57 protein-coding genes and 3 pseudogenes (2 of these 60 cut by a window edge) are annotated in these 53,461 nt (G+C 71.9%); 32 read left to right on the top strand and 28 right to left on the bottom strand.

Features of this window, described 5'->3' with window-relative positions; all coding sequences use genetic code 11:
- From thrC to groL, 4 genes are all read left to right on the top strand, one after another.
- A protein-coding gene (gene thrC / locus ACGFQ9_RS12170; RefSeq protein WP_393573637.1) for a threonine synthase crosses the window boundary here: on the top strand, positions 1-724 show its 3' portion. Its footprint begins 551 nt before the window's first position; the window shows 724 of its 1,275 coding nt (coding positions 552-1,275); its start codon lies beyond the left edge, outside the window; it ends in the stop codon at positions 722-724.
- A 36-nt stretch (positions 725-760) separates the two neighbouring features.
- Entirely contained in the window at positions 761-1,039 is a 279-nt protein-coding gene (locus ACGFQ9_RS12165) for a MoaD/ThiS family protein (RefSeq protein ID WP_393573636.1), read from the top strand.
- 430 nt (positions 1,040-1,469) lie between these two features.
- Positions 1,470-1,676 (top strand): cold-shock protein, encoded by a 207-nt coding sequence (locus tag ACGFQ9_RS12160; RefSeq protein ID WP_365113484.1) that lies wholly within the window; start codon positions 1,470-1,472, stop codon positions 1,674-1,676.
- A 375-nt stretch (positions 1,677-2,051) separates the two neighbouring features.
- On the top strand, positions 2,052-3,671 hold the full coding sequence (gene groL, locus ACGFQ9_RS12155) for a chaperonin GroEL (protein ID WP_365113486.1): 1,620 nt from the start codon (positions 2,052-2,054) through the stop codon (positions 3,669-3,671).
- Between the two features lie 97 nt (positions 3,672-3,768).
- Here groL and ACGFQ9_RS12150 read toward each other — a convergent pair whose 3' ends face one another.
- Both ACGFQ9_RS12150 and ACGFQ9_RS12145 read right to left on the bottom strand, forming a co-directional pair.
- Complete coding sequence (locus ACGFQ9_RS12150) at positions 3,769-4,107, bottom strand: helix-turn-helix domain-containing protein (RefSeq protein WP_393573635.1); 339 nt, start codon at positions 4,105-4,107, stop codon at positions 3,769-3,771.
- 163 nt (positions 4,108-4,270) lie between these two features.
- Positions 4,271-4,483 (bottom strand): annotated as a pseudogene (locus ACGFQ9_RS12145) (type II toxin-antitoxin system RelE/ParE family toxin); the annotation flags it as partial.
- A 142-nt stretch (positions 4,484-4,625) separates the two neighbouring features.
- Between ACGFQ9_RS12145 and ACGFQ9_RS12140 the strand changes: the two are divergent.
- Both ACGFQ9_RS12140 and ACGFQ9_RS12135 read left to right on the top strand, forming a co-directional pair.
- A complete protein-coding gene (locus ACGFQ9_RS12140; RefSeq protein ID WP_393573634.1) occupies positions 4,626-5,243 on the top strand; it encodes a phosphoribosylanthranilate isomerase in 618 nt (205 codons plus the stop codon).
- Between the two features lie 127 nt (positions 5,244-5,370).
- Positions 5,371-5,973: a Uma2 family endonuclease gene (locus tag ACGFQ9_RS12135; RefSeq protein WP_393573633.1), complete on the top strand. Its 603-nt coding sequence runs from the start codon at positions 5,371-5,373 to the stop codon at positions 5,971-5,973.
- A gap of 54 nt (positions 5,974-6,027) precedes the next feature.
- On the opposite strand, the gene ACGFQ9_RS12130 is transcribed toward ACGFQ9_RS12135, so the two are convergent.
- The 4 genes from ACGFQ9_RS12130 to ACGFQ9_RS12115 form a co-directional block, all read right to left on the bottom strand.
- On the bottom strand, positions 6,028-7,320 hold the full coding sequence (locus ACGFQ9_RS12130) for a transglycosylase family protein (RefSeq protein WP_393573632.1): 1,293 nt from the start codon (positions 7,318-7,320) through the stop codon (positions 6,028-6,030).
- A gap of 150 nt (positions 7,321-7,470) precedes the next feature.
- Positions 7,471-8,928 carry a CHAP domain-containing protein gene (locus tag ACGFQ9_RS12125; protein ID WP_393573631.1) on the bottom strand — a complete coding sequence of 486 codons (1,458 nt, stop codon included), beginning with the start codon at positions 8,926-8,928 and terminating at the stop codon, positions 7,471-7,473.
- A gap of 258 nt (positions 8,929-9,186) precedes the next feature.
- Positions 9,187-9,465: a hypothetical protein gene (locus tag ACGFQ9_RS12120; RefSeq protein WP_393573630.1), complete on the bottom strand. Its 279-nt coding sequence runs from the start codon at positions 9,463-9,465 to the stop codon at positions 9,187-9,189.
- 5 nt (positions 9,466-9,470) lie between these two features.
- Positions 9,471-9,626: a hypothetical protein gene (locus ACGFQ9_RS12115; protein WP_393573629.1), complete on the bottom strand. Its 156-nt coding sequence runs from the start codon at positions 9,624-9,626 to the stop codon at positions 9,471-9,473.
- A gap of 295 nt (positions 9,627-9,921) precedes the next feature.
- Here ACGFQ9_RS12115 and ACGFQ9_RS12110 point away from each other — a divergent pair, with 295 nt between their 5' ends.
- The 5 genes and pseudogenes from ACGFQ9_RS12110 (at position 9,922) to ACGFQ9_RS12090 (ending at position 13,587) form a co-directional block, all read left to right on the top strand.
- On the top strand, positions 9,922-10,908 hold the full coding sequence (locus ACGFQ9_RS12110; protein ID WP_393573628.1) for a LuxR C-terminal-related transcriptional regulator: 987 nt from the start codon (positions 9,922-9,924) through the stop codon (positions 10,906-10,908).
- Between the two features lie 24 nt (positions 10,909-10,932).
- A pseudogene (locus ACGFQ9_RS12105) lies at positions 10,933-11,100 on the top strand (hypothetical protein); the annotation flags it as partial.
- Between the two features lie 61 nt (positions 11,101-11,161).
- Entirely contained in the window at positions 11,162-11,761 is a 600-nt protein-coding gene (locus ACGFQ9_RS12100; protein ID WP_393573627.1) for an RNA polymerase sigma factor, read from the top strand.
- Positions 11,758-12,771 carry a CU044_5270 family protein gene (locus ACGFQ9_RS12095; RefSeq protein WP_393573626.1) on the top strand — a complete coding sequence of 338 codons (1,014 nt, stop codon included), beginning with the start codon at positions 11,758-11,760 and terminating at the stop codon, positions 12,769-12,771. The genes ACGFQ9_RS12100 and ACGFQ9_RS12095 overlap by 4 nt, the downstream gene beginning before the upstream one ends.
- 144 nt (positions 12,772-12,915) lie before the next feature.
- Positions 12,916-13,587 carry a peptidase inhibitor family I36 protein gene (locus ACGFQ9_RS12090; protein WP_393573625.1) on the top strand — a complete coding sequence of 224 codons (672 nt, stop codon included), beginning with the start codon at positions 12,916-12,918 and terminating at the stop codon, positions 13,585-13,587.
- A 71-nt stretch (positions 13,588-13,658) separates the two neighbouring features.
- Here ACGFQ9_RS12090 and ACGFQ9_RS12085 read toward each other — a convergent pair whose 3' ends face one another.
- Both ACGFQ9_RS12085 and ACGFQ9_RS12080 read right to left on the bottom strand, forming a co-directional pair.
- Positions 13,659-13,856, bottom strand: a complete 198-nt coding sequence (locus ACGFQ9_RS12085; RefSeq protein ID WP_393573624.1) for a DUF397 domain-containing protein — start codon at positions 13,854-13,856, stop codon at positions 13,659-13,661.
- Positions 13,840-14,676, bottom strand: a complete 837-nt coding sequence (locus ACGFQ9_RS12080) for a Scr1 family TA system antitoxin-like transcriptional regulator (protein ID WP_393573623.1) — start codon at positions 14,674-14,676, stop codon at positions 13,840-13,842. Before ACGFQ9_RS12080 ends, ACGFQ9_RS12085 begins: the two co-directional genes overlap by 17 nt.
- A 115-nt stretch (positions 14,677-14,791) precedes the next feature.
- Here ACGFQ9_RS12080 and ACGFQ9_RS12075 point away from each other — a divergent pair, with 115 nt between their 5' ends.
- Together ACGFQ9_RS12075 and ACGFQ9_RS12070 are read left to right on the top strand one after the other, a co-directional pair.
- Positions 14,792-15,028, top strand: a complete 237-nt coding sequence (locus ACGFQ9_RS12075) for a hypothetical protein (RefSeq protein ID WP_393573622.1) — start codon at positions 14,792-14,794, stop codon at positions 15,026-15,028.
- Between the two features lie 138 nt (positions 15,029-15,166).
- Positions 15,167-15,553, top strand: a complete 387-nt coding sequence (locus ACGFQ9_RS12070; protein ID WP_393573621.1) for a hypothetical protein — start codon at positions 15,167-15,169, stop codon at positions 15,551-15,553.
- On the opposite strand, the gene ACGFQ9_RS12065 is transcribed toward ACGFQ9_RS12070, so the two are convergent.
- Positions 15,550-17,040, bottom strand: a complete 1,491-nt coding sequence (locus ACGFQ9_RS12065; RefSeq protein WP_393573620.1) for a PTS transporter subunit EIIC — start codon at positions 17,038-17,040, stop codon at positions 15,550-15,552. The two genes, ACGFQ9_RS12070 and ACGFQ9_RS12065, sit on opposite strands and share 4 nt — an antisense overlap.
- Positions 17,041-17,203: 163 nt before the next feature.
- Positions 17,204-18,160, bottom strand: a complete 957-nt coding sequence (gene murQ / locus ACGFQ9_RS12060) for an N-acetylmuramic acid 6-phosphate etherase (RefSeq protein WP_393573619.1) — start codon at positions 18,158-18,160, stop codon at positions 17,204-17,206.
- Between the two features lie 162 nt (positions 18,161-18,322).
- Between murQ and ACGFQ9_RS12055 the strand changes: the two genes are divergently transcribed.
- Genes ACGFQ9_RS12055 through ACGFQ9_RS12045 form a run of 3 tightly spaced genes read left to right on the top strand, consistent with a single transcriptional unit; the run spans position 18,323 to position 19,590 of the window.
- A complete protein-coding gene (locus ACGFQ9_RS12055) occupies positions 18,323-18,712 on the top strand; it encodes a hypothetical protein (protein ID WP_393573618.1) in 390 nt (129 codons plus the stop codon).
- Positions 18,709-18,984, top strand: coding sequence for a DUF4031 domain-containing protein (locus ACGFQ9_RS12050; protein WP_393573617.1), 276 nt, complete (start codon positions 18,709-18,711; stop codon positions 18,982-18,984). The genes ACGFQ9_RS12055 and ACGFQ9_RS12050 overlap by 4 nt, the downstream gene beginning before the upstream one ends.
- A 39-nt stretch (positions 18,985-19,023) precedes the next feature.
- Positions 19,024-19,590, top strand: a complete 567-nt coding sequence (locus ACGFQ9_RS12045; protein ID WP_393573616.1) for a Uma2 family endonuclease — start codon at positions 19,024-19,026, stop codon at positions 19,588-19,590.
- 28 nt (positions 19,591-19,618) lie between these two features.
- On the opposite strand, the gene ACGFQ9_RS12040 is transcribed toward ACGFQ9_RS12045, so the two are convergent.
- Positions 19,619-20,314, bottom strand: coding sequence for a copper homeostasis protein CutC (locus ACGFQ9_RS12040; RefSeq protein WP_393573615.1), 696 nt, complete (start codon positions 20,312-20,314; stop codon positions 19,619-19,621).
- A gap of 130 nt (positions 20,315-20,444) precedes the next feature.
- Between ACGFQ9_RS12040 and ACGFQ9_RS12035 the strand changes: the two genes are divergently transcribed.
- Together ACGFQ9_RS12035 and ACGFQ9_RS12030 are read left to right on the top strand one after the other, a co-directional pair.
- Entirely contained in the window at positions 20,445-21,098 is a 654-nt protein-coding gene (locus tag ACGFQ9_RS12035) for a hypothetical protein (RefSeq protein ID WP_393573614.1), read from the top strand.
- Positions 21,099-21,221: 123 nt separating this feature from the next.
- Complete coding sequence (locus ACGFQ9_RS12030) at positions 21,222-22,445, top strand: Cmx/CmrA family chloramphenicol efflux MFS transporter (RefSeq protein ID WP_393573773.1); 1,224 nt, start codon at positions 21,222-21,224, stop codon at positions 22,443-22,445.
- Between the two features lie 24 nt (positions 22,446-22,469).
- On the opposite strand, the gene ACGFQ9_RS12025 is transcribed toward ACGFQ9_RS12030, so the two are convergent.
- A complete protein-coding gene (locus ACGFQ9_RS12025; RefSeq protein WP_393573613.1) occupies positions 22,470-24,602 on the bottom strand; it encodes a HelD family protein in 2,133 nt (710 codons plus the stop codon).
- A gap of 318 nt (positions 24,603-24,920) precedes the next feature.
- Between ACGFQ9_RS12025 and ACGFQ9_RS12020 the strand changes: the two genes are divergently transcribed.
- Positions 24,921-25,106 carry a hypothetical protein gene (locus ACGFQ9_RS12020; protein WP_393573612.1) on the top strand — a complete coding sequence of 62 codons (186 nt, stop codon included), beginning with the start codon at positions 24,921-24,923 and terminating at the stop codon, positions 25,104-25,106.
- Between the two features lie 46 nt (positions 25,107-25,152).
- Here ACGFQ9_RS12020 and ACGFQ9_RS12015 read toward each other — a convergent pair whose 3' ends face one another.
- A complete protein-coding gene (locus ACGFQ9_RS12015; protein WP_393573611.1) occupies positions 25,153-26,796 on the bottom strand; it encodes a DNA repair helicase XPB in 1,644 nt (547 codons plus the stop codon).
- Positions 26,797-26,931: 135 nt separating this feature from the next.
- Here ACGFQ9_RS12015 and ACGFQ9_RS12010 point away from each other — a divergent pair, with 135 nt between their 5' ends.
- Together ACGFQ9_RS12010 and ACGFQ9_RS12005 are read left to right on the top strand one after the other, a co-directional pair.
- Positions 26,932-27,165 (top strand): type II toxin-antitoxin system VapB family antitoxin, encoded by a 234-nt coding sequence (locus ACGFQ9_RS12010; protein ID WP_393573610.1) that lies wholly within the window; start codon positions 26,932-26,934, stop codon positions 27,163-27,165.
- Positions 27,162-27,578, top strand: coding sequence for a PIN domain-containing protein (locus tag ACGFQ9_RS12005; protein WP_393573609.1), 417 nt, complete (start codon positions 27,162-27,164; stop codon positions 27,576-27,578). Before ACGFQ9_RS12010 ends, ACGFQ9_RS12005 begins: the two co-directional genes overlap by 4 nt.
- 229 nt (positions 27,579-27,807) lie before the next feature.
- Here the strand turns inward: ACGFQ9_RS12005 and ACGFQ9_RS12000 are convergent, their stop codons facing one another.
- Positions 27,808-28,848, bottom strand: coding sequence for an AraC family transcriptional regulator (locus ACGFQ9_RS12000; protein WP_393573608.1), 1,041 nt, complete (start codon positions 28,846-28,848; stop codon positions 27,808-27,810).
- 130 nt (positions 28,849-28,978) lie between these two features.
- Positions 28,979-31,636 (bottom strand): helicase-associated domain-containing protein, encoded by a 2,658-nt coding sequence (locus ACGFQ9_RS11995; RefSeq protein ID WP_393573607.1) that lies wholly within the window; start codon positions 31,634-31,636, stop codon positions 28,979-28,981.
- A 97-nt stretch (positions 31,637-31,733) separates the two neighbouring features.
- Here ACGFQ9_RS11995 and ACGFQ9_RS11990 point away from each other — a divergent pair, with 97 nt between their 5' ends.
- Together ACGFQ9_RS11990 and ACGFQ9_RS11985 are read left to right on the top strand one after the other, a co-directional pair.
- Complete coding sequence (locus ACGFQ9_RS11990) at positions 31,734-32,741, top strand: hypothetical protein (RefSeq protein WP_393573606.1); 1,008 nt, start codon at positions 31,734-31,736, stop codon at positions 32,739-32,741.
- A 672-nt stretch (positions 32,742-33,413) separates the two neighbouring features.
- Positions 33,414-34,043 carry an HAD family hydrolase gene (locus ACGFQ9_RS11985; protein ID WP_393573605.1) on the top strand — a complete coding sequence of 210 codons (630 nt, stop codon included), beginning with the start codon at positions 33,414-33,416 and terminating at the stop codon, positions 34,041-34,043.
- 26 nt (positions 34,044-34,069) lie between these two features.
- On the opposite strand, the gene ACGFQ9_RS11980 is transcribed toward ACGFQ9_RS11985, so the two are convergent.
- Positions 34,070-34,324 (bottom strand): hypothetical protein, encoded by a 255-nt coding sequence (locus tag ACGFQ9_RS11980; protein WP_393573604.1) that lies wholly within the window; start codon positions 34,322-34,324, stop codon positions 34,070-34,072.
- A gap of 176 nt (positions 34,325-34,500) precedes the next feature.
- On the opposite strand from ACGFQ9_RS11980, the gene ACGFQ9_RS11975 reads away from it, so the two are divergent.
- Complete coding sequence (locus ACGFQ9_RS11975; protein WP_365113543.1) at positions 34,501-34,884, top strand: cold-shock protein; 384 nt, start codon at positions 34,501-34,503, stop codon at positions 34,882-34,884.
- Between the two features lie 167 nt (positions 34,885-35,051).
- On the opposite strand, the gene ACGFQ9_RS11970 is transcribed toward ACGFQ9_RS11975, so the two are convergent.
- The 4 genes from ACGFQ9_RS11970 to ACGFQ9_RS11955 form a co-directional block, all read right to left on the bottom strand.
- Entirely contained in the window at positions 35,052-35,897 is an 846-nt protein-coding gene (locus ACGFQ9_RS11970) for a 1,4-dihydroxy-6-naphthoate synthase (RefSeq protein ID WP_393573603.1), read from the bottom strand.
- A gap of 118 nt (positions 35,898-36,015) precedes the next feature.
- The gene (locus tag ACGFQ9_RS11965) at positions 36,016-36,750 is read right to left on the bottom strand and encodes a futalosine hydrolase (protein WP_393573602.1); all 735 of its coding nucleotides are present in this window, start codon (positions 36,748-36,750) and stop codon (positions 36,016-36,018) included.
- A gap of 7 nt (positions 36,751-36,757) precedes the next feature.
- On the bottom strand, positions 36,758-37,255 hold the full coding sequence (locus ACGFQ9_RS11960; RefSeq protein WP_393573601.1) for a DUF2771 domain-containing protein: 498 nt from the start codon (positions 37,253-37,255) through the stop codon (positions 36,758-36,760).
- Between the two features lie 96 nt (positions 37,256-37,351).
- On the bottom strand, positions 37,352-38,887 hold the full coding sequence (locus tag ACGFQ9_RS11955) for an MFS transporter (protein ID WP_393573600.1): 1,536 nt from the start codon (positions 38,885-38,887) through the stop codon (positions 37,352-37,354).
- A 406-nt stretch (positions 38,888-39,293) separates the two neighbouring features.
- On the opposite strand from ACGFQ9_RS11955, the gene ACGFQ9_RS11950 reads away from it, so the two are divergent.
- The gene (locus ACGFQ9_RS11950) at positions 39,294-40,220 is read left to right on the top strand and encodes a DUF3027 domain-containing protein (protein WP_393573599.1); all 927 of its coding nucleotides are present in this window, start codon (positions 39,294-39,296) and stop codon (positions 40,218-40,220) included.
- Positions 40,221-40,294: 74 nt separating this feature from the next.
- Here ACGFQ9_RS11950 and ACGFQ9_RS11945 read toward each other — a convergent pair.
- Positions 40,295-40,765, bottom strand: a pseudogene (locus tag ACGFQ9_RS11945) (TQO small subunit DoxD); the annotation flags it as partial.
- Between the two features lie 153 nt (positions 40,766-40,918).
- Between ACGFQ9_RS11945 and ACGFQ9_RS11940 the strand changes: the two are divergent.
- On the top strand, positions 40,919-41,359 hold the full coding sequence (locus ACGFQ9_RS11940) for a Rieske (2Fe-2S) protein (protein WP_393573598.1): 441 nt from the start codon (positions 40,919-40,921) through the stop codon (positions 41,357-41,359).
- A 69-nt stretch (positions 41,360-41,428) separates the two neighbouring features.
- Here the strand turns inward: ACGFQ9_RS11940 and ACGFQ9_RS11935 are convergent, their stop codons facing one another.
- The 3 genes from ACGFQ9_RS11935 to ACGFQ9_RS11925 form a co-directional block, all read right to left on the bottom strand.
- Positions 41,429-42,919, bottom strand: coding sequence for a flotillin family protein (locus ACGFQ9_RS11935; protein WP_393573597.1), 1,491 nt, complete (start codon positions 42,917-42,919; stop codon positions 41,429-41,431).
- 151 nt (positions 42,920-43,070) lie between these two features.
- The gene (locus ACGFQ9_RS11930; protein ID WP_393573772.1) at positions 43,071-43,274 is read right to left on the bottom strand and encodes a hypothetical protein; all 204 of its coding nucleotides are present in this window, start codon (positions 43,272-43,274) and stop codon (positions 43,071-43,073) included.
- A 79-nt stretch (positions 43,275-43,353) separates the two neighbouring features.
- On the bottom strand, positions 43,354-44,379 hold the full coding sequence (locus ACGFQ9_RS11925; protein WP_393573596.1) for a WD40 repeat domain-containing protein: 1,026 nt from the start codon (positions 44,377-44,379) through the stop codon (positions 43,354-43,356).
- A 109-nt stretch (positions 44,380-44,488) separates the two neighbouring features.
- On the opposite strand from ACGFQ9_RS11925, the gene ACGFQ9_RS11920 reads away from it, so the two are divergent.
- The 3 genes from ACGFQ9_RS11920 (at position 44,489) to ACGFQ9_RS11910 (ending at position 46,872) form a co-directional block, all read left to right on the top strand.
- Positions 44,489-45,178 carry an SGNH/GDSL hydrolase family protein gene (locus ACGFQ9_RS11920; RefSeq protein ID WP_393573595.1) on the top strand — a complete coding sequence of 230 codons (690 nt, stop codon included), beginning with the start codon at positions 44,489-44,491 and terminating at the stop codon, positions 45,176-45,178.
- Positions 45,179-45,243: 65 nt separating this feature from the next.
- Positions 45,244-45,831: a Uma2 family endonuclease gene (locus tag ACGFQ9_RS11915; protein ID WP_393573594.1), complete on the top strand. Its 588-nt coding sequence runs from the start codon at positions 45,244-45,246 to the stop codon at positions 45,829-45,831.
- Positions 45,832-45,882: 51 nt separating this feature from the next.
- Complete coding sequence (locus ACGFQ9_RS11910; protein WP_393573593.1) at positions 45,883-46,872, top strand: aldo/keto reductase; 990 nt, start codon at positions 45,883-45,885, stop codon at positions 46,870-46,872.
- Positions 46,873-47,137: 265 nt separating this feature from the next.
- Here ACGFQ9_RS11910 and thpR read toward each other — a convergent pair whose 3' ends face one another.
- Genes thpR through ACGFQ9_RS11895 form a run of 3 tightly spaced genes read right to left on the bottom strand, consistent with a single transcriptional unit; the run spans position 47,138 to position 49,477 of the window.
- Positions 47,138-47,698, bottom strand: a complete 561-nt coding sequence (thpR, locus tag ACGFQ9_RS11905) for an RNA 2',3'-cyclic phosphodiesterase (protein ID WP_393573592.1) — start codon at positions 47,696-47,698, stop codon at positions 47,138-47,140.
- The gene (locus ACGFQ9_RS11900; RefSeq protein WP_393573591.1) at positions 47,695-49,011 is read right to left on the bottom strand and encodes an MFS transporter; all 1,317 of its coding nucleotides are present in this window, start codon (positions 49,009-49,011) and stop codon (positions 47,695-47,697) included. The genes thpR and ACGFQ9_RS11900 overlap by 4 nt, the downstream gene beginning before the upstream one ends.
- Before the next feature lie 28 nt (positions 49,012-49,039).
- Positions 49,040-49,477 carry a MarR family winged helix-turn-helix transcriptional regulator gene (locus ACGFQ9_RS11895; protein ID WP_393573590.1) on the bottom strand — a complete coding sequence of 146 codons (438 nt, stop codon included), beginning with the start codon at positions 49,475-49,477 and terminating at the stop codon, positions 49,040-49,042.
- Between the two features lie 142 nt (positions 49,478-49,619).
- On the opposite strand from ACGFQ9_RS11895, the gene ACGFQ9_RS11890 reads away from it, so the two are divergent.
- Positions 49,620-49,802, top strand: a complete 183-nt coding sequence (locus ACGFQ9_RS11890; protein WP_030156886.1) for a hypothetical protein — start codon at positions 49,620-49,622, stop codon at positions 49,800-49,802.
- Positions 49,803-49,814: 12 nt separating this feature from the next.
- On the opposite strand, the gene ACGFQ9_RS11885 is transcribed toward ACGFQ9_RS11890, so the two are convergent.
- Positions 49,815-51,272: an NCS2 family permease gene (locus ACGFQ9_RS11885; protein WP_393573589.1), complete on the bottom strand. Its 1,458-nt coding sequence runs from the start codon at positions 51,270-51,272 to the stop codon at positions 49,815-49,817.
- Positions 51,273-51,412: 140 nt separating this feature from the next.
- On the opposite strand from ACGFQ9_RS11885, the gene ACGFQ9_RS11880 reads away from it, so the two are divergent.
- Positions 51,413-51,694, top strand: coding sequence for a DUF2530 domain-containing protein (locus ACGFQ9_RS11880; protein WP_393573588.1), 282 nt, complete (start codon positions 51,413-51,415; stop codon positions 51,692-51,694).
- A gap of 75 nt (positions 51,695-51,769) precedes the next feature.
- A protein-coding gene (locus tag ACGFQ9_RS11875; RefSeq protein ID WP_393573587.1) for an HAD-IC family P-type ATPase crosses the window boundary here: on the top strand, positions 51,770-53,461 show its 5' portion. It continues 759 nt past the right edge of the window; 1,692 of the gene's 2,451 nt are visible here — the first part of the coding sequence; its start codon is at positions 51,770-51,772; its stop codon lies beyond the right edge, outside the window.

Genomic DNA, 53,461 nt, shown 5'->3' with positions numbered 1-53,461 from the left:
CGGCGGCGACCTGGTCGGCATCGAAGGCAACTACGACGACGTCAACCGCTTCTGCTCCGAGCTCATCGGCGACCCGCTGGGCGAGGGCTGGGGCTTCGTCAACGTCAACCTCCGCCCGTACTACGGCGAGGGTTCCAAGACCCTGGCGTACGAGATCTGCGAGCAGCTCGGCTGGCAGCTGCCCGACCAGATCGTGATCCCGATCGCCTCAGGCTCGCAGCTCACGAAGATCGACAAGGGCCTGCAGGAGCTGATCAAGCTGGGCCTGGTCGAGGACAAGCCGTACAAGATCTTCGGCGCCCAGGCCGAGGGCTGCTCGCCCGTCTCCACCGCCTTCAAGGCCGGTCACGACGTGGTCCGCCCGCAGAAGCCGAAGACCATCGCCAAGTCCCTGGCGATCGGCAACCCGGCGGACGGCCCGTACGTGCTCGACATCGCCCGCCGTACCGGCGGCTTCGTGGAGGACGTCAACGACGAGCAGGTCGTCGAGGCCATCAAGCTGCTCGCGCAGACCGAGGGCATCTTCGCCGAGACCGCGGGCGGCGTGACCGTCGGCGTCACGAAGAAGCTCATCGAGAACGGGCAGATCGACCCCTCGCTGACCACCGTCATCCTCAACACCGGTGACGGCCTCAAGACCCTGGACGCGGTCGCCGGGGACACCGGCCAGACCGCCGTCATCCGCCCCAGCCTGGACGCGTTCCGCGCCGCCGGCCTGGCCTGACCACCCCCTACGCACTACCGGAAAGGCAGTGTCGCCATGAGCGTCAACGTCCGCATCCCCACCATCCTGCGCACCTACACCGGAGGCCAGGCCGAGGTGCCCGCCGAGGGCACGACCCTCGCCGAGGTCATCGAGTCCCTGGAGCAGAACCACCCGGGCATCGCCGCGCGTGTCCTGGACGACCAGGGCAAGCTGCGCCGCTTCGTGAACGTCTACGTCAACGACGACGACGTGCGCTTCGAGGGCGGGCTGCAGGCGGTGACGCCGGACGGCGCCGGCGTTTCCATCATCCCGGCCGTCGCGGGCGGTTGCTGAACTTCCGGCGCCCGGGCACCGGCTTTCCGGTGGCCCTTCGGTAGCCGGCACGCACAACCCCTGAATTGCCCCTTCCGCAAAAGCGGAGGGGGCAATTCTGCTTGGTTGGGCGCGGTAGAGTTGGGGAAGCCCCCTCCGCTGTTCTTGCCCGCCGCATATGAACGGGCGTCCCCATGGTCGACATCGGGCCAATGTGCGTGTGCGATATGGGGCTTTGGCGCGTTCTGTCCGGTCCAAGTTGCCCGGGAGAATGGCAAATTTTCCGGCCATTTCAGCATTTCCGCATGTCCAGATTTCTCGTCGGAATGACCTGTTGCAGACAGCTCCGGTGCAGATACATTCAGCCGCGGTCGACGCGTTCCAACGCAAGTTCTGACCCGGGACCGCGAAGTGCGTTCCTGCGCAAGGGCCAGTAATAGGGGAGTTAGACATGGCTCAGGGCACCGTCAAGTGGTTCAACGCGGAGAAGGGCTACGGCTTCATCGCGGTCGACGGTGGTGCGGATGTGTTCGTCCACTACAGCGCCATCCAGATGGACGGGTACCGCACCCTTGAAGAGGGTCAGCGGGTCGAATTCGAGATCTCGCAGGGCCAGAAGGGCCCGCAGGCTGACATGGTCAAGCTCGCGCAGGTCTGATCCAACGGCGTTCGACCACCGAAGGCGTACCCCGAGGGGCCCGCATCCCGGACAGGGATGCGGGCCCTCGCGCGTCCCCCCGGCGTCCCTCCGGCGTCCTCCGGCATCCGCCGGCGCTCCCACCTGCGCCCTTTCGCCGCCCCGCCGTCGCGTGCCCGCCATGTTGTCCAGAGGTGGCCTGACTCGCTTGCACTCGTGGGGGTCGAGTGCTAATCATTGGCGTTAGCACTCTCCGGGTGAGAGTGATAAAGACGAGGATCGGGTCGGTGAGGCCCGCAGGTCCGGCGGGAAGGAACCGCCGGGCAGGCAGGCCGTCCGTCGCGGGCGCCACACGGTCCGAAGGCAATCCACCCCAGTCCGGGAGGACCACTTCACATGGCCAAGATCATCGCGTTCGACGAGGAGGCCCGGCGCGGTCTCGAGCGCGGCATGAACCAGCTCGCCGACGCCGTCAAGGTCACGCTTGGCCCGAAGGGCCGCAACGTCGTCCTCGAGAAGAAGTGGGGCGCTCCCACGATCACCAACGATGGTGTTTCCATCGCCAAGGAGATCGAGCTGGAGGACCCGTACGAGAAGATCGGCGCCGAGCTGGTCAAGGAAGTCGCCAAGAAGACGGACGACGTCGCCGGTGACGGTACGACCACCGCGACCGTTCTGGCCCAGGCCCTGGTCCGCGAGGGCCTGCGCAACGTGGCCGCCGGCGCCAACCCGATGGCCCTGAAGCGCGGCATCGAGAAGGCCGTCGAGGCCGTCTCCGGCGCGCTGCTGGAGCAGGCGAAGGATGTCGAGACCAAGGAGCAGATCGCTTCCACGGCCTCCATCTCCGCCGCCGACACCCAGATCGGCGAGCTCATCGCCGAGGCGATGGACAAGGTCGGCAAGGAAGGCGTCATCACCGTCGAGGAGAGCAACACCTTCGGTCTGGAGCTTGAGCTCACCGAGGGCATGCGCTTCGACAAGGGCTACATCTCGGCGTACTTCGCGACCGACATGGAGCGCATGGAGGCGGCGCTCGAGGACCCCTACATCCTCATCGTCAACTCCAAGGTCAGCAACGTGAAGGACCTCCTTCCGCTGCTGGAGAAGGTCATGCAGTCCGGCAAGCCGCTGCTGATCATCGCCGAGGACGTCGAGGGCGAGGCCCTGTCGACCCTGGTCGTCAACAAGATCCGTGGCACCTTCCGCTCCGTCGCGGTCAAGGCCCCGGGCTTCGGTGACCGCCGCAAGGCCATGCTCGGTGACATCGCCATCCTCACGGGCGGCACGGTCATCTCCGAGGAGGTCGGCCTCAAGCTCGAGAACGCGGGCCTGGACCTGCTGGGCCGCGCCCGCAAGGTCGTCATCACCAAGGACGAGACCACGATCGTCGACGGTGCCGGTGACAGCGACCAGGTTGCCGGTCGCGTCAACCAGATCCGTGCCGAGATCGAGAACTCCGACTCGGACTACGACCGCGAGAAGCTGCAGGAGCGCCTGGCGAAGCTCGCCGGTGGCGTCGCCGTCATCAAGGCCGGTGCCGCGACCGAGGTCGAGCTCAAGGAGCGCAAGCACCGCATCGAGGACGCCGTTCGCAACGCGAAGGCGGCCGTCGAGGAGGGCATCGTCGCCGGTGGTGGCGTGGCCCTGCTGCAGGCCTCCTCGGTCTTCGAGAAGCTGGAGCTCGACGGTGACGAGGCCACCGGTGCCGCCGCCGTCAAGCTGGCCCTGCAGGCCCCGCTGAAGCAGATCGCCGAGAACGCCGGCCTCGAGGGCGGCGTCGTGGTGGAGAAGGTCCGCAACCTCACCCCGGGCCACGGCCTGAACGCCGCCACCGGTGAGTACGTCGACCTGATCGCCGAGGGCATCATCGACCCGGCCAAGGTGACCCGTTCCGCGCTGCAGAACGCGGCCTCCATCGCGGCCCTGTTCCTGACCACCGAGGCCGTCATCGCCGACAAGCCGGAGAAGGCCGCGGCCGCTCCGGGCGGCATGCCGGGCGGTGACATGGACTTCTGATCGACGCCTCCGGGCCCGATCAGCCGTTCCTGACCGAGGGCGGTATCCCCACCGGGGATACCGCCCTCGGGCGTTCCCGGGTGTCCCCGAAGTACGTTCAGGCGGCGGGGCGCCGGTCCACGAACGCCACTTCCTCGTGGTCTTCGCCCAGCGCGATGTTCAAGGAAGCGTCCAGGGCGTGAGCGAGTCGGCGCAACAGCGGAAGGGTCGGAACGGCATCGGCGCCCTCCACACGGGAGATCTTCGCCTGTGTCAGCCCAGCACGTTCGGCGAGCTGCGTCTGGGAGAGCCCGAGCGCCTTTCGCCGGTCGTAGACGGCCTTGGCGAATGCCATGGCCAGGCGGATCTCCGCCCGCTCTGCCGACGCCTCGGTGGATTCGGCGGGACCGCTCCCGGCTTGCTTCTCCCTGGCCAGCTTCCAGCGGGTGTGGTTCATGACGCGTCCCCTTCCTCGCCGCGGCTGTAGGTGGTGTGGGCGGGCCGTGCTCCCGTTCGCACACGATACGGGCCGCCACCGCGCGACTCACCTGTGCTGCTTCGTTCATGCGGCTCTTGCGGAAGACCGTGAGGAGCACGATGCGGCGCTCAGGAGCGAACCAGTAGGTGATACGCGTGGCCACCCCGTCGAGCGTGGGCCGGAGTTCGTACACCCCGTCCCGGAGAGGTCGGGCGAAGGGCATGGGGGTGTGGGTGCCGTGGACGGCCGGCAGCCCCGCGTACTCCTCGACCTTGCGGAACTGTCTCCCTGGCAGCAGCTCCAGCCACGTGCGCACCTCTGGCTCCAGCTCGATCACATGCAGCTCGACGTCCATGTCGGCACCGTAGTATGTCGTAAACGACATACTACGGTGCCGACATGGAATGCGCTCCATCTGGTGAATCGGGGCGGGGCGGACCTGGCGCATTGTGAGACGGGGGCTGCAGGGGCAGGCGGTCACCTGGTTGACTCGGGGTATGAGCGAGCACACCCCGACCCCCCTCTTCGTCAAGATCTGCGGGCTGAAGACCGAGCTGGACGTCGACACCGCCGTCGAGGCCGGGGCGGACGCCGTCGGGTTCGTGTTCGCGCCGGGCGGCCCCCGGACGATCGACACCGCGACCGTGCGCCGGCTGGTCGAGCGGGTCCCGGAGCGGGTGCTGACCGTCGGGGTGTTCCGCAAGCAGTCCGTCGAGGAGGTCCGCCGGCTCACCGAGGAGAGCGGCGTCCGAGCGGTCCAGCTGCACGGGGACGAGGGCCCCGAGTACTACGAGGCACTGCGCGCCGAGGGCCGGACCCTGGTACGCGCCACCGCCGAGCGGGTCGGCAAGGCCGGCGAGTACGGCGAGGACCTGCTGCTGATCGACGCCCCCGACCCGGGCTCCGGCAAGCCGTGGAACTGGGGCGCGGCCGATTTCACCGCCCCCGAGGGCCACTGGCTGCTGGCCGGCGGCCTCAACCCGGCCAACGTCCGCGAAGCCGTCGACACCACCGGCGCCTGGGGCGTCGACGTCTCCAGCGGCGTGGAGAGCGAGCGCGGAGTGAAGTCCCCCGCCCTGATCCGCGCCTTCATCACGGCGGCCCGCGGCCACTGACCCGCGCGGCCCGGCGCGGAGATGGCTGCGCGCGTCCCTCGATCGTGGGACGCTGAGCTGAGCGGCCCTGTGCCGTGGAACCGTCGATCTACGCTCGCCCCATGGGCCACAGGAGAGGGGACCCGTGATGACCGCTGCCATGGTCGAGCCCGGCCGTGAATCCGGTGGCCGCACGTGGGAGTACCTGCTGCAGAGCTGGCGTGAGCTGGACGTGCCCGAGGGCTGGCGCGCCGAGATCGACGGAGGACAGATCCACTTGGTACCGCCGCCCCACCGTCACCACAACGGGATTGCCGCGCGTGTTCAGCGTGCCTTGTACGGCGTACTGCCCCCGGACTGGGAGATCTATCAGACGCTGGGCATCCACATCGCCCCGCTCGACAAGCTGTACATGCCGGACCTGGTGGTCGTCTCCTCGGAGCTGGTCGAAGGCGTGGAGGCGGAGTCGAGCGATCCCGTCGACGCAGCCGAGGCCCTGCTCGTCGTGGAGGTCACCTCGAGGGGCAACGCCGAGGACGACCGCAAGAAGAAGCTCTGGGCCTACGCCCACGCGCCCGTCCCCGTGTACCTGCTCATCGACCGGTTCGACGCACACGGCCCCACGGCCACACTGTTCACCGAACCGCAGAACGGCGCCTACAAGCACGCCGACCGGGTGCCGTTCGGAGATGAGCTGGTGCTTCCCGAGCCGTTCGCCGTGAAGCTGGACACGGGGGCCTTTCCGCGCTGAAAGGCCGGCCCGCTGGGGTGCGGGCCGGCCTGCCGGTTGTGCGGGGAATGCGGGTCAGTTGCGGGTGACGAGCATCTGGGCGTCGCCGTTGGGGAGGCCGGTGATGGCGACCTTCTGGGCGCCCATGTTGGTGTTCCACCAGCCCTGCCAGGAGCCGTTGTTGTAGCGGGCGGCGTGGTAGGTCTTGCCGTCGTTGCCGACGGCGAGGAGCTGGGTGTCTCCGCTGGGCATGCCGGTGATGGCGATGCTGGTGGCGGCGAAGGTGGGGGCGCCGCCGTAGCCGTCGGTCTTGGCCCAGCCCTGCCAGGTGCCGTCGGCGTTGCGGATGTTGTGGTGGATGGTGTTGTCGGTGCTGGTGGCGACGAGCTGGGTGCTGCCGTTGGGGAGGCCGGCGATGGCGATGTTGTTGGCCTGGAAGGTGGTGTTGGTGCCGGTGCCGGCGACGGCGTTGAAGCTCTGCCAGGTGCCGTCGGTCTTGCGGATGGTGTGGTAGACGTTGCCGTCGTTGCCGATGATGAGGACCTGCATGCTGCCGTCCGGGAGGGGGGCTGCGGCGATCTTCTTGGCGTCCCAGGTGCTGACCTGGGTCCAGCCGGTCCAGGAGCCGTTGACGAGGCGGGCGTTGTGGTAGATGCCGCCGTTCTTGCCGATGGCCATGACCTGGGCGTCGCCGTTGCCCATGCCGGCGATGGCCTGGCCCTTCGCGCCGAACTGCGCCGCACCGTCGAAGCCGCCCAGAGCCGCCCAACCCGTCCATGTCCCGTTGCCGTAGCGGGCCGTGTGGTAGAGGTTGCCGTCCTTGCCCGTGCCCAGCGACTGGGTGGAGCCGTCCGGCGTAGAGGTGATCGACTGCTGCGAACCGTTGAAGAAGGGCGCACCGTCGACGCCGGAGAGCGGGCTGAACGACGTCCACGAGCCGTCCGCCAGACGCGTGGCGTGGTAGAAGTCGCCCGGCTGGCTGGTGGGAGCCGCCGGGTAAGGGTCCGCGTGGTCGTACGCCAGGCCCGCGCCCGCCCCGCAGCCGCCCCACGCTCCGGCGCCCTGGCCGGCAAGGATCTTCTCGGCGACGAGTATCTGCTGCATCTTGGACGCCTGGTGGGGGTAGGCCGCGTAGTTCTTGCCGCCGAACGCGTCCCAGGTGCTCTTCAGGATCTGCAGGCCGCCGTAGTAGCCGTTGCCGGTGTTGATGCTCCAGTTCCCGGTGCTCTCGCACTGAGCCACCTTGTCCCAGGTGGCGACCGAGGCGGCGTTCGCGGTGCCGGCCGCGAGGGTCGACAGGGTGACGGCGGCCAGAGCGGTCGCGGCTACGGCGGTCAGGCGGGAGAGGCGGCTGGTGCGGGAGGACATCGGAGGTCTCTTCTCTTTCACGGCTTCACTGCGGGGTGACGGCGGTGACGGCGGCGGTGGCGGCGGTGGCGGGGATGGTCGTCAGGGGCGGTGGCCCCACCGGGGGGCCGGCCCGCTCTGGTGCGGGCCGGCCCCCCTGGGCGGTGGGGGTCAGTTGCGGGTGACGAGCATCTGGGCGTCGCCGTTGGGGAGGCCGGTGATGGCGACCTTCTGGGCGCCCATGTTGGTGTTCCACCAGCCCTGCCAGGAGCCGTTGTTGTAGCGGGCGGCGTGGTAGGTCTTGCCGTCGTTGCCGACGGCGAGGAGCTGGGTGTCTCCGCTGGGCATGCCGGTGATGGCGATGCTGGTGGCGGCGAAGGTGGGGGCGCCGCCGTAGCCGTCGGTCTTGGCCCAGCCCTGCCAGGTGCCGTCGGCGTTGCGGATGTTGTGGTGGATGGTGTTGTCGGTGCTGGTGGCGACGAGCTGGGTGCTGCCGTTGGGGAGGCCGGCGATGGCGATGTTGTTGGCCTGGAAGGTGGTGTTGGTGCCGGTGCCGGCGACGGCGTTGAAGCTCTGCCAGGTGCCGTCGGTCTTGCGGATGGTGTGGTAGACGTTGCCGTCGTTGCCGATGATGAGGACCTGCATGCTGCCGTCCGGGAGGGGGGCTGCGGCGATCTTCTTGGCGTCCCAGGTGCTGACCTGGGTCCAGCCGGTCCAGGAGCCGTTGACGAGGCGGGCGTTGTGGTAGATGCCGCCGTTCTTGCCGATGGCCATGACCTGGGCGTCGCCGTTGCCCATGCCGGCGATGGCCTGGCCCTTCGCGCCGAACTGCGCCGCACCGTCGAAGCCGCCCAGCGGCTGCCAGCCCGTCCAGGTTCGGTCGGCGTAGCGGGCCGTGTGGTAGAGGTTGCCGTCGTTGCCGGTCGCCAGCGACTGGGTGGAGCCGTCCGGCGTCGAGGTGATCGACTGCTGCTGGGCGTTGAAGAAGGCCGCGCCGCCGAAGCCGTTCAGCGCCTCGAAGGACTCCCAGTTCCCGTCGGCCAGACGGGTGGCGTGGAACACGTCGCCGGCCTTGCTGACCGGGGTGGACGGGGTCTCGGACAGGCCCGACGGGCCGATGAAGGCCATGACACGACCGGCGTTGAGCGGGTTGGAGTTGGTGCGCCAGTTGAACCAGCCGCGGAAGCGCACGCCGCCGCTCTCGTTGCCGCCGACGGTCTGGATGTTGTCGCCGTCGACGCCCACCACGATGTTGACGTGGTTGGCCTCGCCGTCGTTCAGCGAGCCGTCGTTGTCGTAGAGCACCGCGTCACCGACCTGCGGGGTGCCGTGCAGCGTGCCCTTGTTCTTGCCGTACTGGTAGAGGCTCCAGGCCCTCGCGTCGATGCCCGAGATGTCGGCGCCGGCCTTCTTCCACACCCAGCGGGTGAACTCGGCGCACCAGGCGGACGGGTACTGGCAGTTGTAGTCGCTGCACGTGCCACCGACCTCGGCTCGGGCGATGGACGCCACGGAGGGCGCGTCGGCGTGGGCCAGGGAGCTGGGCACGGCCATCGCCAGCAGCGGCGCGGCGACGAAGGTGGCGACGACGGTGGACAGCTTGCGGCGGGAGGTACGGCGAGCAGACATGGTGCACTCCAAGAAGGCATGGCGGCCCGGGGCAGCAGGGCCGGGAAGGATTCGGGTGGTGATACGGCACGGGGGCCGTGGACGGCGGCGAGGTGTCGGGTCACCCGGTCCTGGACAGCTGCCCTGCAGGAGCAGCGGTCGGCGGAAGGGGGTGCCCGGCAGTGGCCTGCCGGAAGATCGGTGTGTGTGAAGCGCTCGGCCCTCAGGCCGAGGTCAGACCGGTTGGACCGGTTGGACCGGTAGGACCGGTAGGACCGGTCAGGTCAGGGTCAGCGGGGCGACGGAGTACCCGTCGGCTGCGCTCGACCTGAGCGCCTGCGAGAGCAGGGCGGAAGCTTTGGTCCGGGCGTCGGCGTCTGATGCGGCCCGGACGAACAGGACGACGTCGATTCCCTGCCGTGTGGCACGGACCCGTACGTGTTCCAGACCGTGCTGCGGGCCGGCGTGCGCCCAGAGCGTGTCCTGGAGGAGAGAGGCTTCGCTCTCCGCACCCGGCGCCCCCGTCGTGTGGGTCAGGGGCAGGTGGACGAGGACCATGGACCTCAGTCCCAGCCGAGGCCGTTGCTGACGGCGGAGGTGTGCGTGGAGGCCGCCGAGGCAGGAGCCACGTCCCAGCCCAGACCCGTGTTGATGTAGAGGGCGCCGCCCAGGAGGGTGGTGAGGACGGCGGTGGTGAGGGTGCGAGAGGTTTTGGACATGGCTGTGCCCCCGGTTCGGTGAGAAGAGTTGATTCAGGACGGTCGGGCGGGCGCTCATCCGGGCCCTTTTCTGGGGCCCGGTCGGGGAGTTGAACCCCGCCGCCGTTCCGGTGATCACCATCTTGCTCGGCCCCGCAGCCGACCGGAAGGCTTTCCGGATGGCACCAAACGGCCTGGCATCTTGGTGCCAACCGCGGCCCCCTGCAGGACGATTTGTTGCTCTTCGCGTGATCGCCCTGCGATGATCACCAAGCACTTGGGGAATACGTCAGATCAGTCGGGGGGCTGAAGAAACTTGCTGGTCACACTGGGTTTGGCTGCCACCTCGGAAGCCGTCTACAAGGAGATGCTCGCCGACCCGCAGAGCGGGGTCAGCGACATCTGCGCGCGGCTGTCGCTGAGCGAAACGGCGGTGCGGACGGCCCTCGACGAGCTGGCCGATCTGGAACTCCTGCGGGCCTCCCGGGACGTCCCGGGCACGATGCGGGCGGTCAGTCCGGAAGTGGGCCTCCAGCTGATCCTGCGCCGCCAGGAGGAGGACCTCCTGCGCCGCCAGCAGGAGCTCGCCCGGAGCAAGGCCGCGGCGGCGCGCGCCGTCGCCGAGTACGCCGATCTCCGGCCGAACACGACGGTCGACAACACGGAGCGGCTCGTCGGGCTCGACGCGATCCAGAGCAAGCTGGAGGTGCTCGGCAGGGAGGTCTCCCGCGAGTGCCTGTCCGTGATGCCGGGCGGCGCGCAGTCGCAGGCCAGCCTCGACGCGTCGCGTCCCCTGGACCAGGACGCGATGAACCGGGGCGTCTCCCTCCTGACCCTCTACCAGGACAGCGTCCGCAACGACCCCGCCACCCTCGCCTACGCCCGGTGGATGGCCCAGGAGGGCGGACTCATCCGCACCTCCCCGGTCCTGCCGCCCCGCATGCTGGTCCTGGACCGCGAGGTCGCCTTCGTCCCGGTCGATCCGGCCAACACCAAGCTGGGAGCCCTGTGCACCCGGGAGCCGGGGATCGTCGCCACGATGACCGCCCTGTTCGAGCAGGCGTGGCACAACGCCGTCCCGCTCGGCGCCGACCGGACCGAGGCGCCCGAGACCGGACTGACCCCCGGCGAGAAGGAACTCCTCAGCCTCCTGGCCGGCGGGCTGACCGACGAGGCCGCGGGCAAGCGGCTCGGCCTGTCGCTGCGCACCGTACGGCGGCAGATGGCGGCCCTGATGGAACGCCTCGGCGCGTCCAGCCGCTTCGAGGCAGGCCTCAAGGCGGCCCAGCGGGGCTGGCTCTAGCGGGGCCGGCTTTGGCGGAGGTCGGTGCGCAGGCCCGTACGCGCGGTCCCGAACAGGTCGCGCAGGCGGGAGGCGGGCCGCGCCGTCGCCGGTCGCATCGGCGTCCACGTGCAGCGGCTCCTGGCCGGCGGGCCGAACCCGGGGAACGTACGGGAGGCCGTCGAGAACACCGGCGCCTGGGGCGTGGACGTCTCCAGCGGAGTGGTGACGGGGATCACGTGCAACGTCCGGTGCGGTGCGGACACTACTCGGTGTGGACCAGCACCTGTTCGCGATGCTCTACGACGCCCATGCCAAGGCGGTGTACGGGCACGCCGTACGCATGACCGCCGACCCCGTCGGCGCCGAGGACATCGTCTCCCTCACCTTCCTGGAGGCGTGGCGGCTGCGCGACTCGATCGCCGGCGTCTCCAGTGAGCGTGCGTGGCTGTTCGGCGTCGCGACGAACGTCATTCGCAACACCCGTCGCACCGCACGCCGACACCGCGATGCCCTGACCCGGCTTCCGCCCCCCGGCGCCGTCCCCGACCTGGCGGACGGCGTGGCTTCCCGGATCGACGACTCCGAGCAACTCGTTGCCGCCCTCGCGGCCTTGGAGCGACTTCGCCGCGCCGACCGGGAGGTCATCCTCATGCACGTCTGGGCCGGACTCAGCCACGAGGAAGTCGCCCAAGCGTGCGGCGTGACCGTGGGAACCGTGCGCTCCCGCCTCTCGCGTGCGCGTGCCCGGTTGAGGAAGCTCGTGGCCGCCACCTCCGCCGAGACGCGCCCGACCAGCCAGACCAGCCTCACCAGCCGCCCGAATCTTCGACGCTCCCCTGCGTCCCGGACCGTACGGGAAGGACAGCTGTGAAAGCCGACCGCACCGGACTCGACCCGACCGACGCCGCGGAGCTGCGCCGGCTCCTGCCCGGCGTGACCGACGCCGACCTGCCCTTTCACCAGCAAGACCGGATCAAGGACCACCTGATGCGCGAAACCACGAGGGCCGAACGGTCCGCCGCCGCTGCCCGCCCCCGTCCCCGCCGCCGGCTGACCCTCGTTCTCGCCGCGGGCGTGGCCACCTGCGCCGTCGTCGCGGCCGTCGCGTTCACCGGCCAGGACTCCGGGGGAAGCCCGGCCGTCGCGAAGCCCGAGCCGGCCGCGGTGCAGCTGCTGGACCGCGTGGCCCTGGCGGCGCAGTCCTCACCGCTGCCCACCGTCCGGGACGGGCAGTTCCTCTACACCAGGACCAAGGGGTTCTCCACTGCCCTGTCCGAGACCACGGGCGGGAGCATGAAGCCGGAGCGCACCGACGAGTCGGCAGAGCACTGGGTCTCCGTCGACGGCTCCTCCGGCACCGTCACGCGCTCCGCGAAGGGCACGACGACGGACCCGGCCCCGGGCGGCGCGAAGTCCACGGTCAACGGCCCCACCTACCGCTTCCTGGAGTCCCTTCCCACCGATCCCGACAAGCTCCTCGCCAAGATCTACGAGGACGCCCGCCTGAACCACGGCGAGGGGACGGACTCCACCACCGGCCCCGACCAGCAGGCGTTCGTCGCGATCGGCGACCTGCTGCGTACGGTGGAGGCCCCGCCCGGGGTCAGCTCCGCCCTCTACCGGGCCGCCGCCAGGATCCCCGGCGTCGTGTACGTGCCGGACGCGACGGACGCGGCGGGCCGCGCCGGTGTGGCGGTCGCACGCGTTCACGACGGTGAGCGTACCGAGTGGATTTTTGACAAGACCAGTTTCCGTCTTCTTGGCGAGCGCACCGTCGTCCTCAAGAAGAGCGCCTGGGGGGAGGCGGGCACTCCCGTGACCTCCGTGGCCATCGTTGGACGCGGCATTACGGACAAAACCGGCCAGCAGCCCAAGGGGTGATGAGCGCACTTCCCTCAACTTGACGGAACTTTCGGCCGAGACTGCCCGAAACCGCCCCCCCAAGTGATCTTGAAGTCGATGGCTTGAATATGATCCCCCTGACCAACCGCCAACAGGCGTTCAAACAGGGGGAGAAGACTCCACATGCGTTCCGCACGTATCGCGGCAGCCGCAGTAGCTGTCGCAGGCACCATGCTCATCACGGCTCCGTCGGCGAGTGCTGCCACGCCCGCCCCGGTCGCCCAGCCGACCACCAAGACGCTCAGCCCCGCCGCCGAGCGCGCCATGCAGGACCGGATAGCCAAGTCGAAGCCCGTCGTGGGCACGTACAAGGGCAAGCGCATCAACCTGAGCCAGGACTGGCAGGGTGCGAAGGTGTGCGCGGAGACCTCCAAGGGCGAGGTCAAGTGCTTCGACAACCAGCGCGAGGCTGACAAGGCGCTGGCCGCCGAGAACACCGCGCTGGCCAAGCGCGCGGCCGGCCGGGCCGGTTCGGGGCGGATCGCCATGCCCGCCGCGTCCGAGGACTGCGGCAGCGGCTGGGTCTGCATCTGGGAGCACAACAACTACAGCGGCCGCCGCCTCCAGTGGAGCGCCAAGGGCACCAAGAACCTCGCCGACTGGGGCTTCCGGGACAAGGCCAGCTCCGGTTGCGTGAGCCGCCTGGTCGGCGGTGCGAACCTCGTCGACTTCCGGACCGGCCAGCCGGACCCGGAGATGTTCATGGGTGTCGGGAGCTGCTACGACTTCACGAGGGCGGGCTACGTGTACGGCGGCTCGTGGAACGACAAGGCCGACGCCATCCACCTCTGGTAGTGGCGGGCGTTACCGCGTGAACCCGGCGAAGGCCGGCGGCGAAACGCCGCCGGCCTTCGCCGTTTCGCCGGTCAGAGGCTGGTGACGAAGGCGGCCCAGGTGGATGTACGGAAAGTCAGGTGCGGGCCGTCGGGCTGCTTGGAGTCGCGGACGGGGACGATGCCGGGGTGACCGTCGGCGACCTCCAGGCAGTCGCCGCCGGACCCGCCGCTGTAGCTCGACTTGTGCCAGATGGCCGCCGACAGGTCGTACTCAGGCGTGCTCGTCATGCTCGTAATCCTCCGCCACGGTCTCGATCAGGGCCAGCGACTTGCGTGGTGAGAGAGCGTTGGCCGTGAGCAGATCGTAGGTCAGGGCGTGGTGGGACACCGTGGCTGGATCATCGAATAGTTGGCCTGTTCCCATGCCTTGGACGTATGCAAGTGCCGGTGCGTCCTCAAAGGTCATCAGCTTGAGAGAGCCCTCCATTGCCGAGTGGACACCTGCGTCGAAGGGCAACACCTGCACGATGATTCGACGCCGCCGGATGAGGGTCGCCATGTGGCGAAGGGCCTCGGCGAGTACTGCCTTGGAGTCGCCCGTGCGGCGGAGTACTGCTTCATCCAGAACACACCACAACAAGGGAGTTGTTGGATCGGCTAGCAGGGCAGCGCGAGCCAGCCGGTTGGTGACGAGCTCATCGATGACCTCATCCGGCGCGGTCGGCTGATACGCCCGGAACACCTCGCGCGCATACGCCTCGGTCTGGAGCAGCCCCGGAATCAGCTGGGGCGCGTACTCGCGAATCGCCTTTGCCAAGGCCTCCGCCTCCGCCGCAGCCGCGAAGTGGTCCGGGTATTTGGACTTCGCGGCGGCGCCGCAGTTGCGGGCGAAGAAGCCGCCCGTGTCGAGGATGTCGTCGATCTGGCGGGCGAGTTCGAGGTGCATCCGGCGGGTGCCCGCTTCGAGCTGGCCGATGAACGAGCCGCTGACGAAGAGCGGTTCGCCGAGTTCGGCCTGGCTCTTCCCGGCGCGTTCGCGGGCGACGCGTAGTTCGGAGCCGAGTAGTGCCCGTGGGGAGGAGGAAGGGTCCAGGTTCTTGCTTGCCATGGCAACTCCCAGGCCAACAGGTGCGGTTGTTGTGTGGCCGTCCTTGAAAGGCTAGCGAGCGGATCGCCACGCTGTGTGCGGAAGCCGGATACACAGAGTCGAGAGGTGGTACGTCGTGGTGCTGACGCCGAGGGAGCGGGTCCAGGCGGCCGAGGAGGCCGTGGCGCAGCTGAAGGGTGCGCTGGACGGGGTGGGTGTGGTGCTCCCGTCGCTGGGGGTGGAGCCGGTCTCGGCCGCCGGCTCGTACGGGCTGCCGCTGGTCGAGCTGGGGCGCTGCAATCTGGATACGGCGCTCAGGCTGGCCGCCGTACTCCATGAGAGGGCGCACCCGAGTCCGCACCCGGCCATGTGACGAGAACGTCCGGATCACCCATTCGAGAAGCGCACAGACGTTTCTTCCTGAGCCGGACGGGTGGCGGGACGGGTCACCGTGCGTGAGCGGGGAAGTCCGGGGGTGTCCCGGACACCACTCGCTTCAAGGAAGGCAGGCATGAAGCCCCTCCGCCCCCTCGCCCTGGCCACGATGGCCACAGCCGTACTCCTCCTCTCCGGCGCGACCACCGCGACGGCGCTGGACTCCGGTGACGATCCCGCCAAGCCGGCTCCACCGGCCCAGCCGGGTCTCGTTGCGCCGCTGGCCCAGCACCCCCAGTACGTCGGCCCGGTGGTGCACATCCCGGCCGGGGGGTTCGCCTTTGCCCCGGCGACCTGCCCGTCGGGGACGGTGCCCACCGGAGGTGGCGGCCGGACCAGCAGCCTGTTCAGCTACCTCACCGACTCGGCCCCGACCCCGTCGGGCTGGGAGATCGGTGTGAGGAACACCGACCCTGAAAACGCCACCACCGCATTCGCCTACGTCGTCTGCACGGTTCCCTAGGCGTCGACGCGTCGGACGGTACTGCTTGCCGCCCCTTCACCGGGCGGGGCGGCGAGCGCGTCGAGTTCGGCGAGCATCCGCGGGGTGAAGCCGAAGAACCAGGTGGCGAGGAAGCCCACCAGGTACCCGGTGAGCAGGCCGCCGGCGTAGATCGCGAGGGTGGTCAGCGGGCCCGGGCTGCCGTTCAGCAGGGGGAACAGTGCCCAGCCCGACGGGCCGATGGCGGTGGCGCCGAAGGAAGCGCCGAGCTGGTGGAAGAGGCCGATGAACGCGCCGCCCGCCGCGCCGCCCGCGCAGGCCGTGACGAAGGGGCGGCCGAGGGGGAGCGAGACGCCGTAGATCAGCGGTTCGCCGATGCCGAGGAAGCCGGCGGGGAGGGCGGACTTGATCGTGCTGCGGATGGAGCCGTTGCGGGGGAGGCGGAACCAGATGGCGACGGCCGCGCCCACCTGGCCGGCGCCCGCCATGGCGAGGATCGGGAGCAGGACGGTGTGGCCCTGCTGCTCGATCAGGGTGGTGTGGATGGGGATCAGGGCCTGGTGGAGCCCGAGCATCACCAGGGGGAGGAAGAAGGCGCCGAGGACAAGGCCGGCGAGTGCGCCGCCGTCGGAGAGGAGCCGGTCGGCGGCGGTGCCGATGGCGGTGGAGACCTCGCCCGCGACGTACATCAGGCCGAAGAGGGTGACCAGGCCGGAGAGCAGCACGGTGAGGGTGGGGGTGAGCAGGACGTCGAGGGCCTCGGGGACCCAGGTCCGGCACCACTTCTCCACGTACACGGCGAGCAGGGCGGCGGCGAGCGCGCCGAGGACCCCGCCCTGCCCGGGGGAGAGGGACAGGCCGAAGGCGGTGATCTTGGAGACGCCCGGGAAGACGATGACGGCGGCGACGGCGCCGCCCAGGACCGGTGTGCCGCCGAACTCCTTCGCCGTGTTGTAGCCGACGAAGACGGCGATCAGGGACATGAAGCCGGAGGCGATCGCGGCGAGGGCGGGGACGACGTCGGGGAGCAGGCCGGAGTTGGCGAGTACGCCGTTCAGGCCCGCGATGATGCCGCAGCCGATCAGGGCGGGGATGAGGGGGACGAAGACGTTGGCGATGCGGCGGAGGAGGAGTTTGAGGGGGGTGGCGTTGCGGGCCTTCCGGGCCGCCTTCAACGCGGCCCCTCGGTCGGCCAGTTCTTCGGCGGTCAGGGGGTGGGGTGCGTCGTCTCCGGCGCGGGCTTCGGCGACCAGGGCCTCGAACTCGGGGGTGACGCGGGCGACGGTGCCGGGGCCGAGGACGACCTGGTACGTGTCGTCCTCTACGACGCCCAGTACGGCGGGGAGGGCTCTGAGGGCTTCGTCCTGGACGAGGTCGCGGTCGCGGAGGGTGATGCGGAGGCGGGTCATGCAGTGGGCGATGGCGGTGATGTTGGCTGCGCCGCCGACCAGGGGGAGGAGGGCTTCGGCTGTGGCGCGGTGGGGGTTGGGGTTGCCGGCTGGGGGCATGGGCGGTGCCTTGCTGTGCGGGGGTGGGGGGAGCCGAGCCGGGGGCGGCTGGGCGGGGGTACGGCTGCTGGGCGGGGTGTTCCGGTGTGCCCACCCGTTCCGCCCTGCGGAACGCCTGCCCACACCGGGGCGGAACGCCTGCCCACACCGAGGGGGGAGTGGGTCAGTGGGTTTTGGACAGGGCCGGGCGGAGGTGGCCGTTGCTGGTGGTGAGGAGGTCGGCGGCGGTCTTCGCGTCGACGCCGCCGAGGATGACGAGGATGGCGTGCTTCACCTCGCCGCCGGTGGCGGTCAGTGCGGCCTCGATCTCCTCGTCCGGTGCGCCCGTCGCGAGGGCGACGATGCGGCGGGAGCGGGCGCGCAGCTTCTCGTTGGAGGCCCGGACGTCGACCATCAGGTTCCCGTAGGTCTTGCCCAGGCGGATCATCGTGATGGTCGAGAGCATGTTGAGCACCAGCTTCTGTGCGGTGCCGGCCTTCAACCTGGTCGATCCGGTGAGGAGTTCCGGGCCGGTGACCACCTCGATGCCGTGCTCGGCGGCCGTGGCGAGCGCGGAGCCGGCGTTGCAGGACAGGCCGACCGTCAGCGCGCCGCGTGCGCGGGCGAACTCGACGGCGCCGACGGCGTACGGGGTGCGGCCGGAGGCGGAGATGCCGACCACGGTGTCCTCGGGGGTGAGCCCGAGCTCGGTGAGGTCGGCCGCGGCCAGTTCGGCGGAGTCCTCGGCGCCCTCGACGGCGGTGACCAGGGCCGTCGGGCCGCCCGCGATCAGGCCGACCACGTCGGCCGGGTCGGTGTTGAATGTGGGCGGGCACTCGCTGGCGTCGAGCACGCCGAGGCGGCCGGCCGTGCCCGCCCCCGCGTAGACGAGCCGGCCGCCGCGGGCCATGCGGGCGGCGATGGCGTCGACGGCGGCGGCGATCCTCGGGAGTTCCGCGGCGACGGCGGCCGGGACGGCGGCGTCCTCGGTGTTCATGGCGCGGGCGATGTCGAGGGTGGGGAGGCGGTCGATCCCGGCGAGTTCGGGGCGGAACGCCTCGGTGGTGAGGACGTCGAGCTGGGCGCGGAGTTCGGCGTACGCGGGGGCCGGCGGGGGGCTGCCGGGGGTGCCGTTCGTCAAGGGGGCTCCTGGTGGCTCGGATACGGACAGCGACGCACCTCGCCCTCATGGTGACAGCGGGAGGCTGCCGTGGCCGGTGGGCCTGCCGGGCCGGTGCCGTACGGGCGGGCTTTGTCCGCCGGGAATCCCCCATTGGGAGGGGGTAGGGGTCAAAATGGCCACATGGACCACGCGACCCCACTGGAACAGGCGCTTCATGCCGCCCGCGCTCTTGTTCTCGCCGATCTCGTCGCGGGCGAGGTCGCCGAGGCCGATGTCGTTTCCCTCGTAGAGGACTCGGTCGTGCACCGCCGGTGGTGGGTGGAGCAGTGGCCCGAGGGCGTCGACTACCTCCCCGGGCTGATCGCCCAGGACGTGCAGGACGCCCTGCTGGAGAAGTACGGCCGCTGGCCGCTCTGTCCCGTCTGTTCCCACGGGGATCCGCACGCGCTCGACGTGGAGCCGGAGTTGGGGCCGGATCCGCACTGGGTGTGCGGGAAGGCGGGGGTGAAGGTGGCTTCGGTGGGCGCGCTGGGCCCGGTCATGGGCGGGTTCGGGCGGTTCGCCGAGTGACCCTCTACATCGACCCGCCGACCTGGCCGGGCCACGGCCGTATGTGGTCGCACCTGGTCAGCGACGTCTCGTACGAGGAACTGCACGCCTTCGCGGCGGGCATAGGGTGCCCGCCCAAGGCGTTCGAGCGGGACCACTACGACGTGCCCTCGCACCGCTACGCGGACGCGGTGGCGGCGGGGGCGGTCGAGATCGGCAGCAAGGAGCTGGTGCGGCGGCTCACGGAGGCGGGATTGCGCCGCCCGAAGGGCCGGCCGGCGGCCCCGGCGTAGTGCCTGTGCCGTGCGGCCCGGGGCACTACGGTGGGCGCCATGGCTTCTCTGCCCGACTGGATGTATCCGCCGCGCGTGGAGGGCTGGTACGCCGAGGACCTGGACCGCATCCCGGAGGCTCCGCGGCACGTCGAGCTGATCGACGGCGCCCTTGTGTTCAGGACTCCGCAGCGGTTGTGGCACAGCCACGTGGTCACCGAACTCACCCTCGGGCTCGGGGCGCAGGAGCCGGCGGGGGTGAAGATCGCGCGGGAGATGACGGTGACGCTCGACCGGCGGAACCGCCTTGAACCGGACGTGCTCGCGACGACCGCCGCATACGACCCCGACCGCACGTGGTTCGCCCCGGAGGACGTCACGCTCGTGGTGGAGGTGGCCTCTCCCGACTCGGCGCACCGCGACACCACGGTCAAGCTGCGCAAGTACGCGGAGGCCGGGATCCCGCACTACTGGTGGGTGGGGGACGAGCAGGGCTCTCCCGTGGTCCACGTCTACGAGCTCGACGTTCCGGCCGAGACCTACGCCCCGGCCGGGATCTTCCGCGAGGTGCTGAAGCGGCCGGTCCCCTTCGGCATCGAGCTGGACCTCTCCACGCTCACCCCGTAGCGGACCCGCCCGAGGCGGCTCGGGCCCGCTACGCCAGCGCCGTACGCCACTCCTCGACCGCCGCCGCCGAGACCGGGCCGGACCAGCCGTCCGGGCGGGCCGCGCCGCCGATGTGGAAGGCGTCGATGCCGGCCTCCAGGAGCACCGGGAGGTGGTCCAGGGCGAGGCCGCCGCCGACCATGATCTGCGCCTGGTAGCCCGGCTCACCCGTGCGGGCCGCCTCCGCCAGCAGGACCGGCAGGCCCGTGGTCACGCCCTGCGCGGAGCCGGCGGTCAGATAGGTGTCCAGGCCGGGCAGGTCGGCGAGGGTCTTGCGGAGCTTGTCGCGGTCGGCGGCCCGGTCGATGGCCCGGTGGAAGGTCCAGCGGCAGCCCTCCAGTTCCGCGAGGACCTCCTCCACGGCGGCCAGGTCCGGGGCGCCGTCCGGGTCGAGGAAGCCGAGCACGAACTGGTCCGCGCCCTCCGCGCGCAGCGCCCGCGCCGCGTCGGCGAGCGCGGCCACGGCCGCCGCGTCACCGGCGGCGAAGCCGTCGGACATGCGGAGCATCACGCGCAGGGGGATGTCGACGGCGGCCCGGATCGCCGCGAAGGTCGCACGTGACGGAGTGAGCCCGTCCGCAGCCATGTCCGTGACCAGTTCCAGCCGGTCGGCTCCACCGGCCCGGGCCGCGACCGCGTCCTCCACGTCGAGGGCGATCACCTCCAGGACTGCTCGGTTGCTCATCTGATCCCGTCCTTCGCTTGGGGACAACAGGTCTAGTCCAATATCCAGGGTACGGGGCCCACGCCGGGCTTCACCAGCACAATCACGCCACCCCCACAGGGCGACCACAGGCGCACAGCACAATGACCGCATGCACACCGACATCGCGCAGCCGGAGCGGGCGCTGGCAGCAGCCTGGAACGAGACCGCCACCGCGGCCGGTGCCCGGCGCGACCCCGCCCCCTACGCCGCCCGCCTGCTCTCCGCCTGGGCGGAGCCGCAGCGGCGGTACCACACCACCGAGCACCTCGCCGCGGTCCTCGCGCACGTCGACACGCTGGCCGGGCACGCCGCCGACGTGCACGCCGTGCGCCTCGCCGCCTGGTTCCACGACGCCGTGTACAGGCCGGACCGGTCGGAGAACGAGGAGCGCAGCGCCGCCCTGGCCGAGCGGGCCCTGTCCGAGCTCGGCCTCGACGAGGAGCGGACCGCCGAGGTGGCCCGCCTGGTCCGGCTCACCGTCACCCACCACCCGGCACCCGGTGACACCAACGGAGAGGTGCTGTGCGACGCCGACCTGGCGGTGCTGGCCGGGGACCCGGACGCGTACGCGGCGTACGTGGCCGCCGTACGCGACGAGTACGCCTTTGTGCCGGAGGACGCCTTCCGGGCCGGCCGGGCGGCCGTGCTGCGGCAGCTGCTGGACCTGCCCCGGCTGTTCCGTACGCCGTACGGGACCGCCCGCTGGGAGGCGGCGGCGCGCCGCAACCTGGCGGCCGAGCTGGCCACGCTCATCGAGCCGTGACCCGGGGCCGAATCCGGCCCGGGATCTTTACGCGGAGTTGACAAACCGGCCGTCCGGGCGGGAATGCGACGGGGTTCGCCTGGGTTGATCACGTGCATGCCCACACACGCCGAACGCACCAGAATGCCCGTGGCCGTCTACATCCTCGGCCTGTCCGTCTTCGCGCTCGGCACGAGTGAATTCATGCTCTCCGGGCTGCTGCCGCCCATCGCGGAGGACATGGGCGTCAGCATCCCGCGGGCGGGCCTGCTGATATCCGCCTTCGCCATCGGCATGGTCATCGGCGCGCCGCTGCTGGCCGTGGCCACGCTCCGGCTGCCCCGCCGGACCACCCTGATCGCCCTGATCAGCCTCTTCGGGCTGGGACAGGTCGCGGGCGCCCTCGCACCCTCCTACGAGCTGCTCTTCGCCTCCCGGGTGGTCGCGGCCCTGGCCTGCGCCGGCTTCTGGGCGGTCGGTGCGGCCGTGGCCATCGCGATGGTCCCGGTCGACGCACGCGCCCGCGCCATGGCCGTCATGATCGGCGGCCTGTCCATCGCCAACGTGCTCGGCGTACCGGCCGGCGCCTTCCTCGGCGAGCACCTGGGCTGGCGTTCGGCCTTCTGGGCCGTCGGGGCCGCCTCGGCGGTCGCCCTGGTGGGCATCCTGCTCCGGGTCCCGCGGATCCCGCTGCCCGAGGTGCGGCCGAGCCTCGTCCGTGAGCTGCGCATCTACCGGGACCGGCAGGTCTGGCTGTCCATCGGCGTCACCGCGCTCGCGGCCGGCGGCGTGTTCTGCGCCTTCAGCTACCTCGCACCGCTGCTCACCGACGTGGCGGGCCTGGGTTCCGGGTGGGTGCCGTGGGTCCTGGCGCTGTTCGGCGTGGGCGCGCTGGCCGGCACCACCGTCGGCGGGCGGGTCGCGGACGCCCACCTGTTCGGCGTGATGATCTGGGGCATCGTCGCCTCCACCGCCTTCCTGACAGCGCTGGCCGTGTTCGCGTCCGCCGCGGTGGCGGCCGTCGGGCTGTCCTTCCTGCTCGGGGTCTCCGCCTTCTTCACCGCGCCGGCGCTCAACGCCCGGATGTTCAACGTGGCCGGTGCGGCGCCGACGCTGGCCGGCGCCACCACGACCGCGGCGTTCAACCTGGGCAACACGGGCGGGCCGTGGCTGGGCGGGACGGTGATCGACGCGGGGCTCGGCTACACCGCGACGGCCTGGGCGGGTGCCGGCATGACCCTGGCGGCCATCGTGCTGGCCGTCACGGCGATGCGGCTGGACCGGCGGCCGGGCGCGGGCCCGGCGAGCCGCGTGCTGGCCCGGTCCGCTCCGGCCGCCCCGGCCGTCCAGGAGAGGGCACGGGCGTAGCCCGGCCGCGCGCCGGGGCGCGGGTCAGGCCAGGGCCGCCGGCAGCGGGGCCGCGTGCAGGGCCGTCAGGCCCGAGACCGCTCGGGTGAGGCAGACGTACAGGCGGCGCAGGCCGGTCCGTTCGTCGGGTTCGCCGTCGACCACGGCGGCCGGCTCGTCCAGCACCACGTAGTCGTACTCCAGGCCCTTCGCCAGGGAGGCGGGCACGAGGGTCAGCCGGGATTCGGCGGTGGTCTCCTCACCGGGGGAGAGGTACGGCAGCCCGGCCGCGAGGAGTGCCTCCGCCAGTACGGGGATGCGCGCGTCGGCGGCGATCAGGCCGATCGAGCCCTCGTGGCGGAGCGATGCGCGGCAGGCGGCCACCACCGCCGGGGTGAGCTGCTCCGGGTCCGGGACCGGCGTCACGGCCAGGGAGCCGGGCGTCTCACGCACCGAGGAGACCGCGGTCAGGCCCGGGGAGATGTCGGGGAGCAGGCGGGAGGCGTACGCGATCACCTCGCGCGGCACGCGGAAGCCCGCGGTGAGCTCCTCCAGCACCGCCTCCGGCTTGCCGAGGTGGGCGAGTGCCTCGGCCCAGTCGCGGGTGGCCCACGGGGTGGTGCCCTGGGCGAGGTCTCCCAGGACGGTGGCCGATCCGGTGGTGCAGCGCCGGCCGACCGCCCGGTACTGCATGGGGGACAGGTCCTGGGCCTCGTCGAGCACGACATGGCCCAGGGAGGGGGTGCGTTCGACCAGGTCGGCGGCCTCGTCGATGAGGACCAGGTCGGCCGGGGACCACTTCGCGGACTTCACGCTGCGGAACGGCTTCGGCCACAGCAGCAGCTTCTGCTCGTCGGCGGTGAGGGTCCCGTCGGCGTGCTCGGCGAGGAAGTCGGGGTCGGAGAGCAGCCGCAGCACCAGCTTGGCCGGGTCCACGGCCGGCCAGATCTGCTTCACGGCGGCCTTCACGGCGGCATTGCGGGCCACCGAGTCCTGGACCCGGTCGTCGGGGGCCTCGCCCGCCTGTTCCATCCGCACCAGCACGGCGTGCGCGATGCGCTGCGGGAGGGCGTCCCGGGCGGCGCCGTAGCGGATGTCGCGCTCCTGCAGCTCGGCGACGATCTCCTCCAGCTCGTACGCCGGGACGCGCCAGCGGCGCGAGCCGCGGACCACCATCAGGGGTTCGGCGGGCGCGGTGACGTGGGAGCGGACGGCGCGGCGCAGCACCTCTGCCATGCGGGCGTCGCCCTTGACCACGGCGGTCGCGGAGGGGTCGGCGGCCCGGACGGGGGCGTCCTCACGGGCCACCAGGTCGTCGACGGTGGCCTGCTTGACCTCCAGCTCGCCGAGGGCGGGCAGGACCTGCTCGATGTAGTGGAGGAAGGACTTGTTCGGCCCGATGACCAGGGTGCCGGTGCGGGCGAGGCGCTCCCGGTGGGCGTAGAGGAGGTAGGCGACCCGGTGCAGGCCGACGGCCGTCTTCCCGGTGCCGGGGCCGCCCTGCACGCAGACGGACCCGGACAGGCCGGAGCGGACGATCTCGTCCTGCTCGGGCTGGATGGTGGCGACGATGTCGCGCATGGGGCCGACGCGGGGGCGTTCGATCTCCTGCTGGAGGAGCTTGGAGACGGCGGTCCCCCCGGCGGAGCCGGACAGTGTCACGGCGGTCGGGTCGGAGAGGTGCTCGTCCTCGTAGGCGGTGAGGTCGCCGCCGGTGTAGCCGAAGCGGCGGCGCAGCGCGACGTCCTGCGGGTCCTTCTTGGAGGCGCGGTAGAAGGGCTGGGAGACGGGGGCGCGCCAGTCGATCACCATGGGGTCGCCGCCGGCGTCGTGGACGTGGCGGCGGCCGATGTAGAACTGCTCGCCCCCGGCGCCTTCGGCGAGGTCGGCGCCGGGGGCGTGGAGGTAGTCAAGGCGGCCGAAGAAGAGCGGGGTGTGGGCGAGGTCGGCGAGGGCCTTGATGCGGTCGTCGATCTGGGCCTGGAGGACGATCGCGTTGACCCAGTTCGCCGTGACGTCGCGGATGTCGAGGGCCTCGACGTCCTCGCGCATGGCGCGGAGCGCGGCGCGGGAGGCGGCGAGGTGGGCGCGTTCGCGGCCGAGCGGATCGGCGTCGTGGGGGTGGGGGGTGCCGGTGGTCTCGGTGCTGCCGGTGGTGTCGGGGACGTGCGCGGGCACGGACTGCCTCCTGCTCTCCTGCTCCTGGACGTGCGCGGTCGGTCGTTCGGCCTCCGGTTCCGACCGGACGGCGGCACTCCCCGGCGATGGCGGCGGTGCGGGTCCCCCTGCTCGAGCGAAGTCGAGAGCCCCGGGGGAGGGCAAGAGCGGAGATTCTAGTCAGGGCGGCCGCACGGCGCGAACGGATTTCCCCGCGCACCCCTAGGGGTTCGTGCGGGTGTAGTACGGGAGGACGTCAGACCTGGGAGGGACACCGGGGGCCGGAGATTAGCTCCGGGGACCGATGTGCCGGGCGGCCGGGCGCAGCACCATGGATTCATGAGCACCGCAACTCTTACCCCGAACCAGGGCGCCCGCCCGAGCGGCGCCACCGCCCTCTCCGACTCCCACCCGCGCCACCGTCTCGGCAATCTGCTGCGCGCGGCGAAGGTCTTCGCCGCGAGCGCGTTCAGCGTGGCCCTTCTGGGCGAATACGGCGAGGAGGCCGGCGTCATACGCCGATGACGCCGGCCCCGCACCGGACAGCTCCGGGCACTGCGCCCGGGGCCGGTCAGTCCTCCTTGAGGACGTCGTCCGCGTCCAGGATCCGGTAGGCGTAGCCCTGTTCCGCCAGGAAGCGCTGGCGGTGGGCGGCGAAGTCCTGGTCGATGGTGTCCCGGGCGACCACCGAGTAGAAGCGGGCCTCGTGGCCGTCCGCCTTCGGGCGGAGGACCCGGCCCAGGCGCTGGGCTTCTTCCTGGCGGGAGCCGAAGGTTCCGGAGACCTGGATGGCGACGGTCGCCTCCGGCAGGTCGATGGAGAAGTTCGCCACCTTGGACACGACCAGCACGCTGATCTCGCCCTGGCGGAAGGCGTCGAAGAGCTTCTCGCGCTGGGCGTTGGAGGTCTCGCCCTTGATCACGGGCGCGTCCAGGTGCTCGCCGAGCTCGTCGAGCTGGTCGATGTACTGGCCGATGACCAGCGTCTGCTCGCCCCGGTGCTTCCGGACCAGTGCCTCCGTCACCTTCCGCTTGGTCGCGGTGGTCGCGCAAAAGCGGTACTTCTCCTCGGTCTCGGCGGTCGCGTAGGCCAGGCGCTCGGTCTCGGTGAGGTTCACCCGGACCTCGACGCAGTCCGCGGGCGCGATGTAGCCCTGCGCCTCGATCTCCTTCCAGGGCGCGTCGAAGCGCTTCGGCCCGATGAGGGAGAACACGTCGGACTCCCGGCCGTCCTCGCGCACCAGGGTGGCGGTCAGGCCGAGCCGCCGCCGGGCCTGGAGGTCGGCGGTGAACTTGAAGACCGGCGCGGGCAGCAGGTGCACCTCGTCGTAGACGATCAGGCCCCAGTCCCGGGAGTCGAACAGCTCCAGGTGCGGGTAGATGCCCTTCCGCTTGGTCGTCAGGACCTGGTAGGTGGCGATGGTGACCGGACGGATCTCCTTCCGGGTGCCGCTGTACTCGCCGATCTCGTCCTCGGTCAGCGAGGTCCGCTTGACCAGCTCGTGCTTCCACTGGCGGGCCGAGACGGTGTTGGTCACCAGGATCAGCGTGGTCGCCTTGGCCTCGGCCATGGCGCCCGCGCCGACCAGGGTCTTCCCGGCGCCGCAGGGCAGCACGACGACGCCGGAGCCGCCGTGCCAGAAGCCGTCGACGGCCTGTCGCTGGTAGGGGCGCAGCTTCCAGCCGTCCTCGGCGAGGTCGATGGGGTGCGCCTCGCCGTCGACGTACCCGGCGAGGTCCTCGGCCGGCCAGCCGAGCTTGAGGAGGGTCTGCTTGATCTGCCCGCGCTCGGAGGGGTGCACCACGACGCTGTCCGCGTCGATCCGGGCGCCGACCAGCGGGGTGATCCGCTTGGACCGCAGGATCTCCTCCAGCACCGGCCGGTCGGTGCTGGTGAGTACCAGCCCGTGGGTGGGGTGCTTGGACAGGGTCAGCCGCCCGTAGCGGGCCATCGTCTCGGCGACGTCGACGAGCAGCGCGTGCGGCACCGGGTAGCGGGAGTACTCCACCAGCGCGTCCACGACCTGCTCGGCGTCGTGCCCGGCCGCCCGGGCGTTCCACAGCCCGAGCGGCGTGATCCGGTAGGTGTGGATGTGCTCGGGCGCGCGCTCCAGCTCGGCGAACGGCGCGATGGCGCGCCGCGCCGCTTCGGCGAGTTCGTGGTCGACCTCCAGGAGGAGGGTCTTGTCGCTCTGGACGATGAGTGGCCCGTTCACCTGGCGTGAATCCTTCCGGCAGGGGCGGCCACCCGGGCGCGGGCGGCCAAACCTCCAGTCTGCCGCATCGACGTGGATTCGCGGGTCGTGCTGCTGCGAGGGCTAATCTGTTTATGGCTTGCCCATGCTCTATATATGGAGGCTGTTGTGTCCCTGACGACGATCGACCTGGACGACGAGGCTCTGGCGGTCCTGATGAGGGTCACCGGGATAGGGACCAAGAAGGAAGCCGTGAACATGGCCATCCGTGAGGTCGCGGAGCGGCACCAGAGGATCGCGGCTCTTGAGCACTACGCGCACCTCGCCCAGGACTGGGACTACGAGGGATGGAAGCGCCGGCACGATGCGGACAAGGGCCGGGCCACGTGAAGCGCTATCTGCTCGACTCGTCCGCGATGTGGCGCATCCAGCGGGACAAGGCGGTCCGGACCGCGTGGGCGGAGGTCATCAGCAGCGGAGTCGTGGGCTCGTGCTGGCCGCAACGGGCCGAGTTCCGGCGGTCGGCGCGGAACAGGGCCGAATACGAGGCCATGACGACGATGTTCGACAGCCTCTACCCGGACGTGACCGTCCCCAAGTCCGCGCCGCAATGGATCGAGGCGGCCCAGCACGGGCTGGCTCAAGCCGGCGGGCACCAGGCGCTCTCCATCCTCGACCTGCTCATCGGAGCCACGGCCGCCCACCACGGGCTGACGGTGCTCCATGACGACGGCGACTTCGCGACCCTGGCCCGTTCGATACGCGACCTCCGCGAGCGGAACATCCACCGCCTGCCGGGGTGAACGACGCGGCGCGGCAAGGGGCCGTGACGGGGCTCTTGAGCCGTTCGTCGTACGGGGAGCACGCGGACGACCAGTGGCCGGTGGACGAGCTGCCGGCGCTGGCCCGGGCAGCGCGTGGGGTTTCCGCTCGACTACGCGTCCCGGTAGTCGCAGGACCCCTCCGTCATCAGCCGGAAACGGCGGTATACGGCCACCGTTTCCGGATAGTGCCGGTCGCCGGTCCCGGGGTTCACTGGTTCCGGTGCGCGGTGCGCGTGCGGCGTCGGGGGACGGCACGCTCACCGCGCACCGTCTGCGACGGGGTCTCCCCGTACGCCTTGCGGTAGTGGCCGGTGAACCGGCTCAGGTGGGTGAAGCCCCGGCGCAGGGCGACGTCGGTCACCGTGCCGGTGGCCCGCCCGGCCGCGATGGCCAACAGGTCGCCGCGCGCCAGATCCAGCCGGATCCCCCGCAGGTACGCCAGCGGGGTCGTGCCGAGGTGGGTGCGGAAACCCTCCCGCAGGCTCCGCGGGCTCACCCGGGCGGCCCGCGCCATGTCGGCCACCGATATCGGCTCGTCGGCGTGCTCGGCGCAGAAGTCCGCGGCGCGGCGCACCGCGCCCGGCAGGACGGCCGGGCCGAGGCCGGTCACCGTGCTGGTGAGTTCGTGGGGCTGCGCGTCGAGCAGGCCGTTCACCAGCAGCTGCTCGAAGTGCCCGGTCGCCAGCGGGGAGCGCGTCGCCAGCCCGGAGGCGGCGAACTCGGCGAAGGCCCGGACGAGGTTCAGCCAGGCGCCGACCGTGCCCAGCCGGTGATCGAAGACCGGGGCGAAGAACAGTGGTGCCCGCGGCCGTTCGCCGAGCCGGACGGCCAGCGCCCGGTCGAGCACCGGCCGCGGGATGATCAGGACCAGGTTCACCGTCTCCGCGCTCCGGCGCAGCGCCGGACGCCCGCCCGGCGCGATGACGCTGTGCGCCGGCGACGGGAGCGCCACGCTGTCCACGGTGACCTCGCCGGCCCCGACGAGGAGGACGTGGACGTTGTAGAAGTCCGGCACCACCCCCGGGGTGACGTCGGCCCCGGTGCCGTGGCCGAGTTCGTACAGCGCGATCGCGCCCTCGTGGATGCACCGGAAGCCTCCCCTGACCGGGTGGTTCTCCCGCACGGACATCCGGTGCAGCGCGAACCGCGTGCTCACCAGCTGGTGCAGTTCCTCTGCGTCGCCGCCGTGGAAGAGGAGGCCCCGGGCTTCCGTCACGCCGCCGGGACGCGCTGTGGTGATGGTGGACATGTCCTCGCCGCCTGGTGCTACTCCGTCGCGGCGGGAATCTACCGGATTCCAGGATTCCGGTACTACTCCGGCCGGTCCCCGGGACGGCAGGTCACGGAGGGCAGCGCGGCGGCAACTCGCCGGACACCGGCTAGACCTGATCCTCCGCCAGTTCCGCGACGCCCGTGATCCGGTGCAGCGCGTAGGTGCGGACCTCGTCGGCGGTGTGGTCGTAGCCGGTGACGAATCCGCCCTCCACCCGGACCGGGGCGATCACCCGCTGGCTCGCCGCGCCCTCCGCGTTGACGTAGCCGATCCACACCGCCGAGCCGGTCAGGGCCGCGGCCTGGACGGTCGCCAGGGTCTCCGCCGCCGTGGTGCGGGGGAGCTCGCCGGTGGCGGGCGCGGCGGACGCCGGGGCCGAGGGGTCGGCGGGCGACGGCTCCTTGCGGACCGCCGTCGCGGCCACGTCCCCCGCGCGGATGGCCCGTACGGCCGCCCCCAGCAGGACGGCGTCGGGCAGCGGCGGCCCGTCCGGGACGGGCACCGGCGCGCTGCGCGGCGGGGTGCGGTGCACCTCGGCCCGGGCGACCAGCACGTCGCCGGTCGCGGACTCGGCGGCCGGGGCGTAGCCCATCGCGCGCAGACCGTCGAGCAGGCTGGTGGGGTCGGCCTGGGCGGCCAGCACGGTCGGCGCGAGGCGGCGCAGCCCGAGGGCGGCGGACCGCTTGTCCGCGAGGATCTCGTTCAGCATGCCGTCGTCGTCGCAGCGGACGTACGAGGAGGCGGCGCCCACCCGCAGGTGCCCGTGCCGCCGCGCCACGTCGTCGATCAGGTACGCGAGCGGCTGCGGGACCGGCGTCCGGCTGTGCTCGGCGAGGAACGCGTGCAGGTCGGAGGCGGTCCGTCCGGCGTCCAGGGCGCGGCGCACCGAAGCCGGGGTGAACCGGTACACGGTCGCCCCGCCCTTGGACTCCACCACCGCGAGCACGGCGAGGGTCTCGGCGAGCGGCCGGTTCAGCGGGCCGGGCGCCACCGCGGTCAGGTCGGCCTGGAGCAGCACGTGGTCGACGGGCTCGGGCAGCAGCGGCGCCAGCAGCGGGGCGGGGTCCCCGCCGGCCAGCAGGGCCCGGCCCGGCGCGGAGAGCGCCCCGCGGCCGGTGACGCCGAGCAGCTCGGCCTCGTCGAGCGTGAACCGGGCCAGCCGGGCCCGGAGTTCGCTGGTCGCACGGACCGGGCGTTCCCAGTCGAGCCGTTCCAGCAGGGCCTCGGGGCCGGCGGCGGCTCCCTCGGGGAGCGCGGCGAGGAGGTCCAGCACCCGGTGCCGGACCTCGGGGGCGGCCGACCGGTCCAGGTCCGGGCCGAGGGCGGAGAGCGTACGGCCCTTGGCGTCCTGCTCACCGACCACGCCGGCGGTCCGGGTGGCGGGCAGCCATGCGAGCGCGAGCGCGGCCCAGCGCTCGTGGGGCGGGAGTTCGGCCCAGTCGTCGTAGGCGGGGGTGGGCGCGTACCGCTCGTCGGCCTCGCCGTCGCTGGCCAGCAGCCCCGCCGCGTGGGCGAGTTCGATCCAGAAGGCGGCGACCGGCTCGGTGGTGTCGAGGGCGGCGGCGGTGCGCTTGAGGTCACGCACGGAGAGCCCGCCGGCCCGCAGCACGGCGGGGCCGTTGCCGTGCTCCCAGGAGGCGAGCAGCTCGTCGATGGTGGCGAGGGAGGCGAGGGCCTGACCGGCCGCGTTGGCGTCCACAAGGTGTGGGCGGTGGGTCTGCGCCGGCTCCACCACGGGCGGTACGGGCTCGGGGCTCCGGTGCGCCCGGCCGTTCCGCAGGTGCAGCGCGACCTCACGGGGCAGCACCACGGTCCGTGCGGTGGTGGGCAGCAGCAGGCCGCGGTCGCGCAGCCAGCGGACGGGCGCGGCGGGGTTCGGGGTGACCTCGCCGTAGGGCGGTCCCCAGACGAGGCGGTCCAGGACGTGGTGCGCCTCGGCGGGTGCCTGTTCGAGCAGCGCGGACATCCGGACCGGGTCGGTGAACAGCGCGGTGAGCGAGGCGACGGCGGACACCGGGTCGTGCGTGGCCGGCAGCCCGGCGGCGGACACGATCTCCTGGACGCGGGTGGGCGACATCCCGGCGGTCGCCTCGGCGACGGTCGGGCCGAGCCCGGTGGGCGAGGGGCGGGAGGGCGCGGGCGCGAGCAGCTCGCGGGCGGTCCGCACGAGCCGGAGCCGGTCGTCGGCGCCCCAGACGACGGCCTGCGTGCGGAGCAGCGACAGGGCCCCGGGGAGGGCCTCCCGGATGTCCCCGGAGAGGGCTTCGGCCCCGTCGGCCGGGTCAGCGGGCGGCGTGGCGGCGCCACCGGCTTCGGCGGCTTCACCTGCCTTGCCGGGCGCGTCGGGCACGTCGGAGGGGAGCCGCCCGGAGGCGGGCCGGCCGGGACCGCCCGGCGTCTCGGACGGCTTGCGCGCGGTCTGGGGTGCGTACTCCGGGTCGCGGCCGGTCAGCAGGGTTTCGAGGGTGGTGTAGTCGCAGGGGTCCGGAGCCACGGCCAGGGCCTCCGCCACCTGGAGGGCGAAGCGGTCCAGGCGGTCGAGCGCGCGGACCACCGAGGCGCGGGTTCCGGCCCGGGTGGCGAGCTGCGTCAGGTCACCGGGGACCGGGTTCAGCAGGTCGGGGCGGGCGCGCAGCAGGGCCGCGAGGTCCGCGTCTTCGCAGGCGCGCAGCGCCTCGGCGAGGGAGCGCGGTGCGTTCCCTCCGGTGCTTGCCTCGGGCACGTTCGCCTCCTGGTCGCCTCGACCGGTCGTGCCGGTTCCCATCCGGCCAACTTATCCGCTGTGCCCCGGACAGCTCCACGCCCGCAGGCGCTACGGTCGGGTCCGGGGGCTCGGGGGAAGCCGCCAGGAAGGAGCCGGGGTGGGGATCGAGAGCGAGCACCTGGTCTACGAATACCTGAGCCGGGTCGGGGACCTGGCGCAGAGCGCACGGCTGCCCTCGGGGGACAGGATGCGGCTGGTGGCCAGGCTGCGGGACGAGATCGACAGGCACCGCGCGCGGTACGAGCCCGAGACCCCGGCGACGGTACGCCACATCCTGGAGCGGATGGGCACGCCCGAGGAGGTGCTCGCCACGCACGCGGGCGGACCGGAGCCGTCGCCGGAGCCGGAACCCCGGCCGGGGACCGCGGCCCAGGCCGGGGCGGTGCCCGAGCAGCGCAGGCCGGAGCCGACCGCGGCACCCACCCGGCCGGCCGCAGGGGCGCCACCGCACCTGGCGGGCCTGGACGAGCTGGGGCCGTCGGGCGACGCGGAGCCGGACTGGTGGCGGATGGGCCCGAGCCCGTACCGGGACGGTCCGCAGGTCGAAGGCTTCGTGGGCGGCATCGAGTACCCGGCCCGCAGGGACCCGGACGCGAAGGACCCGGACGCGGACGCGGACGCCCCGGCGGGCGGGGCGTACCGCCCGGCGCCCGGCGGTACGGACCGCAGGCCAGGCCTGGCGCGGTCCGTCGTAGGGGCGCTCCTGAAACGGCGCGCGGGGGCGGCGGAGGCCAAGCCCGCAGCCGAGCCGACCCCGACCACGAACCCGAAACCGAAGCCGCACGGCTTCCTCCTGCTGGCCGCCGCCGTGCTGGTGGCCGGCGTGGCCACCGGGCACTGGATGCTGCTCGCGCTCGGCTGGCTGTGCGCGTACGGATCGCGGGTGCTCGGCCCCACCGAACGGAAGACGGTGGTCTTCGGCCTGCCCGGCGCGGTGGTGGCCGGCGCGATGGTCTGGCTCTGGGGCAGGGCCGACGGCCGCTGGGGCGAGGCGCTCGCCGAAGGCGAGGCGGGACCGGCGTTCCAGGCACTGCTCCCGTGGATCGTCCGCGCCGCCGCCGTAGCCTCGGCCCTCTACCTGATCTGGCGCTCCCGCCGCCGCTGACCGCCCCCGCGGCCGGCCCGCTCCCGCCAGGCGGAACCTCTCCCCACCCCGCCCTCCCCCAGACTCCGTCCGGGGGGACCCCCATCCCGAAACCGGGGCTGCGCCCCGGACCCCGTGGGGCTGCGCCCCGGACCCCGTGGGGCTGCGCCCCGGACCCTCGTGTAGCGATCGGTGGCGGCTTATGTCCGACCCCCGGCGGCCCGCATTCGCCGAGAAAGAGAAGCGCGTAGCGATCTGACGCGCGTGGGCCGAGCTGGATTGCGTAGATCTGATCGACTTCGATTCCGCGTCCGCCCGAAAGGGCGGCCGACCGAGCGGCAGCCGCCGCGCGTACCCGCCAACGCCACCGCCAGGCCGGCCTCGGTCCCTCCATGCCATCCCCCCGGGGGCCGCCCGACAGTCCTTGTCGCTCCGGGACGGTCGTCGGGGTCAAGGGTGGCCCGAAGGGCCATCGCCGGAGGCGACGCGACAACGTCGCGCCCTTGACGCCGACGGCCGGCACGGAAGGACGATGAGGACTGACGGGCAGCCCCCGGGCACCTTCTCGCTCCCGACCCAGCGGAGCCCCGGCAACCCCCACCAACCCCCGGCACCCTCCCGCCCCCTCCCGCCCCCCGCCGGTCACCCACGGGTCATCTGCCGGCCGCAGGTGGCTGCGGCCGGGGCGGCACAATGGCTCGTATGACCCTCACCGTCGGCTTCGACCTCGACATGACCCTCATCGACTCCCGTCCTGGCATCAAGGCCGCCTACCAGGCGCTTTCCGCAGAGACGGGCAGGTTCATCGACGCCGACCAGGCCATCAGCCGGCTCGGGCCGCCGCTGGACGAGGAGCTCGCGTACTGGTTCGAGGCGGACGAGATCCCGGCGATGGCCGACCGCTACCGGGAGATCTATCCGACACACGCCATCGAGGCGACCCCGGCGATGCCCGGTGCCCGCGAGGCCGTAGAGGCGGTCCGGGCGCTCGGCGGCCGGGCCATCGTGGTCACCGCCAAGCACGAGCCGAATGCCCGCCTGCACCTGGAGCACCTCGGCATCGAGCCCGACGCCGTCATCGGCTGGCTGTGGGCGGAGGCCAAGGCGGGCGCACTGCGCGAGTACGGCGCCCAGGTCTACGTCGGCGACCACGTCGGTGACGTGCGCGGCGCGCGTACGGCCGGCGCGCTCTCGGTGGCGGTGCCGACCGGCCCCTGCCCCGAGCCCGAGCTGCGCGCGGCCGGTGCCGACGTGGTGCTGCCCGACCTCACCGCCCTGCCGGCCTGGCTGAAGGAGTACGTCGCCACCACCCAGGTGGTGTGAGGTGTGAGGGACCGGACCGGGCGCGCTCAGACCTTCTGCGAGGCCCGGGCCGCCTTGCGCTGGGCCGCCGCGGACCGGAGCACCCCGGCGCCCGCGAGGGCGAAACCGACGCCCATCAGCATGCACAGCGCCCACGCGTAGGACGGCAGTGGATCGGTGCCCAGGAAGAGCGGGGCCATCGTCGCGAGGGTGGCCACCGCACCCAGGATGAACACGATGCCGCCGGCCTTGACCAATGCGTCGCCGGGCCGCGCATCGTCGGGATGAGGAGTAGCAGTCACCCCACCAGGGTAGTTCCCTGGCCGAAGCGGGCCTCCAGGAAGGACCGGGCGACGTCTTGTCAGTGGCTCCGGGACCATTAGCCTGGTGGTGGCGGGTCACGATGACCCGCTGCACTGCTATCCGGAGCCAGTCAACGGCGATTCGGACCCGACGAGTACAAGGACAGAGGACGGACGTGCCTACCGGCAAGGTCAAGTGGTTCAACAGCGAGAAGGGCTTCGGCTTTCTCTCCCGTGACGACGGCGGAGACGTCTTCGTCCACTCGTCGGTGCTCCCTGCCGGGGTCGATGCCCTCAAGCCCGGCCAGCGCGTCGAGTTCGGAGTGGTCGCCGGCCAGCGCGGTGACCAGGCGCTTTCCGTGATCGTGCTGGACCCGGCGCCGTCCGTCGCCGCCGCGCAGCGGCGCAAGCCCGACGAGCTCGCCTCCATCGTCCAGGACCTGACGACGCTCCTGGAGAACATCACCCCGATGCTGGAGCGCGGGCGCTACCCCGACAAGGTGCACGGCGCGAAGATCGCCGGCCTGCTGCGCGCGGTCGCGGACCAGCTCGACGTCTGATCCCGGACGGTTCCGCCGGGCCCGCCGCCGGCGCCCCCGGCCCGCCCCCGGCCCCTCGGGTCAAACGGCTGCGCCCCGCCACTCGAATGAGTGGCGGGGCGCAGGTGTTCGTACGGGGCCCGGGCAGGGGACCCGGGCCCCGGGGCCGCGCAGGGGCCGCTCAGCCGTTACGGGAAGTCCAGCGCGCCGGGCGCGATCGGCGGCACCAGGCCCTCCGCCGCGGCCCGGGTCAGCAGCCCCCGCACCGCGGCGTATCCGGCGTCGCCCAGGCTCGCCGTGTACTCGTTCACGTAGAGCCCGATGTGCTGGTCGGCGACCTTCGGGTCGAGCTCCTGCGCGTGCGCCCGCACGTACGGCCGGGAGGCCTCCGGGTCGTCCCAGGCCATCCGGACCGAGGTCCGGGCCGCCTCGGCCAGCGCGTGCAGCGTCGGCGCCCCCAGCGACCGCTTGGCGATGATCGCGCCGAGCGGGATCGGCAGCCGGGTCGTTGCCTCCCAGTGCTCGCCCATGTCGGCCAGCGAGTGCAGCCCGTAGTCCCGGTAGGTGAAACGGGCCTCGTGGATCACCAGGCCCGCGTCGACCCGGCCGTCCCGCACCGCGGGCATGATCTCGTGGAACGGCAGCACCACGACCTTCCCGACCCCGTCGGGCAGTACGTCGGCCGCCCACAGCCGGAACAGAAGGTAGGCGGTGGACCGTTCGCTCGGCACCGCGACCGTCTTCCCGGTCAGGTCCAGGCCCGGCTCGCGGGTCAGCACCAGAGGCCCGCAGCCGGTGCCCAGCGCGCCCCCGCAGGGCAGCAGCGCGTACTCCTCCAGCACCCACGGCAGTACGGCGTACGACACCTTCAGCACGTCCAGCTCGCCGCGCTCGGCCATGCCGTTGGTGATGTCGATGTCGGCGAAGGTCACGTCCAGCGCGGGCGCGCCGGCGACCCGGCCGTGCGCCCAGGCGTCGAACACGAAGGTGTCGTTGGGACAGGGCGAATAGGCGATCCGCACACGACCGCGCACGACACTGCTGCCACTGTCGGCACTGCCACTGTCGGCACTGTCACTGTCGGCATTGCCACTGACGGCATCGCCACGATCTGCACTCCCACTCACGGCACTCCCACTCACGGCACTGCCACTACCGGTGATCATGGCGTTCTCCCCAGTTCGCGATTACGGGTCCGAGCACGCGGAAACCGGCCGTCAGCGCGGCCAGCGCGTCGCCGATCCGCCAGGCGTCGCGGTCGCGGGGGCCCACGGCGTTGGACACCGCGCGGACTTCCAGCACCGGGAGTCCGTGCGCGGCGGCGGCCTCGGCCACGCCGAAGCCCTCCATGGCCTCGGCGCCGGCCATCGGGTGCAGTTCCCGGAGCCGGGCGGCGCGGGCGGCGGTGCCGGTGACGGTGGAGACGGTGAGGACGGGCGCGAGCAGCGCGCCGGTCGCCTCGGCGGCACGTGCGGCCAGTTCGGCGGGCGGCAGATGGGTGTTCCGGCCGAAGCCGAGCGCCTCCACGGTCAGGAAGCCCTCGGGGGTCTCGGCGCCCAGGTCGGCGGCGACCAGGGCATCGGCGACGACGAGCGAGCCGACTGGGGCGTCGGGCTGGAAGCCGCCGCCGATCCCGGCGGACACGACGAGCCCGTACGGCGCACGGGGGTCGGCCACGGCCAGGGCCGTGCCCGTCGCGGCGGCCGCCGCAGCCGGCCCGACACCGCCGACGAGGATGTCGACAGCCAGGCCCGGCAGATCCCGGCGGATCACCCGGTACCCCCCGGGCAGCGGGCGCGGCTCGTCGTCGTGCACCGGATGAGGGTCGATGCCGGTGGCGACGGAGTCTGCCTCCGCCGCCACCGCGGTCACGACGAGCGCGCGCACGTCGTCGCTACTTCAGGTTGAGCTGGTACGACCAGACGGCGAGGGGCTTGCCGTCCTCGGCGAGCTGGACGATGCCCAGCCGCCTCGACGCCGGGGAGCCGCCCTGGTTGCCGGTGGCGAAGATGTCGACGTTCGGGAAGCTGCGGTAGGTGTTCGACGTCGGGTCGACGACCGGCTGGCCGTCGAGGACCACCTGCCAGCGCTTGCCGTCCTCCACGACCTCCGGCTCGACACCGAGGCGGAGCGTGTCACCGTGGCCGTACTCGATGTCCTTGGCGCCCTTGGGGTCGGTCAGGCACTCCTGGACCCGCTCCAGGGCCAGGTCCTTGCCCTTCTCGGCCTTGCAGCCGGAGGGGGCTTCGGTGGAGACCGACGACGTGCCGACCGTGACGGTCGCCAGGGGCGTCGGCTTGTCGCAGGCGGAGAGGACGAGGAGGCCGGCGGACACGGCCCCGAGGGCCGCGACGCTGCGGCGGGCCCTACCCGAGATAAGCGGTGCGGTCATGAGCCGAAGGCTATCGGTCCCTTCCGGCGTGCCGCCGCACGGGGTGTCCCGCCCCGCCGTAGCACCCCCCGGCTGTGGGCGCGGCCCCGCCGAGGGTCACGCCACGCTGGGCCGGTGGGAGCGGGTGGGGGAGAGGAGGAGGCCGCGGAGGGCCATGGTGGTGCCGGCGGCCAGGAGCGCGGCGGCGGCCGAGAGGCCCAGGACGCCGTTCAGGGGGAGGGTCATCGCGATGGCCCCGCCGAGTACCCAGGCCGTCTGCAGGACCGTCTCCGAGCGTGCGAACGCGGACGTGCGCACGCCCTCCGGCACGTCCCGCTGGATCATCGCGTCCAGCGAAGGCTTCGCCAGCGCCTGCGAGAACCCGGCCGTGGCCCCCAGCACGGCCACCATCGGCCCGCTGAAGAAGACCGCCGCCGACACCGCCACGCAGAAGGTCAGGCACAGCACCGCCGCCACGATCGTCTCCGGTGGCCGCGCCCGCAGCCACGCGCCGACCGCCGTCCCGCACGCGTTCCCCACGCCCGCCGCGACGCCCACGATCCCCAGCGACACCGCCGTGCTCTGCCCGGCGAGCGGGTGTTCCCGCAGCAGGAACCCCAGGAAGAAGACCAGGAATCCGGAGAGGCAGCGCATGGCCGCGGTCGCGCACAGACCGCACAGCACCGATGCGCCGACCGTCCGTAATCCGAGCCGCGGTGGTTCACAGGGCTGTGCACCGGGCTGTGCACGGGGCTGTGCACGGGGCTGTGCGCCGGGCTGCGGCCGCGGCTCCGGAAGAGGAGCGCGAAGGGCATCCGGAAGAGGAGCGGGACGGGCGTCCGGAAAGGGATCGTGAAGGGCGTCCGGAAAGGAAGCGGGATGGCCATCCGGAACAGGAGCGGGAAGGGCCTCCGCAAGCGGCGCCGGGACGGACCCCGGCCGTGCGGCGCGGTCCACCTCGTGCGGCAGGCGGAGCGCCGCGAAGGTTCCCGCCAGGAAGACCGCGCAGGCGCCGTACAGCGGCCACCGCGGCCCGACCAGGTGCAGCAGTGCGCCGGCCGGCGCCGCCACGGCGGTGGCCAGCAGACCCGCCAGGGTCACTCGCGAGTTCGCCTTCACCAGCGAGAACCCCCGGGGCAGCAGCCGCGGCACCGCCACACTGCGCAGCACCCCGTACGCCTTGGACGCGACGAGCACCCCCAGCGCCGCCGGGTACAGCACCGGCCCGCCCGTGGCGACCGCGGCCGACATGATCACCGCGAGCAGCGCCCGCGCCAGCATCGCCGCCGCCATGGCGGCCCGCCGCCCGTGCGGCAGCCGGTCCAGCAGCGGCCCGATCACCGGGGCGAGCAGCACGAAGGGGGCCATGGTGATGGCGAGGTACAGGGCCACCCGGCCGCGTGCCTCGTCCGTGGGCACCGAGAAGAACACGGTCGAGGCGAGCGCCACGGTGATCATCACGTCCCCGGCGCCGTTGATCGCGTGCAGCTCGATCAGCCGGCCGAGGCCGGACTCCCCGGCGCCCCGGGCGTGCGTCACCCGGCGGATCGACCGCACCGCGCCGCCGGCCGGCCGGCGCAGGGCACGGCCGACCGCCCGGCCGGCCCTCCGGGCCCGGCCCGGCCCGTCACCGGCCGACCGTACGCGTGCCACCCGGCCATGGTGCCCCGGCGGAACCCGGCCGACCCCTTTCCTTGCTGCGCCGGAGGGACCCCCGTCAGGTACGGCCGTACCCGTGTCCGGACTTCCGCGCGGCGCGGGCGGCGGCGTCCGCGGCCGTACCGGATGTCCGCGAATCGGACTTGCATGTGGGCGCAGGGCTTCGGACCAGGTAGCGTGCCTAACAGCGCCACCGGCGGTTACTCCTGGCCGCGCGCCTCTTCGGCATCCCGCAGAATGGATGACAGAAGGTGCGCCCCCGGACCCGACGGGCGTGGACGTCGACGCGGCCCTCTGGTCCGCTCCGCCCGCGCCACGCAGGGAAACGGAACCGGCGGGTCGTTGAGAACGACAAGTACGGACGGCGCACTCGTGAGACGGCGTAGGAGAGAACGAGACAGTGAGTGCTGCGACGACGCGAAGCCGTACTAGCCGTACCCCGCGTACCCCCGACCGCCTGTGCGCCGAGGCGGTGGACCTCGCCCGAGCGGCGGCCGAGGAGGTGGCGGCGCCCGGTGTGGTGGGCGAGCACGTCGAGGTCGTCACCGAAGGTGACCGTGTCGTCACTCACTTCTTCGAGTGCGAGGAACCGGGCTACCGGGGCTGGCGCTGGGCCGTGACCGTCGCCCGCGCCTCCCGCGCGAAGGTCGTCACCCTCGACGAAACGGTGCTGCTGCCGGGTCCGGACGCGCTGCTCGCCCCCGAGTGGGTGCCGTGGAGCGAGCGCCTGCGGCCCGGGGACATGGGCCCCGGTGACCTCCTCCCCACCGACGCCGAGGACCTGCGCCTGGAGCCCGGCTACTCGGGCGAGGACGCCCCGCCGCCGAATTCGGCGCTGTCCCAGGACATGGCCGAGCTCGCCGACGCCGAGGACGCCGCGCTGACCGACCGGGTCGTCGTCCCGGAGCGCGGCTCCATCACCTCCGTCGCCGAGGAACTCGGCATGCGCCGCGCCCGGGTGCTGTCCCGGTACGGCCTGCACACCGCGGCCGACCGCTGGGACGAGTCGTACGGGGCGAAGACCCCGATGGCGCAGGCGGCCCCCGCCAGTTGTGTGTCCTGCGGCTTCCTGGTGAAGATCGGCGGCTCGCTGGGCCAGGCGTTCGGCATCTGTGCCAACGAGTTCGGCCCGGCCGACGGCCGCCTGGTCTCCCTCTCCTACGGCTGCGGAGGCCACTCCGAGGCCGCCGTGATGCCCAAGCCGCCGCGGCCCGCGCCGCCGGTGCTGGACTCCATGCGGGCGGACGAGTTCCCGCTGCGCCCGGACCGGGAAGAGGGCTCGGTCCCGTCGGGCGACGTCGCCGCCGCGGACCTCGGCCACAGCTGACCCCGCCGTTCCAGGTCGTCCAGCTGCTCCAGGTCGTCCAGCCGCTCCGGGCCGCCCCGCTGCTCCGGGCCGCCCCGCCGGGTGCGCGCGATCAGCGCGTCCAGCGACAGCTCGGGCGTGCCCGCAAGCACCAGCGGCAGCCAGGCCATCAGGTACACCAGGTCTGCGCCGTAGTAGTACGGCGTGGCCGACCAGCTGACGGTCAGCCACAGGCTGAGCGATATGAGCGCGCCGCCCGTCGCGGCGAGCCGGCCCAGCAGCCCGGCCAGGATGCCGAGCCCCGCCGCGAGCTCGCCCAGGGCGATCGCGGTGCCGAAGCCGACCGGGGCGTCGAGCGCCAGGTCGACGAGGCCGGGCACGGCGGCGGCGTCCCGCACCGCCTCCATCTGCTGTCCGATGGATCCGTCGCCGGCGGCGCGGAGGAACGCGGAGTCCGTCAGCTTGTCCAGGCCGGCGTAGACGAAGGTGACGCCGAGGAACAGACGCAGCGGCAGAAGGGCGAACGAGGCGGCGCGTTCGCGCAGCCCGGGTTTCGTCGAGGTCATGTATGTGACACGGTGAGCGGCGCCCTCCGGTTCGGCCGTGTCCGATGCGATTTCCGTCAGGTGTGAACCGGCCGCCAGGGTGGCACGTGTTGGCTGCGGGGCCCATGGGGCCCGGGGTCGGAAGCAGACGAGTGACCATTAAGGAGACATGGCATGGGTGACACGACGCGCCGCCGTACCGTGCTCGCCGCGGGCGCCGCGGCCCTGGCGGGCACCGCGCTGACCGCGTGCGGCAGCGAGGACAAGGCCGAAGCGCCCGGGGACGGCGGGGAGGCGAGCGGTACCCCGCAGGCGGCGGCCCCGGGCACTCAGGTCATCCTGAACGCCTCCGAGATCCCCGTGGGCGGCGGCAAGGTCCTCAAGGACCAGAAGGTCGTGGTGACCCAGCCGACCGCCGGCGAGTTCAAGGCGTACTCCGCGGTCTGCACCCACCAGGGCTGCGCGGTGACCGGGGTCAAGGACGGCAAGATCGTCTGCCCCTGCCACCAGAGCTTCTTCAAGGTGGAGGACGGCTCGGTCGCGAGCGGGCCGGCCACCCGTCCGCTCCCGGCCGCCAAGATCACTGTGACGGGCGATCAGATCGCCCTGGGCTAGCCCCGGTCACCGATCGGTATGGGCCGCGCACGCCGGTGCGCGGCCCGGCCGTGATCCGGAGGGCATCCTCTAGGAGGCGTCCTCCGTGATCGGTACGGGCGTTCCCGGGCCGGACGGGCCGGACCCGTTCACCCGGTTCCCGTCCCGTGCCCCGCTGCCCGGCTCGTCCATGGAGGCGAGCAGCTTGCGCGCCAGCCCCAGGCCCGTGCCGCCCATCGTGAGCGCCTTGGCGAACATGTCGGCCATCCCGTCGGCACCGTTGAGCAGCACCATGTGTTCGACGTTCCCGAAGGCGGAGGCACCCGCCTCCACGATCTTCGGCCAGTTCTCGGCGAGTTGCTGGGCGACCACCGCTTCCTGGTTCTCCGCCAGCGCCGCCGCCCGCGCCTTGATCGACTCGGCTTCCGCGAGTCCCCTGGCCTTCGCCGCTTCGGCCGTCGCCAGTCCTTTGGCCCGGGTCGCCTCGGCCTCGGCCTCACCCGTGGCCCGGGTGGCCTTGGCGTTGGCCAGCCCGCGGGCCTCGGTTGCCGCCGCCTCCGCCTCGGCCGCCGTACGCACCGACGTGCCCTCGGCCGCCGCCGCGAGTTCGGTCTCCCTCGCCTTGGCCTCGGCCGCCGAGATACGGGCGTCCCGCTCGGCCTCCGCGAGCGTACGGGTCTCGTACGCCAGGGCGTCCGCCGGCTTCCGTACGTCCGCCTGAAGCTGCTGCTCCTTCCGCCGGGCCTCCAGCTCCGCGACCCGGGTCTCCTGGACCACGACCTCCTGCCGGGCCGCCGCGTCCGCGAGCGGGCCGGCCTGCCGGGCGGAGGCCGAGGCCTTGTCCCGCTCGGCCTGGTACCCGGCCTGCAGGATCTCCGAGTCGCGGGTGGCCTCCGACATCCGTGCCGCGGCGGCCTGTTCGGCCTCCGTGGCCATCCGGTTCGCCTCGGCCTGGGCGATCCGCGCGTCCCGCTGGACCGCCGCGGCGTGCGGCATCGCCATGTTCTTGATGTAGCCGGTCGGGTCCTCGATCTCGTGGATCTGCAGGGAGTCGACGATCAGACCCAGCTTCTCCATCTCGGTGCCACAGGCCCCCCGCGTCTGCCCGGTCAGCTTCTCCCGGTCCCGGATCATGTCCTCGACCGTCAGCCCGCCGACGATGGCGCGGAGATGACCGGCGAACACGATGTGCACCCGTTCCGGCATGATCTTCTGCTGGTCCAGGAAGCGGCGCGCCGCGTTGGCGATCGACACGTAGTCGTCGCCCACCTTGAAGATGACCACGCCCTTCACCCGCAGCGGGATGCCCTGCTGGGTGACGCAGTCCACGGACAGCTGCGTCTCGTTGAGGTCCAGGGACAGCTTCCGGACCGCCTGTACGCCGGGCAGTACCAGGGTTCCGCGTCCGGTGACGATCCGGAACCCCATGCCCTCGCCCAGCCCCTCCGTCTTGTGGGTGGAGCCGGAGATGATGAGTGCCTCGTTCGGTTCGGCCACTCGCCACATCAGCTTGAAGACGCCGATCAGAACGAGAATGGAGGCGAGCACCAAGCCCGCCACAACGCCGATCGCCATCGGCATTCGCCCCCTTAGTGCGGTGCCGTACGGTTCGGCACCGGTGAAGGGAGTGTGCGACCGGGGACGGTCCGCGGCCAGAGGCCGGAAGCGCTTTGTCACCGGGCTGATACGCGGCCCGGCCGGGAGTCCGGACGCGGGGCGCGCGCGGGCCGTCTCAGCGGTCGTAGGCGGCGGTCACGTACACCGTGCGCGGCGGCAGGTACTCCACCACCGTCACCACCCGTCCCGTCTCGATCCGCTCCTCGCCGAGCGCCGGGTACGCCAGGAAGTGCTCGGCCCCGCCCCGGATCCGCACGATGACCTCACCGACCAGCCCCGGCCCCACGGTGCCGGTCACCCGCCCGGTCAGCCCCACCATGTCCTCGTCCACGCCACCACCCCTCCCCACGCCTTCCCCATGGCTTTGCCCGCCCCAACCAGGCTGCCCTGGCCGGAGGTTACCCCCGCGACCGGCGGAACAGCCGCCGTCCGCCCAGCCAGAGGGCGACGGCACCGCCCAGCACGAGCGCGCCGAGGGTGAGGTTCCCGCTGCCCGGCTCCTCCGTGGCCTGCGCGCCGCCCTGGCCGCCGGCGCCGCCGGGCCGGGCGGAGGGCCGCCCCGAGGCGCCCGCCGATCCCCCGGCCGGCGGACCCACCGGCACCGCCACGACCTCGCTGCGCGGCCCCTCCGCGCCGAACATCAGCGCCGAGCCGTCCGCCGAGTAGGTCACGGACTCCGCCTGGCCCTGCCAGGGCGCGTCCACCCGGTCCCCCTCGCCCGCCGGCCTGCCGCCCGCGAAGGGGTACGTACGGGCGAACAGGTAGCCGCGCACGGCCAGCCGGGTGCCGTCCGGGGAGAACGCGCCGTCCGTCACCCACGGCAGGGCCGCGACCCGCCGGAACACGTTGGCCCCGCCCGCGGCCAGCTGCGCCGGGCCCTCGTACAGCCCGCCCTTCTCCTTGTGCTTGCTGGCGATGTAGACCCGCCCGGTCTTCGGGTGGACCATCAGGGCCTCGGCGTCCCGCGGCCCGTCCGCGTACTTCACGGTGAACTGGGCGGCCTTCACGGTGGAGTCGCCCAGCTGCTTCGGCTCGGGGAAGCGGTAGATCCAGACGTGGTCCCAGGTGCCGTTCCGGTTGTCGCCGATGTCGCCGACGTACAGCTGCCCGTCCGGGCCGAGGGAGATCGCCTCGACGTCGCGCGGCCGTCCCACCCCGGTCATGGTGACCCGGGCGACCGTACGGCCGGTGGCCGCGTCCACGCCGTAGACGTACGGGCCGTCCTCGCTGTCGTTGTGCGTCCAGTACACGCCCGGGTGAATCCGGCTGGCCGCCAGCCCGCTGGACTCGGTGATCCGCGGGTCCTCTATGACGAAGGTCTGTGGCCCCCCTTCGGCGTAGGCCGTCGACGGGACCAGGGCGAGGGCGGCGGCCACGAAGGGGACCACGGCGGCGGGCAGGGCGGCGGCGGACGGAAGGCGCATGCTCCCAGCGTGCCAAAGTGTCCGGTCGCACGGCGTCAGGGCCGGACCGGCATGCCGGGGTGTCCGGTGTCACAGAGGCACGGCCGGTCCGATCCACGATGATGTCGGGATGCGTTTCATGTTCGTCGGCGATTCCATGACCATCGGACGCGCCGGTGACTACACCTGGCGCTACCGGATGTGGCAGCACCTCAACGCGACCTTCGGCGGCCCCTACAAGATCGTCGGGCCGCGCACCGAGCTGTACGACACGTTCGCCGACGCGCCGGTCTCCCAGGACTACGCCGACCCGGACTTCCCCGCGCACGCCCGCCGCCACCTGGCCGGCTGGGGCGAGGGCTGGCAGCACATGGCCCCGGTCGTGGGGGAGGTCCTCGCCGCCCACAAGCCGGACGTGCTGCTGGTCTCCCTGGGCCTGATCGACCTCGGCTTCTACACCGACGCCGAGCAGACCGCCGCCAACGTCCGCGCCTTCGTCGAGGCCGCCCGCGAGGCCCGCCCGTCGGTCCGCATGGTGCTGCTGCCCGTCATCCCCAACAGCCGGGCCGAGAACGACGCCGACTTCGCGGCCGAGGTGGCCCTCTTCAACGAGCTGCTCGCCAAGGCCGTCGCAGACCTGTCGACGGACGCCTCCCCGGTACTGCTGGCGGCCCGCCCCGAGTCGTACGACATCCACCACGACACCTACGACGGCACCCACCCCAACGCCTCCGGCGAACACCGCCTGGCGGGGGAGTTCGCCGCGGTGATGCACCAGGCGTGGGGCATCGGAGGTGTGTACGAGGCCCGCGTGTCCTGACGGCCGGTCCTATCGTTGTACCTGGTGAGTGCCCGCGACCAGTGGCAGCGGGGAGGAGCGCCACGATGACCGTCGTAGAGAACGACAGGATCGAGATGGCCATGAGCAACCCGGAACCGACCCTCGACGAGATCTTCGCGGGGATCGAGAAGGCGTTCCCCGAGGGATACCGGTTCGACGTCGTCGAGGGGAACATCTTCATGTCACCGCAGCGCCCGACGCACTGGGACATCATCGCCGACATCTACGAGCAGCTCCGGACCGAGTACCCCAGGAAGCGGATCCTGTCCGATGTCCGGATCGACTATCCGGGCTACCTCAACGGCTTCTGCTCGGATGTGACGCTGCTTCGTGAGGGCGCGACGGCGGACGAAAACGGTCGCTACGCCTGCGAGGACGTCCTGTTCGTCGGGGAGGTCGTCTCGAAGCGCACCGGGATGAACGACTACGGGCCGAAGAAGGAGGCGTACGCCGCCGCCGGCGTGGCCGTCTATCTCGTCGCCGACCCCTACACCGGGAGGTGCAAGGTCTACTCGCACCCGAAGGACGGCGAGTACATGAGCGAGTCGAAGTTCGACTTCGGCGACGTCATCGACCTCACGGACACGGACCTGGGCCTCACCATCAGCACCGCGGAGTTCCCCCGCGACTGACCCCGGTATGCCCTTGCTTCGAGTGGACTCCAAGCAGTTGGCTTGTCCTCCATGGAGTACACGCAGCTCGGACGCACCGGACTCAAGGTCAGCCGACTGGTCCTCGGCACGATGAACTTCGGTCCCCAGACGGACGAACCGACCAGCCACGCCATCATGGACACGGCGCTCGACGCCGGCCTGAACTTCTTCGACACCGCCAACGCCTACGGATGGGGTGTCAACAAGGGCCGGACCGAGGAGATCATCGGGTCCTGGTTCGCGCACGGCGCGGGCCGCCGCGACAAGACCGTCCTCGCCACCAAGGTCTACGCGAACATGGCGGCCGACGGTGACGCCTGGCCCAACCACGACAAGCTCTCCGCCGTGAACATCCGTCGCGCCGTGGAGGACAGCCTCCGCCGGCTGCGCACCGACTACATCGACCTGTACCAGTTCCACCACGTCGACCGGTCGACCCCCTTCGAGGAGATCTGGCAGGCGGTGGACGTCCTGATCCAGCAGGGCAAGGTCCTCTACGCCGGCTCCTCGAACTTCCCCGGCTACAAGATCGCCCAGGCGAACGAGACCGCGGCCCGCCGCGGCATGGTCGGGCTGGTCAGCGAGCAGTGCCTGTACAACCTCCACGAGCGCCGCGCCGAGATGGAGGTCATCCCGGCGGCCCAGGAGTACGGGCTCGGGGTGATCCCGTGGTCGCCGCTGCACGGCGGACTGCTCGGCGGCGTGATCAAGAAGGAGGTCGCGGGCGGGCGCCGTGCCGAGGGCCGGACCGCGGAGGCGCTGGCCGACCCCGTGGTGCGGGCGCGGGTGCAGGCGTACGAGGACCTGCTCGACAAGCACGGCCTGGAGCCGGGCGAGACGGCCCTGGCGTGGCTGCTGACCCGTCCCGGGGTCACCGGCCCGATCGTCGGCCCGCGTACGCCGGAGCAGCTGCAGAGCGCGCTGCGGGCGCTGGAGCTGCAGCTGGGCGATGAGGTGCTGACCGGGCTGGACGAGGTCTTCCCCGGTCCCGGCCCGTCCCCCGAGGCGTTCGCCTGGTGAGCGGAGCCCGGGCTGCCGCCGGTGACCTGAGCCTGGGCTGCCGCCTCGGCACGGGGGCCGGTGCGGCAGCCGGGGCTACTTCAGGGCGGTGGTGACCGCCACGACGGCGAACATCAGTACGAGTACGCCGGCCATCACGCGGTTTCGGGTCTTGGGATCCACACATCGAGCGTAACGAATGGCGTGGACCACACCCGACCCGCCCGGGTGCCGGGGCCCCTCCCGCCCGGGGACGCACCCGGTCCCGGGAGAGGCCCGGGGGACCTCAGCCGCCCAGCGGCCAGGACCGCAGCACCTCGTAGCGGGGCTTCTCGCCGGGAACTCCGCTGGTGGGCAGGTTGCTGCGGACCAGGTGGAGGTGGTCGACCGGCCACGAGGTGCCCTCGAAGCCGTCGAGGGCCTCCAGGTACGGGTGCAGGTCGGTGTGCTCGCCCTGGATGCCGCGGGCGATGGTGAGGTGCGGGGTGTAGCGGCGGTGCTGTTCCATCGCCACGCCGGCCCGCCTCGCGGCGGCGTCGGCCCGCTCGGCGAGCATCCGTACGCCGTCGAGCGAGCCGGCCGCCCCGATCCACAGGGCGCGGTTCCCGAAGTGTCCGCAGCCGCGCAGCCGCAGCCGGAACGCCGGGGTGTGGTGGGCCGCCCGCTCCATGCGTGTGTCCAGTTCGGGCAGGAGGCGGTCCTCCACCTCGCCCATGAAGGCGAGGGTGAAGTGCCAGCCCGGCTCGCCGGTCCAGCGGAGCCGGCCCGCCCGGGGCAGCGCGGCCACGGCCTCGCGCAGTTCGGCGACGGCGGCCTCGGGCGGCAGCACGGCGGCGAAGAGTCTCATGCGGCGAGCGTAGCCCTGCGGGGAGCCGGTACGAAGGCCACGCCGTGCCGGCTGACGCTCAGCCGCAGGTCGCCGACCCGGGCCAGGACCAGGCCCACCACGACCGCCGCGGCCAGCGCCACCGCGCCGCCCGCCGCCATGCCGGTGCGGGCCCCGAAGTGGTCGGTGATCCAGCCGACCAGCGGTGCGCCCAGCGGGGTGCCGCCGGTGAACACCATCATGAACAGGGCCATCACCCGGCCCCGCATCTCGGGGTCGGTGCCCAGCTGCACACTGGAGTTCGCCACCACGTTGACCGTCAGGCCGAACATCCCGATCGGCACCAGCAGCGCCGCGAACAGCCAGTAGCCGGGCACGAACGCGGTGACCACTTCCAGGGCGCCGAACAGCGCGGCGGCCGCCACCAGCAGTCGCAGCCGGGACCGGCCGCGCCGGGCCGCCAGCAGCGCGCCGGCCAGGGAGCCGACGGCGATCAGGGTGTTGAACAGGCCGTAGGTCCCGGCGTCGCCGTGGAAGACGTCGTCGGCGAAGGCCGACAGCCAGATCGGGAAGTTGAACCCGAAGGTGCCGATGAAGCCGATCAGCACGATCGGCCAGACCAGGTCGGGGCGGCCGGCCACATAGCGCAGGCCCTCCCGGAGCTGGCCCTTGGCACGCGGCTGGACGGCGGCCGGGTGCAGCTCGGCGGAGCGCATCAGCAGGAGTCCGGCGACCGGGGCGGCGTAGGACAGGCCGTTGAGCAGGAAGGCCCAGCCGGAGCCGAAGGCGGTGATCAGCACGCCGGCCACGGCGGGGCCCACCAGGCGCGCGGACTGGAAGTTCGCCGAGTTCAGGCTCACCGCGTTGGGCAGCTGCTCCGGGCCGACCATCTCGGCGACGAAGGTCTGCCGGGCCGGGGTGTCGACGACGGTGACCAGGCCGAGCAGGAAGGCGATCAGGTAGACGTGCCACACCTGGACCTGACCGGTCAGGGTCAGTACGGCGAGGGCGACGCCGGTCAGGCCCATCGCGGCCTGGGTGGCGATCAGCAGCGGCCGTTTGGGCAGCCGGTCGGCGAGGACACCGCCGTACAGGCCGAACAGGAGCATCGGCAGGAACTGCAGGGCGATGGTGATGCCGACGGCGGAGGCCGAGCCGGTGAGGGAGAGGACGAGCCAGTCCTGGGCGATGCGCTGCATCCAGGTACCGGTGTTCGAGACGACCTGCCCCGTCGCGAAGAGCCGGTAGTTCCGGACTCTCAGCGAGCTGAACATCGAGTTCTTGGTGGTGGATATCCGTCCGGGTGCGGAGTCTGCTCCGTGTCCCGTACTCAAGGGCTTTCGCCTCCTCGCGTCGTGCTTCCTACAGGTGCGCGAGCTTTTCCAGGACGGGCGCGGCCTCTCTCAGCTTCGCCCATTCGTCCTCGGTCAGCTCGGCCGCGAGCCCGGCCAGGAAGGCATTCCGCTTGCGGCGGCTCTCCTCGAGCATGGCCTCGGCCTGCTCCGTCTGGGTGACGACCTTCTGCCTGCGGTCGTCCGGGTGCGGTTCCAGCCTGACCAGACCCTTGGCTTCCAGCAGCGCGACGATGCGGGTCATCGACGGCGGCTGGACGTGCTCCCGCCTGGCGAGCTCGCCGGGGGTGGCCTGTCCGCAACGGGCGAGGGTGCCGAGGACCGACATCTCGGTCGGACTCAGCGATTCGTCCACGCGCTGGTGCTTCAGGCGCCGGCCCAGCCGCATGACGGCCGAGCGGAGATCGTTCACGGCGGCGGCATCGTCGCCATGGGAGAGGTCAAGCATGTTCTTTAGAGTAACTCATTACTCTCGCTAAAGACCAATGGAGCCTCTGTCGAAACATCGGCCCCACCTTTAGTCACTCTTACGAGTGAGACGATTCCTGAAAGTGACACGCGTCCGCGCCCCGAGCCCCGACTCTTTCGCCATGGGGACACATGTGCTGAGCATGCGCATAGACGGGGAGCTCCTCGACCGGCTCCGGACTCATGCCGCCAAACGCGGAATGAGCGTCCAGGACTACGTGGTCCGGACGCTCATTCGCGACGACTTCGACGAGCGCTTCAAGGCCGCGGTCGACGAGACGGAGAAGTTCTACGGCCTCACCTGAGGCCGGGCCGGGTCAGGTCAGGCCCAGTGCCGGCATCGCGTAGTAGAAGACGAACACCGCCGACACGACGTACATGGCCACCGGCACCTCGCGGCCGCGGCCGGTCGCCAGCCGCAGCGCGCTGAAGGCGATGAAGCCGATGCCGATGCCGTTGGTGATCGAGTACGTGAAGGGCATCATCACCATCGCCAGGAAGGCGGGGACGGCGATGGTGAAGTCGCTCCAGTCGATGTCCTTCACGGAGCCCGCCAGGATCAGGAAGCCGACGGCGACCAGTGCCGGGGTGGCGGCCTGGGACGGGACCATCGTGGCCAGCGGGGTGAGGAACAGCGCGACGGCGAAGAGGCCGCCCGTGACCACGTTCGCCAGACCGGTGCGGGCGCCCTCGCCGACACCCGCGGTGGACTCCACGAAGCAGGTGGTGGCGGAGGAGGAGCTCGCGCCGCCGGAGGCCACGGCAAGGCCGTCGATCAGCAGCACCTTGTTGATGCCGGGGAAGTCGCCGTCCTTGTCGATCAGCTTGGCCTCGTCGCCGACGCCGAGGATGGTGCCCATCGCGTCGAAGAAGCAGGACAGCAGCACGGTGAAGACGAACAGCGCGCCGGTGAGCAGGCCGACCTTCTCGAAGCCGCCGAACAGGCTCACCTGGCCGACCAGGCCGAAGTCGGGCGCGGCCACCGGGTTGCCGGGCCACTCGGGCACGGTCAGGCCCCAGGCCTGACCCGGCAGCCCGGCGACCGCCTGGACGGCGAGGGCGACCACGGTCATCACCACGATGGAGATCAGGATCGCGCCCGGCGTCTTGCGGATCAGCAGCGCCAGGGTCAGCAGCACGCCCAGGACGAAGACCAGGACCGGCCAGCCGTGCAGGTGGCCGTTGCCGCCGAGCTGGAGCGGCACGGTGGTGTGGGCGGCGTCCGGGATGCGGGTGACGAAGCCCGAGTCGACCAGGCCGATCAGCATGATGAACAGGCCGATGCCGATCGCGATGCCCTTGCGGAGCCCGAGCGGGACGGCGTTCATCACCCGCTCGCGCAGGCCCGTGGCGACCAGCAGCATCACCACCAGGCCGGCCAGGACCACCATGCCCATCGCGTCCGGCCAGCTCATCCGGGGGGCGAGCTGGAGGGCCACGACGGTGTTCACGCCGAGGCCCGCCGCGAGCGCGATCGGGACGTTTCCGATGACGCCCATGAGGAGGGTGGTGAAGGCCGCGGTCAGCACGGTGGCGGTGACCAACTGGCCGCCGTCGAGCTGGTGCCCGTACATGTCCTTGGCGCTGCCGAGGATGATCGGGTTCAGCACGATGATGTACGCCATCGCGAAGAAGGTGGCGAAGCCGCCGCGGACCTCGCGGGCCACGGTCGAGCCGCGCTCGGAGATCTTGAAGTAGCGGTCCAGCTGCGAGGTCTCCGGCGCGGTGGGCGCGGGGGAGGTCGACGGCGGGGCGGTGGGGGCCGAGGGGCTCATCCGGTCCTCAAAAGTGGTTCGTTTTGTGGGTTCACATGAGCGAAACCCTTCAGACGTAAACCATTTCAGTATGAACACATGAACGAAGTGACGTCCATCTCCGCGCGTAGAACCCGGAAACGGCCACCTAGACTGGCCGTATGGCTGCATTCCTGAAGGGCTCCCCCAAACACGAGGCACCCGAGCCCCTCGAAGGCCCCGTGGTGGCCACCGTCACCGGCGGGACGATCCTGTGGTTCGCCATGTTCCTCGTGCAGCTCCCCTTCTACGCCTGGTTCGCCGAGCAGGACCTGCTGTGGTGGGTGTGGACCTGCGCCGCCGGCGGCGGGCTCGGCCTGATCGGCATCTGGTACGTCCGCAAGCGCGACGCCGCGATCAAGCGGCACGCGGCCGCACGGGCCGCCGCCCCGACCACCGAATGATCCGTCTCATCCTGAAGTCGGATCTTCGGACATTTCGGCGGGTGGACGGCCGCCGACGCGCTTAACGTCGGATGCATGACGCAGCGGGCAGGAATCGACCACGAAGGCCCGGACCGGGGTCCCGCCATCGACGCCGGGGCGGAGCTCGACCCCGTCCACCCGGTGCAGCTGCCCGCACCACGCTTCAAACCCGGCGGCCTGACCACGGCGGAGGTCGCCGAACGCATCGCCCGCGGCGCGGTCAACGACGTCCCCGTCCGCAGCAGCCGCTCCACCGCCGACATCGTCCGCGGCAACGTCTTCACCCGGTTCAACGCCATCATCGGCGTGCTCTGGGTGATCATGCTGTTCGTCGCGCCCATCCAGGACAGCCTCTTCGGCTTCGTGATCGTCGCGAACACCGGCATCGGCATCGTCCAGGAACTCCGCGCGAAGAAGACCCTGGACGGCCTGGCCGTCATCGGCGAGGCCAAACCCAGCGTCCGCAGGGACGGCACCACCTCCGAGATCTCCACCTCCGCGATCGTCCTCGACGACGTCATCGAACTCGGCCCCGGCGACAAGGTGGTCGTCGACGGCGTGGTCGGCGAGGCCGACGGCCTGGAGATCGACGAGTCCCTGCTCACCGGCGAGGCCGACCCCGTCCTGAAGAAGCCCGGCGACCAGGTCATGTCCGGCTCCTTCGTGGTGGCCGGCGGCGGCGCCTTCACCGCCACCAAGGTCGGCCGCGAGGCCTACGCCGCCCAGCTGGCCGAGGAGGCGTCCCGCTTCACCCTCGTCCACTCCGAGCTGCGGTCCGGTATCTCGACCATCCTCAAGTACGTCACCTGGATGATGATCCCGACCTCCATCGGCCTGATCATCAGCCAGCTGATCGTCAAGGACAACAATCTCAAGGACTCCATCGCCCGCACCGTCGGCGGCATCGTCCCGATGATCCCCGAGGGCCTCGTGCTGCTCACCTCGGTCGCCTTCGCCATCGGCGTGATCCGGCTGGGCCGCAAGCAGTGCCTGGTGCAGGAACTCCCCGCGATCGAGGGCCTGGCCCGGGTGGACGTGGTCTGCCTCGACAAGACCGGCACCCTCACCGAGGGCGGCATGGACGTCACCGAGCTCCGCACCCTCGGCGGCGCGGAACCCGCCTACGTACAGAAGGTGCTCGGCGCCCTCGGCGAGTCCGACCCCCGCCCCAACGCCAGTCTCCAGGCCATCATCGACGCCTACCCCGACAGCGAGGAGTGGCGCTGCACCGAGTCGCTGCCCTTCTCCTCCGCCCGCAAGTACAGCGGGGCCAGCTTCAGCGAGGGCGACGGCGAGACCTCCACCTGGCTGCTCGGCGCCCCCGACGTCCTCCTTCCGGCCGGCGACCGCACCCTGGAGGAGATCAACCACCTCAACGAGCAGGGCCTGCGCGTCCTGCTGCTCGCCCGCTCCGCCCGCGAACTCGACGACCCCGAGGTCGCCGCCGGCGTCCGGCCCACCGCCCTGGTCGTCCTGGAACAGCGGCTGCGCCCCGACGCCGCCGACACCCTGCGCTACTTCGACGAGCAGAACGTCCACGCCAAGGTCATCTCCGGTGACAACGCGGTGTCGGTCGGCGCCGTCGCCGGGAAGCTGGGCCTGCCGGGGGCGGAGAACACCGTCGACGCCCGCCGGCTGCCCGCCGAGCAGGCCGCGATGGCCGAGGAGCTCGCCAGGAACGCGGTCTTCGGGCGGGTCACCCCGCAGCAGAAGCGGGACATGGTCGGAGCGCTCCAGTCCCGCGGC

The sequence above is a fragment of the Streptomyces sp. NPDC048603 genome (genome assembly GCF_043199475.1).
GTDB lineage: Bacteria > Actinomycetota > Actinomycetes > Streptomycetales > Streptomycetaceae > Streptomyces.
This window is presented reverse-complemented; position numbering and strand designations above follow the sequence as displayed.

Excerpts from the sequence above, each read along its gene's own strand:
- ACGFQ9_RS12165 (WP_393573636.1), top strand. The coding sequence starts at position 761 with ATGAGCGTCAACGTCCGCATCCCCACCATCCTGCGCACCTACACCGGA.
- ACGFQ9_RS12160 (WP_365113484.1), top strand. The coding sequence starts at position 1,470 with ATGGCTCAGGGCACCGTCAAGTGGTTCAACGCGGAGAAGGGCTACGGC.
- groL (WP_365113486.1), top strand. The coding sequence starts at position 2,052 with ATGGCCAAGATCATCGCGTTCGACGAGGAGGCCCGGCGCGGTCTCGAG.
- ACGFQ9_RS12150 (WP_393573635.1), bottom strand. The coding sequence starts at position 4,107 with ATGAACCACACCCGCTGGAAGCTGGCCAGGGAGAAGCAAGCCGGGAGC.
- ACGFQ9_RS12140 (WP_393573634.1), top strand. The coding sequence starts at position 4,626 with ATGAGCGAGCACACCCCGACCCCCCTCTTCGTCAAGATCTGCGGGCTG.
- ACGFQ9_RS12135 (WP_393573633.1), top strand. The coding sequence starts at position 5,371 with ATGACCGCTGCCATGGTCGAGCCCGGCCGTGAATCCGGTGGCCGCACG.
- ACGFQ9_RS12130 (WP_393573632.1), bottom strand. The coding sequence starts at position 7,320 with ATGTCCTCCCGCACCAGCCGCCTCTCCCGCCTGACCGCCGTAGCCGCG.
- ACGFQ9_RS12125 (WP_393573631.1), bottom strand. The coding sequence starts at position 8,928 with ATGTCTGCTCGCCGTACCTCCCGCCGCAAGCTGTCCACCGTCGTCGCC.
- ACGFQ9_RS12120 (WP_393573630.1), bottom strand. The coding sequence starts at position 9,465 with ATGGTCCTCGTCCACCTGCCCCTGACCCACACGACGGGGGCGCCGGGT.
- ACGFQ9_RS12115 (WP_393573629.1), bottom strand. The coding sequence starts at position 9,626 with ATGTCCAAAACCTCTCGCACCCTCACCACCGCCGTCCTCACCACCCTC.
- ACGFQ9_RS12090 (WP_393573625.1), top strand. The coding sequence starts at position 12,916 with ATGCGTTCCGCACGTATCGCGGCAGCCGCAGTAGCTGTCGCAGGCACC.
- ACGFQ9_RS12085 (WP_393573624.1), bottom strand. The coding sequence starts at position 13,856 with ATGACGAGCACGCCTGAGTACGACCTGTCGGCGGCCATCTGGCACAAG.
- ACGFQ9_RS12080 (WP_393573623.1), bottom strand. The coding sequence starts at position 14,676 with ATGGCAAGCAAGAACCTGGACCCTTCCTCCTCCCCACGGGCACTACTC.
- ACGFQ9_RS12070 (WP_393573621.1), top strand. The coding sequence starts at position 15,167 with ATGAAGCCCCTCCGCCCCCTCGCCCTGGCCACGATGGCCACAGCCGTA.
- ACGFQ9_RS12065 (WP_393573620.1), bottom strand. The coding sequence starts at position 17,040 with ATGCCCCCAGCCGGCAACCCCAACCCCCACCGCGCCACAGCCGAAGCC.
- ACGFQ9_RS12055 (WP_393573618.1), top strand. The coding sequence starts at position 18,323 with ATGGACCACGCGACCCCACTGGAACAGGCGCTTCATGCCGCCCGCGCT.
- ACGFQ9_RS12045 (WP_393573616.1), top strand. The coding sequence starts at position 19,024 with ATGGCTTCTCTGCCCGACTGGATGTATCCGCCGCGCGTGGAGGGCTGG.
- ACGFQ9_RS12040 (WP_393573615.1), bottom strand. The coding sequence starts at position 20,314 with ATGAGCAACCGAGCAGTCCTGGAGGTGATCGCCCTCGACGTGGAGGAC.
- ACGFQ9_RS12035 (WP_393573614.1), top strand. The coding sequence starts at position 20,445 with ATGCACACCGACATCGCGCAGCCGGAGCGGGCGCTGGCAGCAGCCTGG.
- ACGFQ9_RS12030 (WP_393573773.1), top strand. The coding sequence starts at position 21,222 with ATGCCCGTGGCCGTCTACATCCTCGGCCTGTCCGTCTTCGCGCTCGGC.
- ACGFQ9_RS12020 (WP_393573612.1), top strand. The coding sequence starts at position 24,921 with ATGAGCACCGCAACTCTTACCCCGAACCAGGGCGCCCGCCCGAGCGGC.
- ACGFQ9_RS12010 (WP_393573610.1), top strand. The coding sequence starts at position 26,932 with ATGGAGGCTGTTGTGTCCCTGACGACGATCGACCTGGACGACGAGGCT.
- ACGFQ9_RS12000 (WP_393573608.1), bottom strand. The coding sequence starts at position 28,848 with ATGTCCACCATCACCACAGCGCGTCCCGGCGGCGTGACGGAAGCCCGG.
- ACGFQ9_RS11995 (WP_393573607.1), bottom strand. The coding sequence starts at position 31,636 with ATGGGAACCGGCACGACCGGTCGAGGCGACCAGGAGGCGAACGTGCCC.
- ACGFQ9_RS11985 (WP_393573605.1), top strand. The coding sequence starts at position 33,414 with ATGGCTCGTATGACCCTCACCGTCGGCTTCGACCTCGACATGACCCTC.
- ACGFQ9_RS11960 (WP_393573601.1), bottom strand. The coding sequence starts at position 37,255 with ATGACCGCACCGCTTATCTCGGGTAGGGCCCGCCGCAGCGTCGCGGCC.
- ACGFQ9_RS11940 (WP_393573598.1), top strand. The coding sequence starts at position 40,919 with ATGGGTGACACGACGCGCCGCCGTACCGTGCTCGCCGCGGGCGCCGCG.
- ACGFQ9_RS11935 (WP_393573597.1), bottom strand. The coding sequence starts at position 42,919 with ATGCCGATGGCGATCGGCGTTGTGGCGGGCTTGGTGCTCGCCTCCATT.
- ACGFQ9_RS11930 (WP_393573772.1), bottom strand. The coding sequence starts at position 43,274 with ATGGTGGGGCTGACCGGGCGGGTGACCGGCACCGTGGGGCCGGGGCTG.
- ACGFQ9_RS11925 (WP_393573596.1), bottom strand. The coding sequence starts at position 44,379 with ATGCGCCTTCCGTCCGCCGCCGCCCTGCCCGCCGCCGTGGTCCCCTTC.
- ACGFQ9_RS11920 (WP_393573595.1), top strand. The coding sequence starts at position 44,489 with ATGCGTTTCATGTTCGTCGGCGATTCCATGACCATCGGACGCGCCGGT.
- ACGFQ9_RS11915 (WP_393573594.1), top strand. The coding sequence starts at position 45,244 with ATGACCGTCGTAGAGAACGACAGGATCGAGATGGCCATGAGCAACCCG.
- ACGFQ9_RS11910 (WP_393573593.1), top strand. The coding sequence starts at position 45,883 with ATGGAGTACACGCAGCTCGGACGCACCGGACTCAAGGTCAGCCGACTG.
- thpR (WP_393573592.1), bottom strand. The coding sequence starts at position 47,698 with ATGAGACTCTTCGCCGCCGTGCTGCCGCCCGAGGCCGCCGTCGCCGAA.
- ACGFQ9_RS11895 (WP_393573590.1), bottom strand. The coding sequence starts at position 49,477 with ATGCTTGACCTCTCCCATGGCGACGATGCCGCCGCCGTGAACGATCTC.
- ACGFQ9_RS11890 (WP_030156886.1), top strand. The coding sequence starts at position 49,620 with ATGGGGACACATGTGCTGAGCATGCGCATAGACGGGGAGCTCCTCGAC.
- ACGFQ9_RS11885 (WP_393573589.1), bottom strand. The coding sequence starts at position 51,272 with ATGAGCCCCTCGGCCCCCACCGCCCCGCCGTCGACCTCCCCCGCGCCC.
- ACGFQ9_RS11880 (WP_393573588.1), top strand. The coding sequence starts at position 51,413 with ATGGCTGCATTCCTGAAGGGCTCCCCCAAACACGAGGCACCCGAGCCC.